Source organism: Cytobacillus sp. ABV4_503, from assembly GCF_056158445.1.
In genome coordinates, this window is the sequence record NZ_JBSWTH010000002.1 from 87672 (window position 1) to 144857 (window position 57186).

General features: G+C 44.2%; 56 protein-coding genes, 11 tRNA genes, 3 rRNA genes, 1 pseudogene and 2 other annotated features (2 of these 73 running past the window's edge). Of the genes and pseudogenes, 66 read left to right on the forward strand and 5 right to left on the reverse strand.

The annotated features are described in order from the left end of the window. The 4 genes in view from ACXAD1_RS25400 to ACXAD1_RS25415 are tightly spaced (each overlapping or abutting the next) and all read left to right on the forward strand, a layout consistent with a single transcriptional unit that may run on beyond the window. A protein-coding gene (locus ACXAD1_RS25400; RefSeq protein ID WP_206845471.1) for a cob(I)yrinic acid a,c-diamide adenosyltransferase crosses the window boundary here: on the forward strand, nt 1–448 show its 3' portion. Its footprint begins 140 nt before the window's first position; only the last 448 of its 588 coding nucleotides appear in the window; its start codon lies off the left edge, out of view; the stop codon is at nt 446–448. Continuing rightward, entirely contained in the window at nt 445–939 is a 495-nt protein-coding gene (locus tag ACXAD1_RS25405) for an ECF transporter S component (protein ID WP_206845469.1), read from the forward strand. Before ACXAD1_RS25400 ends, ACXAD1_RS25405 begins: the two co-directional genes overlap by 4 nt. Beyond that, nucleotides 936–1655 (forward strand): ATP-binding protein, encoded by a 720-nt coding sequence (locus ACXAD1_RS25410; protein ID WP_206845467.1) that lies wholly within the window; start codon nt 936–938, stop codon nt 1653–1655. Before ACXAD1_RS25405 ends, ACXAD1_RS25410 begins: the two co-directional genes overlap by 4 nt. Next, nucleotides 1652–2272: a histidine phosphatase family protein gene (locus ACXAD1_RS25415; RefSeq protein ID WP_206845464.1), complete on the forward strand. Its 621-nt coding sequence runs from the start codon at nt 1652–1654 to the stop codon at nt 2270–2272. The genes ACXAD1_RS25410 and ACXAD1_RS25415 overlap by 4 nt, the downstream gene beginning before the upstream one ends. Nucleotides 2273–2297: 25 nt before the next feature. Here ACXAD1_RS25415 and ACXAD1_RS25420 read toward each other — a convergent pair whose 3' ends face one another. Together ACXAD1_RS25420 and ACXAD1_RS25425 are read right to left on the reverse strand one after the other, a co-directional pair. Beyond that, nucleotides 2298–2858 carry a GNAT family N-acetyltransferase gene (locus tag ACXAD1_RS25420; protein WP_474911392.1) on the reverse strand — a complete coding sequence of 187 codons (561 nt, stop codon included), beginning with the start codon at nt 2856–2858 and terminating at the stop codon, nt 2298–2300. Nucleotides 2859–2874: 16 nt separating this feature from the next. Further along, a complete protein-coding gene (locus ACXAD1_RS25425) occupies nt 2875–3363 on the reverse strand; it encodes an 8-oxo-dGTP diphosphatase (protein WP_206845459.1) in 489 nt (162 codons plus the stop codon). Between the two features lie 113 nt (nt 3364–3476). On the opposite strand from ACXAD1_RS25425, the gene ACXAD1_RS25430 reads away from it, so the two are divergent. The 3 genes from ACXAD1_RS25430 to ACXAD1_RS25440 all read left to right on the forward strand — a co-directional run bounded on the left by ACXAD1_RS25430 (nt 3477) and on the right by ACXAD1_RS25440 (nt 6046). Next, nucleotides 3477–3860: a VOC family protein gene (locus tag ACXAD1_RS25430; RefSeq protein WP_206845458.1), complete on the forward strand. Its 384-nt coding sequence runs from the start codon at nt 3477–3479 to the stop codon at nt 3858–3860. A gap of 225 nt (nt 3861–4085) precedes the next feature. Further along, nucleotides 4086–5552 carry a SulP family inorganic anion transporter gene (locus ACXAD1_RS25435; protein WP_474911393.1) on the forward strand — a complete coding sequence of 489 codons (1467 nt, stop codon included), beginning with the start codon at nt 4086–4088 and terminating at the stop codon, nt 5550–5552. Nucleotides 5553–5626: 74 nt separating this feature from the next. Beyond that, nucleotides 5627–6046 (forward strand): universal stress protein, encoded by a 420-nt coding sequence (locus tag ACXAD1_RS25440; RefSeq protein WP_206845456.1) that lies wholly within the window; start codon nt 5627–5629, stop codon nt 6044–6046. A 267-nt stretch (nt 6047–6313) separates the two neighbouring features. Here ACXAD1_RS25440 and ACXAD1_RS25445 read toward each other — a convergent pair whose 3' ends face one another. Next, on the reverse strand, nt 6314–7504 hold the full coding sequence (locus tag ACXAD1_RS25445) for a dicarboxylate/amino acid:cation symporter (RefSeq protein WP_206845455.1): 1191 nt from the start codon (nt 7502–7504) through the stop codon (nt 6314–6316). A 469-nt stretch (nt 7505–7973) separates the two neighbouring features. Here ACXAD1_RS25445 and ACXAD1_RS25450 point away from each other — a divergent pair, with 469 nt between their 5' ends. The 7 genes and pseudogenes from ACXAD1_RS25450 (at nt 7974) to ACXAD1_RS25480 (ending at nt 16701) form a co-directional block, all read left to right on the forward strand. Beyond that, nucleotides 7974–9050: a D-alanine--D-alanine ligase gene (locus tag ACXAD1_RS25450; protein WP_206845454.1), complete on the forward strand. Its 1077-nt coding sequence runs from the start codon at nt 7974–7976 to the stop codon at nt 9048–9050. A gap of 102 nt (nt 9051–9152) precedes the next feature. Continuing rightward, nucleotides 9153–10525, forward strand: a pseudogene (locus tag ACXAD1_RS25455) (UDP-N-acetylmuramoyl-tripeptide--D-alanyl-D-alanine ligase). 312 nt (nt 10526–10837) lie between these two features. Then, entirely contained in the window at nt 10838–11533 is a 696-nt protein-coding gene (locus tag ACXAD1_RS25460) for an alpha/beta hydrolase (protein ID WP_474911394.1), read from the forward strand. 505 nt (nt 11534–12038) lie between these two features. Next, nucleotides 12039–13514, forward strand: coding sequence for a degradosome RNA helicase CshA (gene cshA / locus ACXAD1_RS25465; protein WP_280516132.1), 1476 nt, complete (start codon nt 12039–12041; stop codon nt 13512–13514). A 115-nt stretch (nt 13515–13629) separates the two neighbouring features. Then, nucleotides 13630–14592 (forward strand): UV DNA damage repair endonuclease UvsE, encoded by a 963-nt coding sequence (uvsE, locus tag ACXAD1_RS25470; RefSeq protein WP_206845449.1) that lies wholly within the window; start codon nt 13630–13632, stop codon nt 14590–14592. A gap of 173 nt (nt 14593–14765) precedes the next feature. Beyond that, on the forward strand, nt 14766–15245 hold the full coding sequence (locus ACXAD1_RS25475; protein ID WP_370224656.1) for a PH domain-containing protein: 480 nt from the start codon (nt 14766–14768) through the stop codon (nt 15243–15245). Continuing rightward, nucleotides 15232–16701 (forward strand): PH domain-containing protein, encoded by a 1470-nt coding sequence (locus ACXAD1_RS25480; RefSeq protein ID WP_474911395.1) that lies wholly within the window; start codon nt 15232–15234, stop codon nt 16699–16701. The genes ACXAD1_RS25475 and ACXAD1_RS25480 overlap by 14 nt, the downstream gene beginning before the upstream one ends. A 15-nt stretch (nt 16702–16716) precedes the next feature. Here the strand turns inward: ACXAD1_RS25480 and ACXAD1_RS25485 are convergent, their stop codons facing one another. Then, nucleotides 16717–17442 (reverse strand): rhomboid family intramembrane serine protease, encoded by a 726-nt coding sequence (locus ACXAD1_RS25485; RefSeq protein ID WP_206845446.1) that lies wholly within the window; start codon nt 17440–17442, stop codon nt 16717–16719. Between the two features lie 164 nt (nt 17443–17606). Between ACXAD1_RS25485 and acpS the strand changes: the two genes are divergently transcribed. The 14 genes from acpS (at nt 17607) to ACXAD1_RS25555 (ending at nt 28927) form a co-directional block, all read left to right on the forward strand. Further along, nucleotides 17607–17960: a holo-ACP synthase gene (gene acpS, locus ACXAD1_RS25490; RefSeq protein WP_206845445.1), complete on the forward strand. Its 354-nt coding sequence runs from the start codon at nt 17607–17609 to the stop codon at nt 17958–17960. Nucleotides 17961–18105: 145 nt separating this feature from the next. Further along, on the forward strand, nt 18106–19119 hold the full coding sequence (locus tag ACXAD1_RS25495) for a LolA family protein (RefSeq protein WP_206845444.1): 1014 nt from the start codon (nt 18106–18108) through the stop codon (nt 19117–19119). A gap of 177 nt (nt 19120–19296) precedes the next feature. Continuing rightward, complete coding sequence (gene alr / locus ACXAD1_RS25500) at nt 19297–20454, forward strand: alanine racemase (protein WP_474911396.1); 1158 nt, start codon at nt 19297–19299, stop codon at nt 20452–20454. Between the two features lie 363 nt (nt 20455–20817). Further along, complete coding sequence (locus tag ACXAD1_RS25505; RefSeq protein ID WP_474911397.1) at nt 20818–21099, forward strand: CopG family ribbon-helix-helix protein; 282 nt, start codon at nt 20818–20820, stop codon at nt 21097–21099. A 4-nt stretch (nt 21100–21103) separates the two neighbouring features. Continuing rightward, nucleotides 21104–21454, forward strand: a complete 351-nt coding sequence (gene ndoA / locus ACXAD1_RS25510) for a type II toxin-antitoxin system endoribonuclease NdoA (protein ID WP_009336311.1) — start codon at nt 21104–21106, stop codon at nt 21452–21454. A 377-nt stretch (nt 21455–21831) separates the two neighbouring features. Next, the gene (locus ACXAD1_RS25515; protein ID WP_206845439.1) at nt 21832–22665 is read left to right on the forward strand and encodes an RsbT co-antagonist protein RsbRA; all 834 of its coding nucleotides are present in this window, start codon (nt 21832–21834) and stop codon (nt 22663–22665) included. Next, nucleotides 22662–23024: an STAS domain-containing protein gene (locus ACXAD1_RS25520; protein WP_009336309.1), complete on the forward strand. Its 363-nt coding sequence runs from the start codon at nt 22662–22664 to the stop codon at nt 23022–23024. Before ACXAD1_RS25515 ends, ACXAD1_RS25520 begins: the two co-directional genes overlap by 4 nt. A gap of 4 nt (nt 23025–23028) precedes the next feature. Then, nucleotides 23029–23430, forward strand: coding sequence for an anti-sigma regulatory factor (locus tag ACXAD1_RS25525; RefSeq protein WP_026580738.1), 402 nt, complete (start codon nt 23029–23031; stop codon nt 23428–23430). A gap of 11 nt (nt 23431–23441) precedes the next feature. Further along, nucleotides 23442–24452 (forward strand): PP2C family protein-serine/threonine phosphatase, encoded by a 1011-nt coding sequence (locus tag ACXAD1_RS25530; protein WP_206845437.1) that lies wholly within the window; start codon nt 23442–23444, stop codon nt 24450–24452. Between the two features lie 60 nt (nt 24453–24512). Beyond that, the gene (locus tag ACXAD1_RS25535; protein WP_009336305.1) at nt 24513–24845 is read left to right on the forward strand and encodes an anti-sigma factor antagonist; all 333 of its coding nucleotides are present in this window, start codon (nt 24513–24515) and stop codon (nt 24843–24845) included. Then, nucleotides 24842–25315, forward strand: coding sequence for an anti-sigma B factor RsbW (gene rsbW / locus ACXAD1_RS25540; protein WP_009336304.1), 474 nt, complete (start codon nt 24842–24844; stop codon nt 25313–25315). Before ACXAD1_RS25535 ends, rsbW begins: the two co-directional genes overlap by 4 nt. Next, nucleotides 25293–26087, forward strand: a complete 795-nt coding sequence (sigB, locus tag ACXAD1_RS25545) for an RNA polymerase sigma factor SigB (RefSeq protein ID WP_206845436.1) — start codon at nt 25293–25295, stop codon at nt 26085–26087. Before rsbW ends, sigB begins: the two co-directional genes overlap by 23 nt. Then, nucleotides 26084–26680, forward strand: coding sequence for a PP2C family serine/threonine-protein phosphatase (locus ACXAD1_RS25550; RefSeq protein WP_206845435.1), 597 nt, complete (start codon nt 26084–26086; stop codon nt 26678–26680). The genes sigB and ACXAD1_RS25550 overlap by 4 nt, the downstream gene beginning before the upstream one ends. Before the next feature lie 63 nt (nt 26681–26743). Continuing rightward, the gene (locus ACXAD1_RS25555) at nt 26744–28927 is read left to right on the forward strand and encodes a Tex family protein (RefSeq protein WP_206845433.1); all 2184 of its coding nucleotides are present in this window, start codon (nt 26744–26746) and stop codon (nt 28925–28927) included. 228 nt (nt 28928–29155) lie between these two features. On the opposite strand, the gene cmpA is transcribed toward ACXAD1_RS25555, so the two are convergent. Further along, nucleotides 29156–29269 (reverse strand): cortex morphogenetic protein CmpA, encoded by a 114-nt coding sequence (cmpA, locus tag ACXAD1_RS25560; RefSeq protein WP_009336300.1) that lies wholly within the window; start codon nt 29267–29269, stop codon nt 29156–29158. 135 nt (nt 29270–29404) lie between these two features. Between cmpA and ACXAD1_RS25565 the strand changes: the two genes are divergently transcribed. From ACXAD1_RS25565 to rplL, 38 genes are all read left to right on the forward strand, one after another. Then, nucleotides 29405–29866 carry a SprT family protein gene (locus ACXAD1_RS25565; RefSeq protein WP_206845431.1) on the forward strand — a complete coding sequence of 154 codons (462 nt, stop codon included), beginning with the start codon at nt 29405–29407 and terminating at the stop codon, nt 29864–29866. A gap of 164 nt (nt 29867–30030) precedes the next feature. Then, nucleotides 30031–30105, forward strand: a tRNA-Asn gene (locus ACXAD1_RS25570). Between the two features lie 5 nt (nt 30106–30110). Then, nucleotides 30111–30201 (forward strand) — tRNA-Ser (locus ACXAD1_RS25575). Between the two features lie 15 nt (nt 30202–30216). Continuing rightward, nucleotides 30217–30288, forward strand: a tRNA-Glu gene (locus tag ACXAD1_RS25580). A 32-nt stretch (nt 30289–30320) separates the two neighbouring features. Next, nucleotides 30321–30396 (forward strand) — tRNA-Asp (locus ACXAD1_RS25585). Between the two features lie 8 nt (nt 30397–30404). Next, nucleotides 30405–30479 (forward strand) — tRNA-Gln (locus ACXAD1_RS25590). 146 nt (nt 30480–30625) lie between these two features. Then, a tRNA-Lys gene (locus ACXAD1_RS25595) sits at nt 30626–30701 on the forward strand. Nucleotides 30702–30716: 15 nt separating this feature from the next. Next, nucleotides 30717–30801, forward strand: a tRNA-Leu gene (locus ACXAD1_RS25600). Nucleotides 30802–30860: 59 nt separating this feature from the next. Then, nucleotides 30861–30946, forward strand: a tRNA-Leu gene (locus tag ACXAD1_RS25605). 59 nt (nt 30947–31005) lie between these two features. Next, nucleotides 31006–31082: transfer RNA gene (locus tag ACXAD1_RS25610), tRNA-Arg, on the forward strand. A gap of 5 nt (nt 31083–31087) precedes the next feature. Then, a tRNA-Pro gene (locus ACXAD1_RS25615) sits at nt 31088–31164 on the forward strand. Nucleotides 31165–31187: 23 nt separating this feature from the next. Further along, nucleotides 31188–31261: transfer RNA gene (locus ACXAD1_RS25620), tRNA-Gly, on the forward strand. 98 nt (nt 31262–31359) lie between these two features. Continuing rightward, nucleotides 31360–32909 (forward strand): 16S ribosomal RNA (locus ACXAD1_RS25625). A gap of 207 nt (nt 32910–33116) precedes the next feature. Beyond that, nucleotides 33117–36052: ribosomal RNA gene (locus ACXAD1_RS25630) — 23S ribosomal RNA — on the forward strand. A 78-nt stretch (nt 36053–36130) separates the two neighbouring features. Further along, a 5S ribosomal RNA gene (gene rrf, locus ACXAD1_RS25635) occupies nt 36131–36247 on the forward strand. The 16S, 23S and 5S rRNA genes sit together here with 11 tRNA genes alongside, the layout of an rRNA operon. A 509-nt stretch (nt 36248–36756) precedes the next feature. Then, nucleotides 36757–37218, forward strand: a complete 462-nt coding sequence (locus ACXAD1_RS25640) for a CtsR family transcriptional regulator (protein ID WP_009336509.1) — start codon at nt 36757–36759, stop codon at nt 37216–37218. Nucleotides 37219–37241: 23 nt separating this feature from the next. Next, on the forward strand, nt 37242–37790 hold the full coding sequence (locus ACXAD1_RS25645; protein WP_474911398.1) for a UvrB/UvrC motif-containing protein: 549 nt from the start codon (nt 37242–37244) through the stop codon (nt 37788–37790). Between the two features lie 2 nt (nt 37791–37792). After that, the gene (locus ACXAD1_RS25650) at nt 37793–38872 is read left to right on the forward strand and encodes a protein arginine kinase (RefSeq protein WP_474911399.1); all 1080 of its coding nucleotides are present in this window, start codon (nt 37793–37795) and stop codon (nt 38870–38872) included. Nucleotides 38873–38876: 4 nt separating this feature from the next. Next, nucleotides 38877–41327 (forward strand): ATP-dependent Clp protease ATP-binding subunit, encoded by a 2451-nt coding sequence (clpC, locus tag ACXAD1_RS25655; protein WP_206845712.1) that lies wholly within the window; start codon nt 38877–38879, stop codon nt 41325–41327. Nucleotides 41328–41722: 395 nt separating this feature from the next. After that, nucleotides 41723–43102, forward strand: a complete 1380-nt coding sequence (radA, locus tag ACXAD1_RS25660; protein WP_370221937.1) for a DNA repair protein RadA — start codon at nt 41723–41725, stop codon at nt 43100–43102. 2 nt (nt 43103–43104) lie between these two features. After that, the gene (disA, locus tag ACXAD1_RS25665) at nt 43105–44178 is read left to right on the forward strand and encodes a DNA integrity scanning diadenylate cyclase DisA (protein WP_206845710.1); all 1074 of its coding nucleotides are present in this window, start codon (nt 43105–43107) and stop codon (nt 44176–44178) included. A gap of 228 nt (nt 44179–44406) precedes the next feature. Continuing rightward, entirely contained in the window at nt 44407–45495 is a 1089-nt protein-coding gene (locus tag ACXAD1_RS25670) for a PIN/TRAM domain-containing protein (protein ID WP_206845709.1), read from the forward strand. Nucleotides 45496–45737: 242 nt separating this feature from the next. Then, nucleotides 45738–46424, forward strand: coding sequence for a 2-C-methyl-D-erythritol 4-phosphate cytidylyltransferase (gene ispD, locus ACXAD1_RS25675; protein ID WP_474911400.1), 687 nt, complete (start codon nt 45738–45740; stop codon nt 46422–46424). 13 nt (nt 46425–46437) lie between these two features. After that, complete coding sequence (ispF, locus tag ACXAD1_RS25680) at nt 46438–46923, forward strand: 2-C-methyl-D-erythritol 2,4-cyclodiphosphate synthase (protein WP_474911401.1); 486 nt, start codon at nt 46438–46440, stop codon at nt 46921–46923. Nucleotides 46924–47027: 104 nt separating this feature from the next. Then, complete coding sequence (gene gltX, locus ACXAD1_RS25685; RefSeq protein WP_206845706.1) at nt 47028–48485, forward strand: glutamate--tRNA ligase; 1458 nt, start codon at nt 47028–47030, stop codon at nt 48483–48485. A 46-nt stretch (nt 48486–48531) separates the two neighbouring features. After that, nucleotides 48532–48761, forward strand: a binding site (T-box leader). A gap of 125 nt (nt 48762–48886) precedes the next feature. Continuing rightward, entirely contained in the window at nt 48887–49555 is a 669-nt protein-coding gene (cysE, locus tag ACXAD1_RS25690; RefSeq protein WP_370221941.1) for a serine O-acetyltransferase, read from the forward strand. Next, complete coding sequence (cysS, locus tag ACXAD1_RS25695) at nt 49536–50939, forward strand: cysteine--tRNA ligase (RefSeq protein WP_206845703.1); 1404 nt, start codon at nt 49536–49538, stop codon at nt 50937–50939. The genes cysE and cysS overlap by 20 nt, the downstream gene beginning before the upstream one ends. A 3-nt stretch (nt 50940–50942) precedes the next feature. Beyond that, nucleotides 50943–51368: a Mini-ribonuclease 3 gene (locus ACXAD1_RS25700; RefSeq protein ID WP_206845702.1), complete on the forward strand. Its 426-nt coding sequence runs from the start codon at nt 50943–50945 to the stop codon at nt 51366–51368. Beyond that, nucleotides 51365–52108: a 23S rRNA (guanosine(2251)-2'-O)-methyltransferase RlmB gene (gene rlmB / locus ACXAD1_RS25705; RefSeq protein ID WP_009336532.1), complete on the forward strand. Its 744-nt coding sequence runs from the start codon at nt 51365–51367 to the stop codon at nt 52106–52108. The genes ACXAD1_RS25700 and rlmB overlap by 4 nt, the downstream gene beginning before the upstream one ends. A gap of 2 nt (nt 52109–52110) precedes the next feature. Beyond that, nucleotides 52111–52620, forward strand: coding sequence for an NYN domain-containing protein (locus ACXAD1_RS25710; protein WP_206845701.1), 510 nt, complete (start codon nt 52111–52113; stop codon nt 52618–52620). A 70-nt stretch (nt 52621–52690) separates the two neighbouring features. After that, on the forward strand, nt 52691–53347 hold the full coding sequence (gene sigH / locus ACXAD1_RS25715; protein WP_009336536.1) for an RNA polymerase sporulation sigma factor SigH: 657 nt from the start codon (nt 52691–52693) through the stop codon (nt 53345–53347). A gap of 99 nt (nt 53348–53446) precedes the next feature. Beyond that, nucleotides 53447–53590 carry a 50S ribosomal protein L33 gene (gene rpmG, locus ACXAD1_RS25720; RefSeq protein WP_206845700.1) on the forward strand — a complete coding sequence of 48 codons (144 nt, stop codon included), beginning with the start codon at nt 53447–53449 and terminating at the stop codon, nt 53588–53590. 136 nt (nt 53591–53726) lie between these two features. Further along, nucleotides 53727–53909 carry a preprotein translocase subunit SecE gene (gene secE, locus ACXAD1_RS25725; protein ID WP_009336541.1) on the forward strand — a complete coding sequence of 61 codons (183 nt, stop codon included), beginning with the start codon at nt 53727–53729 and terminating at the stop codon, nt 53907–53909. Nucleotides 53910–54041: 132 nt separating this feature from the next. Then, entirely contained in the window at nt 54042–54575 is a 534-nt protein-coding gene (nusG, locus tag ACXAD1_RS25730; RefSeq protein WP_009336543.1) for a transcription termination/antitermination protein NusG, read from the forward strand. Nucleotides 54576–54786: 211 nt separating this feature from the next. Further along, nucleotides 54787–55212, forward strand: coding sequence for a 50S ribosomal protein L11 (gene rplK / locus ACXAD1_RS25735; RefSeq protein WP_009336545.1), 426 nt, complete (start codon nt 54787–54789; stop codon nt 55210–55212). Between the two features lie 114 nt (nt 55213–55326). Continuing rightward, entirely contained in the window at nt 55327–56070 is a 744-nt protein-coding gene (rplA, locus tag ACXAD1_RS25740; RefSeq protein WP_319805559.1) for a 50S ribosomal protein L1, read from the forward strand. Nucleotides 56071–56120: 50 nt separating this feature from the next. Beyond that, nucleotides 56121–56260 (forward strand) — a sequence feature (ribosomal protein L10 leader region). A gap of 33 nt (nt 56261–56293) precedes the next feature. After that, on the forward strand, nt 56294–56794 hold the full coding sequence (gene rplJ / locus ACXAD1_RS25745) for a 50S ribosomal protein L10 (RefSeq protein ID WP_206845699.1): 501 nt from the start codon (nt 56294–56296) through the stop codon (nt 56792–56794). A gap of 57 nt (nt 56795–56851) precedes the next feature. Beyond that, nucleotides 56852–57186 carry the 5' portion of a 50S ribosomal protein L7/L12 gene (rplL, locus tag ACXAD1_RS25750; protein WP_206845698.1) on the forward strand. 31 nt of this gene lie beyond the right edge of the window, so the window shows 335 of its 366 coding nt (coding positions 1–335); the start codon lies at nt 56852–56854; its stop codon lies off the right edge, out of view.

Genomic DNA, 57186 nt, shown 5'->3' on the forward strand with positions numbered 1-57186 from the left:
GGATCCGTCCATTTTTCAGGATGTCCTGGAGGATCTGGAGAAGATCCAGCATGAACTTTTTGACTGTGGCGGCGACCTTGCAAATGTGTCAACAAAGCGGGAGCTGAAATTGACGAAGGAATCTGTAGACTATTTGGAGACTAAGATTGATCAATTGATTGAGGAAGCACCAAAGCTTGAAAGGTTCATTCTGCCCGGAGGAGCACCTGCATCTGCATCCATTCATATTGCCAGGACTGTAACCCGGAGAGCAGAGCGGCTCGTGGTCTCACTAAAAAAAGCGGATCCGGAAACCTCTGCAGTGGCACTGAAATTCCTGAATCGTTTATCTGACTATTTCTTTGCCCTGGCCAGAGTGGTTAATTTCCGTCTAAACCAGAAAGATGTGGAGTATGTGCGCAGTGCCAATGTATTCCGTGAAGGAAAGCGCAAGGAGGATAAAGAATGAAAAGCATGCGATTGGGCATGGCAGCCATGCTTGTTGCGTTGACAGCAATCGGTGCAGCGATTAAAGTTCCGGCCATTATCGGTAGCGTGGCACTGGATGCATTTCCTGCCTTGCTTGCAGCCGTGCTGCTTGGAGGCTATGGCGGCGCGGCCGTTGCGGCTATCGGACATCTGCTGTCGTCGTTATTGGGCGGCATGCCATTAGGGCCTCTTCATCTCCTGATTGCTGTTGAAATGGCACTGTTAGCCTTTATTTTCAGTTCATTGTATCAGAGAGGCCGGCACTGGCTGGCGGGAATTCTTTTTGTGTTGGGCAATGCCTTTGCAGCTCCGCTTCCATTTATCTTTATAATGGGCCAGGCCTTTTACCTGGCAATTGTGCCTTCTCTTTTTATAGGCTCTGTGATAAATGCTGTTATTGCTTATATAGCGATACCGAGACTTGTCAAGCTTGTGGGCCCGGCTATGACCAAAGCGGGTGCTGAGCAGTGAGGGATGTCTTAACCTTCCCTTTTAATTCTGAAGAAATGATTGTGATAGCAAGTGATAACAGCGGAGCAATCGGTGAGAAAGAACAGGACGCTGTCCAGGTTCCTTACGAGACCGTTTCGTATTATTCCTTCCGAGTCGCTGTCATGGAATGTATGTCAGCAGGTGCTCAGCCATTTGCAGCTGCCATTCAGAATTTCTGCGGAGATGATTCCTGGGACCAGCTTATACGGGGCATTAAGAAGGGGGCTGATGAATTAGGCCTTACGGAACTGCAAATCACCGGCAGTACAGAAAGCAATTTTAACCTGCTTCAATCTGCGGTAGGGTTATCTGTACTTGGCAAAAGGCAGGGAGCGCTTCCTTCTGAGAACCTAACGTATACAAATGATACAAGGATAGCGGTTATCGGTTCCCCATTGGTTGGCCAGGAGCTGATTGAAAGGGAGGCAGAGGCAGCACCCCTGAAGCTTTTTAAAATAATCAACTCCATTGAAGAAATTGAGACGCTTCCTGTAGGTTCAAAAGGCATACTGACCGAGCTGAACGGGCTGTTCTCCAATAGGAAGTTTGAGGTTAAGAATCTTGAATCAGAATTAGACCTGGAAAAATCATCAGGTCCATCGACTTGCTTTATAGCCGTTTTTTCCGAAGCGAAATCGGAAGAAATCAGGAAGCTGGCAGGAAGTTATTTTCATATACTGAAAAGAAGGGCATGAAAAAAGGGATGCTGACCTTATATATCATCCGGCACGGTGAAACGGAATGGAACAAAGAGAAAAGAATGCAGGGGCGCCTGGACTCTGATTTAACGGAGAAAGGCAGACGTGATGCGAATCTGCTGGGGGAGAGAGTAGAGGATATAGAATTTAAGCGTATAATCTCTTCACCGAGCAAACGGACTTTACATACAGCCCAGCTTGTAAGAGGAACAAGGGAGATTCCTATCGACACAGATGAAAGGCTTATGGAAATAGATCTTGGCGATTGGCAGGGAAGAGTGGAAAGTGAAATAAGGGAGCTTTATCCGGCTGCCTTCGATGCCTATTGGAACCGGCCGGAGTCCTATGAAAGTGCAGGAGGAGAAAGCTTTTACGATGTGGCAAACCGTGTTGCTTCCTTTCTGGAAGACCTGCAAAACACCTTATCAGAAGGCAGTGTGCTAATTGTTACCCATGCAGTTGCTGTCAAAGCTCTGTATATGCTTTGCCGCAATGCTGCTGTCGAACGCATTTGGGACCCGCCCTTCATTCATGGAACCAGCCTGACCATCCTGCAAGTTGATCAGGATAAAAAGGAATTCCTCTTAGAAGGATGCATGGCTCACTGCGAATAAGGCTCAGGCTCGTTAATAAACGAGCCTATTTTTTACTAATGTACTTTTCTTCCCACTCTTCCCTCAGAACGCCCATCCGGATACTGTCATAATACTTCCCATTTACAATCCGGCATTTCCGCATTCTTCCTTCAAGCTGCATGCCAATCTTATCAGCGGCTTTCATCATTCTTTTGTTGCCTGACCAGGTGGTAATGCCTACCCGGGCAAGCGGAAGAGACGAAAATAGAAAGTCCACCCAAAGAGTAAGTGCTTCCGTTCCATACCCGCCATTCCAATACTCGGGGTCGTAAATCACAATTCCTGCTTCAAGCCAATTTGAATCTCGATGCTCCCAGTAGTATCCCACAATACCGATTACCTTTTCAGACGCTTCAATTGCCATGCTGAGAGGCGGATGTTCTTCTGCCTTTTGGAGAAATTCCTGTTTATACGTTTCAAAGACTTTATGCTCAAGAGGAAAATAGGGAGCATCCCATTTTTTCCACTCAGGGTTGTCTGTTCCGTAAATATAGTCCCATAATATAGTCAAATCATCTTCTTGTATGGGACGAATCTTCACCTTTAGGGCTGTATCCTTGTTCATAGAAGGTACTCCTCCATTAAATCTTAGTAAAAACCCTTGTCATGCTCGTTCCTTCTGTGTTGTGCTCTTCATCCCAAATGGAATGGATCTCAAAAGTCCCTTCTTCGAAAAAAAGCGGCAGCTTTCGCTTGAACCAATCCTGCATGGGAAGGTCCAATGCATCTTGTCTTGAAACCCATTGCAGTTCTCCTTCTGGAGGATCCGCAAGAAGGCTTCCTTCATAGGAATCTGCCAGATAGTTAAATACCATGTAGCGGACATTCGCCTGGGGATTTACGTACTCATCCCAGCCTTTAAAAATAACATTCTTGACGTGCAGCCCTGTCTCCTCAAGCACTTCGCGTTTCGCTGCGTCCGTAATGCTCTCGGGAAACTCTACTTTTCCTCCTGGTGCCAGATAGCCAGGGAAGCCTTTATGATTGGGCCGCTTTATGAGAAGGATCTGATCTCCGTCTGCAACCATGCACATCGTGTACATCTGATGTTCGATTTCTTTCCAGTTCATTGCTGCACCTCTATCATGAATATTTCCAAAGTTTATACATTCTTTTAAAAGGAGAAAATACCTCCTTTATTGAAATCATATCATGAATAGAATTATTGAAGAGGTGAACATAAGTGGAATTGAAGATGGGTTATGTCATTTTATATGCGGAAAGCCTGGAAAGAACGAAGCATTTTTATGGTGAATTGCTGGGCCTGAAGCTAAGGAATGAATTTGGAACTTATATTGAGTACGATACAGGCAGCACCATTCTTTCTTTTAATACGAGAGAAGGCGGGCGGGAAGTCACCGGGCTTCCGATACCGGATGGATTAAGAAAGGAGCAGACATTTGAGCTGGGTTTTGTTACAGAAGAGGTAGAAGCGGCTGTGGAAAAGCTGAAGGCCGCAGGAGTGCCTGTCCTGCTCGAGCCTGTTGTAAAGCCCTGGGGCCAGAAAGTGGCATATGTGCAAGACCCGGATGGGCATTATATTGAGGTTTGTTCGCCTATTGGATAATTTAATGACTCTGCTCCAGGGTCATTTTTTTTTGGAGTTTATTCTTTATATGCATAGTAATCTGTTGATTTCAAAAGAAAAACATAGATTTTAAGTGTTTTTAACGCTTACATAAGGGTTTGTAAATATAAGTAAATGTGTTATGATTCTATATGTTTTTGTCGGCCCGACTTTGATGAGAGTTCAAAGTCATTACTATAAATCTATTAATAAAGAGGTGTTTATTTGAAAGTTTTATCAAAAAAAGAACAATGGTTTGGCAATGTTAAGGGAGACATTCTTGCTGGAATCGTAGTGGCATTGGCGCTGATTCCTGAGGCGATTGCATTCTCGATTATTGCTGGTGTCGATCCAATGGTTGGATTGTATGCTTCTTTCTGTATTGCTGTAACCATTTCAATAGTTGGCGGAAGGCCTGGGATGATTTCTGCTGCAACTGGTGCGATGGCGTTATTAATGGTTACATTAGTAGCTGATCACGGACTGCAGTATTTATTTGCTGCGACCATTTTGACGGGAGTTCTGCAGATCTTATTTGGTGTGCTGAAGCTGGCCCGCTTTATGAAATTCATTCCGCGTGCAGTTATGATTGGGTTTGTTAATGCACTGGCTATATTGATTTTTATGGCGCAGCTTGAACAGTTTGTAGATGCTACATGGGTAATGTATGCAATGGTTGCGGGTGCATTGGCGATTATTTATATTTTCCCGAGATTCACTAAAGCAGTGCCATCTCCTCTGGTGGCTATTATTGTTATTACGATCATTGCCATCATGACAAAGAGTGATGTGCGCACTGTTGGCGACATGGGGGCTATAACATCAGCTCTTCCGGCATTCTTTATACCGGATGTTCCATTTAACCTTGAGACTCTGAAGATTATTTTCCCGTACTCTATTGCCCTTGCGATCGTGGGCTTGCTTGAATCTTTGCTGACTGCATCCATTGTTGATGACATGACCGATACTGCCAGTGATAAGAATATGGAAAGCCGCGGACAGGGGATTGCGAATATCGTGGCAGGTCTATTCGGCGGAATGGCAGGCTGTGCCATGATTGGACAGTCCGTCATAAATGTGAAGTCTGGCGGAAGAGGAAGACTGTCTGCTTTGGTAGCCGGGACATTCCTTATGTTTCTGATTTTAGTATTAGGAAATATTGTCGTTCAAATACCGATGGCTGCATTAGTCGGAGTTATGATCATGGTTTCGGTCGGCACTTTTGACTGGTCTTCCATTAAAGGACTTGCTAAGACGCCTGTCACTGATTCGATTGTTATGTTGACAACGACTGTTACAACTGTTTTCACTCATGACTTATCAAAAGGAGTTTTCGCGGGGATTATCCTAAGTGCGATCTTCTTTGTCGCTAAAATTTCGAAAGTGCATGTTGCTTCACGAATTGAAAAAGATAAGAAAATATACGCTGTAACAGGCCAGGTTTTCTTTGCTTCTGTAGATGAACTTGTAGATGCATTCGACTTTAACGAAGAATTAAAAGAAGTTGAAATTGATTTTACACAGGCGCATGTCTGGGATGACTCAGGTGTCGCTGCTATCGATAAGATTGTATTAAAGCTTCGTGACAACGGTGTGCTGGTCCGCCTATCAGGATTAAACGCGCCAAGCTCGAACTTGATTGAGCGTTTGGCCGTTCACCGAAAACCTGGTGCGAAATTATCCGGCCATTAAAAACTGGAATTAATACCACAGTCAGCTTTGACTGTGGTATTTTTTTTATAAGAATATGTTAGGGGTGAGGCTCTGTGTTTAAAAAAATACTGATTGCTGCAGATGGATCCGATCATTCCATTCGTGCAGCCGCTAAAGCCATTCAACTGGCTGAACAGAATCCTGATTCTGAAATTACCGTGGTGTATGCTGTTGATGGCCAGACCTCAAAAGAAGATATCCTTCATCATTTTGATAAAAGTATAGTGGACCAGGTGAGGAAAAAGCGTTTAGAGCCAATAGAAAATTTATTAAAAGAAAAGGGCATTTCATATGAAATAAAGATCCTGCAGGGAGAGCCTGGACCAGCCATTGTGGAATTTGCCAACAAAATGGATTTTGATGTTGCTGTAGTGGGCAGCCGGGGTCTGAATACGCTCCAGGAAATGGTGCTCGGAAGTGTCAGTCACAAAATAGCCAAACGTGTGAAGGCTCCTGTTTTGATTGTTAAGTAGAGTTCAACTGTGCACTTTTCACTATCAGTACCGTGTAAAGCTGATGCTGCGCCAGGTGACCGATAAATAAAAAAAGTGACCGATATCGAATCCTTTCGGACCGATATATTTACAAAGTGACCGATATATTTACAAAGTGACCGATAAAATTTAAAACTGACCGATAAACTAAGGTAAGTGACCGATATGCCGTCTTAGTACCGCAAAATTCATAAATACAGCACTTAAACCAAAAAAAGATGCCCCAGCAGGGTCATCTTTTTTCAATTAGCCGGCTTTCACTGCAGATTGATGCTGAAGCTTCTTATCTTTGCCGCTTGCCTTATCAGAAAGCAACGTCAGAGCACCGTCACCTGTTACATTACACGCAGTTCCAAAGCTGTCCTGGGCAAGGTATAGGGCAATCATAAGCGCAAGCATAGTTTCGTTGAATCCGAGCATGCTTTCAAGCAGACCCAATGCGGCCATGACAGCTCCTCCAGGGACACCTGGAGCTGCAATCATTGTGATGCCAAGCATTAAAATGAAAGGCAGGATTTCTGCAAATGATGCCGTTTGACCCTGCAGCATCATCACGGCGATCGCACAGCTCACAATGGTGATCGTGCTTCCGGAGAGATGAATCGTTGCCAGTAATGGAACAGAGAAATCCGCGACTTTTTCACGTGCACCAAGCTTTTTAACCTGCTTAAGCGTAACAGGAATGGTGGATGCAGAGGATTGGGTTCCAAGTGCCGTAAAGTAGGCAGGCATCATATTTTTCATGAGCCTAAGCGGGTTGGCTTTCATAAGGCTGCCAGCCGCTGAATATTGAAGCAGTAAAAATAAAAGATGAAGAGCAATAATCATGACAAATACTTTGGCAAATACAGAAATAATGGCGCCAACCTGTCCGCCTTGCGTCATATTGGCGAAAATCCCAAAGATATGGACAGGAAGCAATGGAATGATGACCTTTTCAATCAGTTTTTCAATAATATCACGGAAATCATTCATAGCATTTTGCAGAGTGTTTCCTTTAATCGCAGCCAATCCAAGGCCTAGAGTGAATGAAATCAGCAGTGCCGTCATAACCCCCATTACAGGAGGCATGTCCACCTGGAAAAAGGGTGAAAGCAAAGCATCCTCAGGATTCTCAAACTCTTTGAAGCTTTGATTTTTTAATAGAACAGGGTATAACACCGTCGCAGAAAAATAGGCAACTAAACCAGCAGTGATCGTAGAAGCATAGGCAAAACCGGTTGTAATCCCAAGCAGTTTCCCTGCGCCTTTTCCCATGCTCCCGATTCCTGGCGCGATGAATCCGATAATAATTAATGGAATCGCAAAACCAAGAAAGTTCCCGAACAGTCCATTAAAAGTAGCAAATAGCTGAATAAGCCATTCAGGAGAAAAAGAACCTAATAAAATACCCAATGCTATTGCTGCGATAATTCTGGGAAGCAATCCGAACTTCATTTTTATGTCCTCCTAAAAAATACAGTTGTTTTTGTTAGGAGGATTATATCCTGTTTTGCGTTAAAAGTTAATAGCTAAAGCTTTTGTTTTAATAATAAAATAAGTCTGATTATTTATAGGGATTATGGGTTTTTCTCGTTAATCGTTCTATCGTAGGGGGTTAAACGTTTTCTTAAGATAATAATAGAAGAAAGCGAGTTTAAATTAATGCCAGAAAAGGAAATTATTTTACTGGTTTAGATAAGAAAAGTTTCCTTTTTCAGTGCCCTTTCATACATATAGGAATATGGGCGTATGCGGAGAAAAAAATTCCTGTGGAATTGAACATGTAATCACTCCCTTTCTTAAATATGAAAGTGTTACAATAAAGAGTAGCTTGAAAGAGCATAAAAAGCAGTTAAGGTAAAATAACGGAATAAAGCGGCATGAGAAGCCGGTTAGTCCATGATTGAATATTGGAGGTTCTTTTATGAAAACAAAGGTTGGCCTTTTGTACGGCGGAAAATCTGCAGAGCATAAAGTATCCATGCAGACTGCAATGGCTGTGATTAAAGCATTGGATTTAGAGAAATTTGAAATCCATCCTATTTATATATCTGAAGAAGGGCAATGGGTAAAGGGCCCTCAATTGCATGGTCCTGTTTCCAGTGTAAAGGAGCTGGAATTTTCCCAGGGGGAGGCACTTCCTCCAACGGCTTTGGCACCGACTCTTTTCCAGGGTGCCCAGGATAAAGGTCCATTTGATGTAATCTTCCCGCTGCTTCATGGTCCAAACGGGGAAGACGGTACGGTTCAAGGTTTGCTTGAGCTGCTTAACCTGCCATATGTGGGGAATGGAGTATTGGCTTCATCTGCAGGAATGGATAAGGTCATCATGAAGAATATCTTTGCGCAGGCAGGCCTGCCGCAGGTAAAGTATGTCTGGTTTATCCGCAGCGAGTGGGAAAATGAGACGGAGGCAGCCTATGATCAAGTGGAACAGGAACTCGGATACCCGTGTTTTGTAAAACCGGCCAACCTGGGTTCAAGTGTAGGAATCAGCAAGTGCATGAACCGGTCAGAGCTTGAGGGAGCATTCAAAGAAGCTTTCCAATTTGACCGTAAAATTATCATTGAAGAAGGCGTTACAGCCAGAGAGATTGAAGCTGGCGTATTGGGCAATGATTATCCGGAATGTTCTGTTGCCGGTGAGATTGTCCCGAAAGTTGAATTCTATGACTATAAAGCCAAATATGAAGATGGGGACACAGCGTTGATCATTCCTGCTGAAATCTCAGAAGTTGAGTACAGTGAACTGAGGGACATGGCCATTAAAGCATTTAAAGCGCTTGACTGCTCAGGTCTGGTCAGAGCTGATTTCTTTTTAACAAGAGAGGGGAAACTATACATTAATGAGGTTAATACAATGCCAGGCTTTACACCTTTCAGCATGTTCCCGCTTCTATGGAAGCATACGGGAGTAGATTATCCTCAGTTGATCGAAAAGCTTGTCAACCTGGCCATCGAGCGCCATGCTGAGAAACAAAGCATCAAACACACAATGTAATAAGACATAATTGTTGAAGGAAACACGGCATCTTTGTCGTGTTCCTTTTGTTCATACATAACTGGCATTATGAGCTCATAATGCCGAAATAGGAGGCGCCATATGATAAAGAAAACACTTCAGGAAATTGAACAAATGATAAAGATTGAGAATGATGGTTCATCTTTTCACAATACATCCATACAGGGCGTCAGCATTGACTCCAGAAAAATCAATCCTGGCAATTTGTTCGTTCCATTCAAAGGTGAAAATTCGGACGGCCATCGATTTGTAGAAGATGCCATCGAAAAAGGGCAGCTGCGGCTTTTTGGCAAAAGGATGTTCCCAATCCCCCGCTTCATCTTCCAATCCTGATCGTTGAAGATACACTAACGGCTCTTCAGGAATTGGCGAGAAGCTATCGTGATGAATTAAAGATAAAAGTCGCAGGCATTACAGGAAGCAACGGCAAAACAACAACCAAGGATATGACCGCAAACCTTCTTTCCCTGCAATATAAAGTTCAAAAAACGGAAGGTAACTATAACAACCATATCGGTTTGCCCTTAACCATTCTGGCTCTTGAGGAAGATACGGAAATCGCGGTGCTGGAAATGGGGATGAGCGGCAGGGGAGAAATCGATTTCCTTACGAAGCTTGCACGCCCTGACGCAGTGATTATTACGAATATAGGGGAATCCCACCTGCAGGATTTAGGTTCCAGAGAAGGGATTGCAGAAGCTAAGCTTGAGATCGTAAATGGGCTTCAGGAAAATGGCCTGGTTATTTATTACGGCGACGAGCCACTCCTGGATGAAAAGCTGAAATCCTACATTGGTTCGGCAGCTTTAAGAACCTTTGGAAGAACCGGGGAAAATGATGTGTATCCGATGGATATCAAGCAGAATGACAGCGGCAGCACGTTTGGAATCAATGTGTCCAGCGAGAAGTTTTATTTGCCTGTTTTAGGCACCCATAATGTTCTCAATGCCCTGGCAGCCATGATTGCAGCATCCCATTTCGGTGTTCCGTACGAAAAGATGAACGCAGGCTTCGCGAGCCTAAAACTGACGAACATGAGGATGGAACTTCTCGAGGGTCAAAGTGGAGAAAAAATCATCAATGATGCTTATAATGCGAGTCCAACATCTATGAATGCAGCGATTGAACTGATCGCCAACCTGCCAGGATATAAAAAGAAAATTCTTGTTCTGGGCGATATGCTGGAGCTTGGTCCGCAAGAGGAAGATTTCCATTACTCCATAGGAAAATCTGTGGATCCTGAAAAGGTTGATTATGTATTTACATTCGGCAAGCTTGGCGAATTTATCGCCAAGGGAGCGAAGGAGGTCCTGCCTGATGAACAGGTAGCCGCCTTTATTGACAAACAGCCGCTGATCGAAGAGCTGAAGAAACATGTGGATCAGGAAACGATTGTACTGGTTAAGGCATCCAGGGGAATGAAGCTGGAAGAAGTCGTCTCAGCCCTTCAATAATTGCTAAGAAAAGAATAACAATATGTCTTTAACAGAATACTATTGCAGCTGAAACAGCATGAAGACACCCTGTGCTCTTCAGCACTCATTAACTTATTTAGTCAGAGAATGAATTTTACCAAGGATAAAATTCATATATCTGTTATTATAGGAAAAAAACCCCTGTTCCACGTGGAACAGGGGTTTAAATTATTTTTATATAGTTCCTTCGTTATAATTTTTTATCTTCTAACAGGTTTGATTAGTATGGCAAAAAGGAAAAAGTGTAAAATAGAATTGAATTAAATTATCAAAAATGGCGGTGACTCGAGGATGATTGGCTGCATGTGCATACATGGTTTTACAGGAGCTCCATTTGAAGTAGAACCTTTGGCAGAGTATTTGAAAAAACATACAGACTGGGAGATTTCCGTGCCGACATTGCCGGGTCATGGCGATGAACTGAAGCTGAAAGGGATTGCCTATAACAAATGGATTGAGCATGCAGAGGAAGAGCTGAAAAGACTGATAAGCCGCTGTGAGAAGGTGTATGTAGTCGGCTTTTCGATGGGCGGCCTGATCGCCAGCTACTTAACAGTACATTATCCTGTAGACAAGCTGGTTCTGCTTAGTGCAGCTGCTTATTACGTAAATCCAAAACAGCTTTTCTTCGATATTAAAGAGATGGCAAGGGATGCCTTCAAGGGAAACCTGGCCGACAATGAGATGTTCGTCAGGTATAAGCGGAAAATAAGTGCGACACCGATTACGGCAACTCTTCAATTCCGCAGGCTTGTGGCCTCTATCAAACCTATCTTAAACCAGATCACTGTTCCGACATTGATTGCGCAAGGGGAAAGTGATGGAGTTGTGCCTCCGCGAAGTGCCAGATATTTATACAATAATATAAGTTCATCTGCCAAAAAATTAATTTTTATAAAGGACTCGAAACATCTTATCTGCCATTGCGGGGAAGGGGAACGCCTCTTTCGGGAGATCCTTGGTTTTCTTCAAAAAAAGCCGGAATGATAAGGTTTTCAGCCAGCCTTCAAGTTTGCAATGCTTACTTGAAAATGGTAATATAAACACCAAAGTGCCAACAGGAACTTCTTTTGAGAACCCGGACATGCTCCAGCAGGAGAATGTCTTTTTTCATTAAATACAGAGGTATTGCTGAGAATGTCATACTTCAGTATGGCCAAAATAGATGAGTGCTTTCTCGATGTTAGAACTCATCTTTAGAGACCTGATTGTCCGTGAACAATTTGGATAGAATTTACCCTCATCCTTTCCTCAAGCGGGTTTCATAGTGAGTGGGACTCTTCTTAACGAAACATAACCGCACTTTTTATAAAAATAAGAAGTTACAGCATCTAGATACCGGGTACTGCCGGTTAAAAGGCTCCTTACGGGGTGCCCTAACTTTTCTTATAATCGTCCGGAAGAGTGACTCATAGGCCAATTTTCAGGAGAATTCCTGCCTGCAGGTTTGCAGGGACAAAATTTTTCTATGATTAGAAGGAGAATGAATACATTGACAAAGTTTCAAGACTTGGGCATCAGCCCGGAAACAATGAAATCACTGAAGCGAATGGGATTTGAAGAAGCGACTCCTATTCAGACCCAGACCATTCCGTTGAGTTTAGAGAATAAAGACCTGATCGGGCAGGCGCAGACAGGAACAGGAAAAACTGCTGCATTCGGAATCCCGATGATTGATAAAATCGATAACACAAAGGATTTCATTCAGGGAATTGTGATTGCTCCAACTCGTGAGCTGGCAATTCAAGTATCGGAAGAACTGTATAAAATCGGCTACGGCAAAAGAACGAAAGTCCTATCTATTTATGGCGGCCAGGATATTAATCGCCAAATCCGCGCTTTGAAGAACAAGCCTCATATCATCGTTGGAACGCCAGGACGTATTTTGGACCACATAAACCGCAAAACATTGCGTCTTGACCATGTCCATACTGCTATTCTTGACGAAGCGGATGAAATGCTTAACATGGGATTCATTGACGATATTGAAGCGATCCTTGCACAAATTCCTGAAGAACGCCAGACGCTGCTTTTCTCTGCTACAATGCCTGCTCCAATCCGCAGAATGGCAGAACGCTTCATGAAAGACCCTCAAATTGTCCGTGTAAAAGCAAAGGAAATGACTGTGTCATCGATTGAACAATACTATATTGAAGTGCATGAAAAGAATAAATTTGATGTGCTGACAAGACTTCTCGATATACAATCACCTGAATTGGCAATTGTGTTCGGACGTACAAAGCGCCGTGTCGATGAACTGGCTGAAGCCTTGAACCTTCGCGGATACATGGCTGAAGGAATCCACGGTGACTTAAGCCAGGCTAAGAGGATTTCTGTTCTTCGCAAGTTCAAAGAGGGAAGCATTGACGTCCTGGTTGCAACAGATGTTGCTGCGCGCGGATTGGATATTTCCGGCGTCACACATGTGTACAATTTCGATATTCCGCAGGATCCTGAAAGCTATGTTCACCGCATCGGCCGTACAGGACGTGCTGGAAAAACGGGCGTTGCGATGACATTCATCAATCCGCGCGAAAAATCGTATCTGCATGTCGTAGAACGTACAACCAAGAGAAAAATGGAACGCATGGATGCTCCAACACTGGATGAGGCGCTTGAAGGCCAGCAAAAAGCAGTCATGGAAAAAATCATGCAAACCATTGAGGAAAACAATCTTGACAGCTATAAAGAAGCAGCAGATGAGCTTCTGGCACAAAAGGACGCTTCAACAGTGGTCCAGGCAGTGCTGAAAATGCTGACAAAAGAACCGGATACAACTCCGGTTAAATTAACAGAGGAAAAGCCGCTTCCATCTAAGCGTGACAGAAAGCCGAATGACCGCAGCCGTGGAGGCTATAACGGAAAAGGTAGACAAGGAGGCCAGAAGGGAGCATACAAATCCCGTCAAGGCCACACTGGAAAACGTCAAAGCCACAATAATCGTTCGAATAGCAGCAGCTATCGTTAATAAATTTGGAGAGCAGAGATTCTGCTCTCTTTTTATTTGGCCTCAATATTAAGAGCTGCAATTTCTCAGCGGCAGCCGTACATACTAAGGGAAATGCTGTACGGGAGGAACCGACATGACGATTGTACGCCTTGGGTATGTAGCGATGAGTATGAATCTGAAAAACGCGTCACCATCGCAAACGATGACGTTCAAGCAATTCTCGGCCATTAAAGACCGCGAGGCAGCTATAGCAAGACTGGAGCGGATCGCCGTATCAAATCTTGAAAACTGCCTGAGACTTCTCAAGCACAATGCAGCCCATGATATCCACTTTTTCCGCTTTAGTTCCCGGCTGATTCCTCTAGCCAATCATGAGGAACTCTCTTATTGGAAGTATATGCGCCCTCTTAAAGAAGCTCTATCCAAAATCGGGGACTTTCTGGATGAACATCCCATGCGGGTGGATTTTCATCCGGACCATTTTGTGCTCCTTAATACACCGAAAGTTGATACATTGAATATTTCCATTAAAACGCTGGCAATGCATGAAGCCCTGCTGAAAGGCATGAGGCTGAATCCTGCTCATCGCTGTGTTCTGCATGTGGGCGGAGGATATGATGATAAAGAGAAGGCTCTCGAACAATTTATCCATAATTGGGGCTTTACACCTTCAGGAATCCAGCAAATGATGATCCTCGAGAATGACGATACCACCTTTACACTTGGTGATACACTCTACCTTTGTGAAAAACTTGGGATTCCGCTTGTGTTTGATTACCACCATCACCTTGCCAACTTTGAGAATGATAACTGGACGGGGCAATGGGAAAGGGTCGCAGCGACATGGGACCATTCAGAACTGCCTGTGAAAATGCATATTTCCAGTCCAAGATCAGACAAAGATTTCAGAGCGCATGCCGATTATATTAATGCTGATATGTTCATGGAGTTTCTTCAGAACATTAAGGGGTCAGTGCCTGAGATCCATTGTATGATCGAAGCGAAAATGAAGGACAGCGCATTATTTAAACTTGCTGAAGATTTGAGAATGAACCCCAATTTGACTTTTATTGATTCTTCCAGCTTTGAAATCTAAGAAGCACCCCCCACTTTTTTCATAAAAGGGAGACACTTCTTTTTTCTGTCATGTATACTTATAGAAGTGAAAGAGCTGATTCAAAACGCCATATACTGAAGAGGTTTTGAGCGAGGAACTGACTCTGGGCTTTTTGAATACTATTAATTTTATGGAATTGCGGGGGGTACTGCATGATTACAGAGCCGCATAAAAGGATACCGGCAAGGGGGCTGCTTGCATGGAGAATCTCCGGCACAATCCACTCTGTTTTTCCTTTTGTGTTATCAGGGGGCGCTATTGCTGCTGCTTTCCTGTTTAATTGGCCTATTTGGGTTATTGGAGCTTCCTTAATGTTTTATTCCGCTTATGCCTACCTGGTCATTATGACTTTCCCCTCTTTAAGGTGGAAAAGATGGAGGTATGAGGTCCGGGAAAATGAAATAGAGCTTAAACATGGGATATTTGTGATTAAAAGGACCCTTGTTCCCATGATTCGGGTGCAGCATGTGGATACCAAGCAAGGGCCGATATTGCGTAAATATCGTCTTGCAACTGTCACCATCTCGACAGCTGCGACAGTTCATGAAATACCGGCATTGGATGTGGATGAAGCAGAGGAATTGCGTTTTTGCATTTCCATGCTGGCAAGGGCTGCAGATGATGATGTTTAATCCTAAACGGCTGCACCCAATATCAGCGGTGGCCAACTTCCTGAAACACCTTAAGGAAATGCTGGTGCCTTTTCTTGTTTTTGTCGTCTTTGGAAGCAGAGGAGGAAATGGGGAAATTGTTCAGCTTGTCCTGTCTTTAGGGGTCATAATCGCGGTTTTTTTGATTGGGGTCCTTACCTGGTGGAGATATACCTATAGACTGGAGGAAGGCGAGCTTCGAATCGAGTATGGTGTTCTGATCAGGAAGAAGAGATATATTCCGCTTGAAAGAATTCAAAGTCTTGACTTATCGGAAGGTTTGCTGCAAAGGCCATTTGGCCTTGTAAAGATGAAAGTGGAGACAGCCGGATCAAGCGGTGCTGGTGAGGCAGAAGCGGTATTGACGGCTATTTCTAAAAAAGAGGCAGAGTTAATTCAGCAGGCATTTTCAGCCGCTAAAAAGAATCCTTCCGAAATGGAAGCAGCATTGCAGAACCGGGAAGTGATTTATAAAATTTCTCCTGGCGAGCTGCTCCTTCTGGCATCAACTTCAGGCGGGGCTGGTGTCGTTATTTCGGCTGTATTTGCTTTTGTTTTTCAATTTGAAGAAATCATTCCCTATGAAAAGGTGTTTGCCGGGCTTGAAGGATTTATTGCCAACGGAATTATATTTGTAAGTATCCTGGTCTTCATCGTCTTTTTTATTGCATGGCTGATAGCCCTTATAGGCAGTATGCTGAAATATGCTGATTTTACATTAATAAAGACAGAGAAGGAATTAATTGTCACAAGAGGCCTGCTTGAGAAAAGGCAGATGACGATTCCGCTGAATCGCATTCAGGCTATCCAGTTCAGGGAAAATCTGCTTAGGCAGCCGCTTGGCCTGGCGACTGTCTATATTGAAAGTGCAGGAGGCTCTATTGAGGATAATGAAAGCGCCCGCCTAATGATCCTGCCGGTTGTAAAAAAAACACGGATTGCCGGGCTGTTAAAGCCCCACTTGTTGCACTATGAACTGCAGCCCGGATTCTTTAAAGCTCCGAAAAGGGCGCTTAACCGCTATTTATGGAGAGGGTTTATGTGGGTGCTGCCTTTTGTGGCTGTTCCGCTTCTCTTTTTCAGGCCATGGGGATACTTTTCTTTAGTGCTGCTGATCCTTTCATTGGGGTGGTCGTATCTCAAATACAGGGATGCAGGCTGGGATATCAGCCCTCAGCAGCTTGCTCTCAGATATCGCGGGATTGTCAGGACTACGGTCTTTATGAAAAGAAATAGAATACAGTCCCTCACCATTAGTGAAAGTTATTTTCAGAAAAAGCGCAGTCTGGCTACCATAGAAGCTGTGGCCATGTCAGGGATTGGGGGGACAGGAGGAACGGTCCCTGATCTTGACCGGAAAGAAGTTTATGCTATTTATAAGTGGTACTCTTATACTGGATTAAACAGAAGTTATTTGAAAAAGGAAAAGCGCCCATGAGCGCTTTTTTTTGAATTATCTGGCTAAAAACCCCAGTACAGCCAAAATGATAATGATTCCCCAGAGAACAAGCTTTGAGGCTGGGACCCCTTTTAATGTAGGTCTGATGCCAGAAAGTCGTCCGGGCTGTATTGTGCTGGATGGAGAAGATGTACGGCCTTTGGCCAGTGATGCCGCACCAATCAGAAAACCTGCAAGGAGGCCGAATAAATGGGCTGTAATATTGATGTTTGGCTGCAGAAAGGTCATAACTACGCCGATTATCGTAATGGTCAGAATGATTTGTGAGTTTTCCCTGGATAAAAGTTCTTTTCGGAATACGATGATTGCCGCAAAGTATCCGAAAAGGCCAAAAATCGCACCACTGGCACCCACATGAATATATGTCAATGGTTCAAGAAGCAGTGTTGCAATATTCGCTGCTGCCCCAGCTGTGATGTAAAGCAGGATGAATCTGGTTTTTCCGAGCAGCCGTTCCAGGACAGGGCCAAAGAGAACGAGAGAAAAGCTGTTAAACAAAACATGGGGGAAACCGCTGTGCAGTATGATTGGGCTCAGAAGCCGCCAGTATTCACCTTGAACAATATATAAATTGACACCTGCAAGCTTTTCGAAAATAAGTGTATTTGGAAATAGGGGAATGACTGTTAATAGATAGATGATAATATGGATACAAATGATAGCAGAAACAACAGGATAGTAGCGGATAAATTCCTTAAAACTTTCCGTTCTTGTAAACATGGCTCTCCTCCGTGCTTGAATTGTTGGACCGTGTATCTACATCATAGCCTGAAAAGCGGTTTTTCAGCATGCCAAAACACTTATTCATCTTATAATGTGTACATAATACTGCTTCTACTGTATTCTTTATGCAGCGAATAATATAAATAGAAGGAAGATGAGAGATGATTTCCGGTATTGGGATTGATATTGCAGATCTGGAGCGTATACGAAAAATTATCGCCAGGCAGGAGCGGTTTCCTGAACGGATTTTGACACCAAAAGAGCAGGCAGGCTATCGCTGCTTGCCGGAAAAGAGACGGGCTGAATATCTTGCCGGGAGGTTCGCAGCAAAAGAAGCTTTTTCAAAGGCATGGGGTACTGGAATTGGGGAAGAACTTTCCTTTCAGGATATTGAAATTGAAAAGGATGAAAAGGGAAAGCCTTATATTTCGAAGCCATTTAAAGATGGGATACACTTGTCGATTTCCCATAGCAGAGAATATGCGGTGGCTCAGGTGGTTATAGAAAAAACTTGATATTTGGCAAGCTGAAGAATTTCAAATGCTTGTCATTCCTCCTAGCATATTCCCTAAGGTTGTCTCATATATTCATAATGCGATAGGAGAGACAGGCCGGAAGTTTGGGCCGATCTCACTGAAATGAGACAAAGGGGCTGAAGGAATGAAGAAAAAGTGGTTCATGCTGCTTGCCGGGCTTTTGGTAGTTCTTGCATTGTCTGCCTGTGGAACTAAGTCACAGGAAGATGTCGTAAAGGATCTTAACAATAAGCTTGAAGACATTAAAGGATACAAGGCAGAGGCCAAGATGACTCTGCAGATGGGGACTGACCCGCAAACTTACGAAATTGAAGTATGGCATAAGGAGCCTGACTTTTACCGGGTGAATCTGAAAAACGCCCAAAAGGAACAAAGTCAAATGATTCTGCGTAACGATGACGGTGTATTTGTCCTTACTCCTGCGCTGAACAAGAGCTTCCGTTTCCAGAGCGATTGGCCGCAAAACAGCAGCCAGGCTTATTTATATGAATCATTAGTCAAGGATATTATGGAGGATAAAGAAGCTAAGTTCTCCGCTACAAAAGATCATTATGTGTTTGAAACAAAAACACGCTATCAAAATAACCAGATGCTCCCTATCCAGGAAATCAAGCTCAAGAAGTCAGATTTATCCCCAGTCAGTGTAAAGGTTATGGATCCTGATAAAAATGCACTTGTAACAGTAGATTTTTCAAATGTAAAGTTTAATGCAAGCTTCGATAAGAAAGATTTTGACATGCAGAAGAACATGACAGGCGCCCAGCTCGAAGTGCCGGTGATGGCAGAGGTGGAGGATCAGGAATTCGCGGTTAAATATCCGCAGATGGAAATGGCAGATGTAAAGCTGGTTGATGAGCAGGAAGTGCAAACAGAAGATGGCAAACGTGTTGTATTGACATACGATGGAGAAAAATCCTTCACTCTTGTGCAGGAAAAGGCCGCTGTCATGCCGACATCATCCGTCGTTACTTCAGTTAAAGGCGAGCCTGTTGACCTTGGCTTTACCATTGGTGCACTTTCTGACAACACCATTTCCTGGACCTACCTGGGTGTGGATTATATGATTGCATCCAACGATTTATCACCTGAAGAAATGTCCGAAATTGCCCGCTCTGTACAGGGGGAAATGGTGAAATAAATCACCGGCAAAAAGCAGGTCTCATAGGGGGCCTGTTTTTTTGATGGAGATGATTGGCCTGCATCGGAAATCAGCTTTCAAAGCTTTTTGATAAAAAATAACCATTTGACAAACCCTCTGCCCGAGTTTAATAATCGACATGTAGAGAAGCAACGGCTAAAGGACGTGAAGACATCGATGTATGAACAAACAAAAATGTACAGGGACACTTGGGCAGAGATAAATCTGGATCATATTTCATATAATGTAGAGTCAATGAAAAAACATGCAGAAGAAGGAACAAACCTCATTGCGGTTGTGAAGGCAAATGGGTACGGGCATGGAGATGCTGCGGTGGCCGAAGTTGCTCTGGAAGCGGGCGCATCCTCTCTGGCTGTTGCCACACTGGATGAGGCGATGGCTTTGAGAAATAAAAAGATTGCAGCTCCGATTTTAGTAATGGGAGCGAGCCGCCCGGAGCATGCAGGCGAAGCAGCGGCAAAGAATATTTCTCTGACCGTTTTTCAAAAGGAGTGGCTCACTCAAGCAAAAGAATATGTGGAAGAGGGAGAAGTCTTAAATATTCATATAAAGTTTGATACAGGAATGGGCCGCCTGGGTATTCGAAGCTTTGATGAGCTTAAGGGAATTGAGAGCGTTATTAAAAAGGACAAGCGCTTTCTGCTTGAAGGAGTGTTTACACATTTCGCAACAGCGGATTCATTGGAGAATGCTTATTTTGAAAACCAGCTGAGCAGATTTGAGGAAATGACCGGCTGGCTGGAGATTTTGCCGAAGTGCATCCATACCAGCAACAGCGCGGCCGGCCTTAGATTCCCCAAAGCCCACTTCAATGCTGTCAGAATGGGGATCAGTATGTACGGGCTGGCTCCTTCCATGGAAATTAAGCCTGAACTTCCTTTCCAGCTGAAAGAAGCTTTTTCTCTCCATACCTCTATTGTGCATGTGAAAAAGCTTCATAAAGGCGAGAAAGTCAGCTATGGTGCAACTTATGAGGCACAGGAAGATGAATGGATTGCGACATTGCCGATTGGCTATGCAGATGGCTGGATCCGAAAGCTGCAGGGACAGGAGGTTATTGCTGAAGGATTGAGAGTTCCAATTGTTGGAAGAGTTTGCATGGATCAATGCATGATTAAGCTTCCGCATGAAATGCCTGTTGGTACAAAAGTAACCCTGATCGGTGAGCAGGGGAAAGAAAAGATTCCGGTTGACGAAATCGCCGGAAAACTTGAAACCATCAACTATGAAGTAACCTGCATGGTATCTTCCCGGGTTCCGCGCATATATAAAAGAGATGGTAAAATTATCGGGGGAATTAATTATCTGCTATAACGCGTAAATTTTATTTGCTGCCCAGTTGAGCTATCGTCCGGAAAAAGAAATGGAATAAGCGATGAGGCATACTGATAAGATAAACATGTAAGGCTTCGTCAGCATAAACATCGCACGATCAAAAGGAGAGCATTTGGGAGGATGCGGGTCATGCAGACGTTGCCACAGGACGTTGCGTTTTTAGTCTGCGTTCAATCGTGAGCAAGGCGCTTCCGCTTTTCTGGAATCATGCATAAAATACTATTTTTTTGGACGATAATACAGAAGAATTAAAGAATCCCCTTTGCATTGGGCTTTATTAATGGTAATATTGAAAATGGTAGATATAAAAATGGTGTGTAGTGATGGTGGAGGTGTATGTTTGTGTCTGATTCCAGCACAACAACAGAGATAAGGGTGAAATTACCGCAGCATCTTTTAACCGAGTTAGACGGATTTGCAAAACAGGAAAACGTTAACCGGAGCGAATTCATTTATCAGGCAACCAAAATGTATTTGCGCGAACGCAGAAAGAGACAAATTCGCGAGTCCATGAGACGAGGCTACATGGAGATGGCGAAAATAAATTTGACGATTGCATCTGAAGCATTTCAAGCGGAATATGAGGCAGAACACACAGTTGAACGTCTAGTAAGCGGAGGATAATCCTTTGATTGTCAAACGTGGTGACGTTTATTTTGCAGACCTATCCCCAGTTGTTGGTTCAGAACAAGGCGGCGTCCGTCCAGTGCTTGTCATCCAAAACGACATCGGGAATCGGTTTAGTCCCACAGTAATTGTTGCAGCAATCACAGCTCAGATTCAAAAAGCGAAGCTGCCTACTCACGTTGAAATTGATGCGAAGCGTTATGGTTTTGAAAGGGATTCGGTCATCTTATTAGAACAGATTCGTACAATTGATAAACAACGCTTAACCGATAAAATAACCCATCTCGATGACGAAATGATGGAAAAAGTGGATGAAGCCGTGCAAATCAGCTTAGGCCTCATCGAATTTTAACAAACGCTCTTTTGAAGGGCGTTTTTTTATTTTATCAGGAAAGAGGTTTAGTTCCTTATAAAGAGGGTAAAAAAGAGAGTCATTTAATATATAAAATTATCTGGTATTGTAAATATACCCGTTTCATATGAGAATACACTTCAATGTTCGATGGTAATCAGCTGAGATGTGAAGTGAAAAAAGGGATTTAATTAAAAATTGTCGAATTAACCAACGATGGGAGTTTATTCATTACGCATCATATAGGTATCATTTGACTGGCATTCACTGTTATCATTTAATTGATATATACGGGACAGGAAGATTTTTTATCTTCTTTACAATAAAGGAGAATTGGAAGGCTAATAATAGATATATGCTAAGATAGGGAGGAACAAATGAATTCCACAATATTAAATTATATACAAAACAACAAAGATTCCATATTCAATGAGTGGCTTGAGGCCACAAAGGAAAATGCGGATGAAAGGGTTACGAAGGTAGTATCTGATCAGGTATTTATCGGAACAAGCCGGGAATTCATTGACCTGATTATCTCTAATATAAAAAGTTCAAATGAGGAATTCACTTCAAAATTGAGTGACTTCTCTGAGAAAATCGTACGTTTGGGCTGGCCTCTCAGTTTTGTGACAAAAGGGCTCCAAACATTCGGAAAGATTGTATTTGAGGACATGCAGGAAGCCGGGGTTGTTACCCAGGAAAACCAGATGAAAGTCATTTACGAGTTTGACAGCTGGATGACTCCCATGGTCAATGAAGTGGTAAATATGTATTCAACCACTTGGGAAAGAACTGTATCTCTCCAAAAAATTGCGCTTCAGGAACTATCTGCGCCGCTGATTCCAGTATTCGAAGGAATTACAGTCATGCCTCTTGTCGGAACAATTGATACAGAGCGGGCGAAACAGATTATGGAGAACCTTTTGAATGGAGTAGTAAAACACCGTTCAGAAGTGGTGCTTATTGATATAACAGGTGTGCCGGTTGTTGATACGATGGTAGCCCATCATATCATACAGGCAGCAGATGCTGTAAGGCTTGTCGGAGCGAAATGCATGCTTGTAGGCATCCGTCCGGAAATTGCCCAAACCATTGTAAACTTGGGAATTGATTTAAATCAGTTTACTACAAAGAATACCTTGAAAAAGGGTGTAGAAGCGGCGCTTGAGTTAACCAGCCGCAAAATTGTGAGTGTGGAGGGAGCGGAATGAGAGTGAGAATCCCAATTTTAAAGCTGAACGATTGCCTATTAGTCTCCATCCAGTGGGAATTGGATGACCAGACTGCTTTGCAGTTTCAGGAGGATCTGCTCCATAAAATCCATGAGACCAGCGCAAATGGAGTCGTGATTGATTTAACATCCATTGACTTTATTGATTCATTCATCGCTAAAGTTCTCGGCGACGTAATAAATATGTCCAAACTGATGGGTGCAAAAGTAGTCATAACCGGGATACAGCCTGCCGTAGCAATTACGCTTATTGAGTTAGGTATTGGGTTAGATGATGTCCTTACTGCATTAGATCTAGAAAAAGGTTTGGAGAAATTACAACAGGAATTGGGGGAGTAACTGTATGGAAAACCAATCCTGCGTTAAAATCATAAACGAATGGGACATCGTTGCAGCCCGCCAGCTTGGGCGGAATGTTGCTAAAGAGCTTGGTTTTGGTACAGTTGACCAGGCTAGAATCACTACAGCCATTAGTGAACTTGCCCGGAATATATACTTATACGCCGGACAAGGGCAAATCTGTATTGAAAAAATATACGACGGCGGAAAAGCGGGATTGCGTATAGTTGCGGTAGACAGCGGCCCTGGAATCAATGATTTACGCCAAGTAATGGAAGATGGATTCTCTACATCAGGGGGATTAGGAGCCGGCCTGCCGGGTGTGAAGCGGTTAATGGATGAGTTCTTAATTGACTCCAATCCTGGAACCGGAACAGATATAAAAGCAACTAAGTGGCTTCGTTAGGGGGAAGCGGTATGGATTTCCGAGAAATGATGGAATCAAAGTATCGGGATATTCTTGAGAATTATATTAAGGAACAATCTGAACAGGCTTTGTATCAGGGCCAAAAGTTCAGCAGGAAGTCGATCGAGCACAAAATCTCTCCTGAAGAGATTATCAGCGTTCATAAAAGTCTGATGGGCGAACTTTATCCTGACTTGCCTGAGTATGTTCACCATTCTTTTGATATCCTTCTGGAAGTCATGATAGGCTATGGTTTTGCCTATCGGGAACACCAGAACTTAAAGCATATTCAGCAGGAACTCAGGACAGAAATGGAAATAGCTGCGAACGTCCAGCAGACCTTGCTGGGAACACAGGTTCCTTCTGTTGAAGGTTTGGATATTGGCGCCATAAGTGTTCCTGCCAAGCATATGAACGGTGATTATTTCCATTTTGTTCAGGATGAAAACAGCACAATCAGCATAGCCATTGCTGATGTAATCGGTAAAGGGCTGCCGGCGGCCTTGTGTATGTCCATGATTAAATATGCCATGGACAGTTTGCCTGAAAACCGTAATGACCCTAAAACGGTTCTGGAAAATCTGAATCGGGTCGTAGAACAGAACGTAGATTTAACAATGTTCATTACTATGTTTTATGGAATATATGATACGAACAGCCATATGTTCTCTTACGGTTCTGCCGGACACGAACCTGGACTATTCTTTGCTGCTGAGACGGGTGAATTTACCGAACTGACAGCGAAAGGCCTCCTTCTCGGCATTGATAAAAAAACTAAATACCGCCAGTATGAAAAAGGAGTAAATCCCGGAGATATGATTATATTAATGTCAGATGGGGTTACTGAATGCCGTACAGAAGAAGGGTTTATAGAAAAGGAATCATTGCTGGAATTAATCAAGAAATACATTCATTTAAGTGCACAGGAAATTGTTAATAACGTATATAAAGAACTTGAAAAACTTCAGCATTTTCAATTGCGGGACGATTTTACCTTAATTATTTTAAAAAGAAATGTTTAATGGGTTTTAAAAGCGGGTAACTATTAAAAAGCAGTTGACATGTAAAGAGGTGGGTCAGTTATGAATATTACAATAGATGTAAAAGAAAATGATATGCTGATTGAAGCAATGGTAAGCGGAGAAATTGATGCGTATACAGCTCCTAAACTCCGTGAAGAGCTGTTTCCTTTAACAGAAAAAGAGGGCGTAGAAATGGTGGTCAACCTATCTGAAGTCTCTTATATGGATAGTACCGGCTTAGGTGTATTTGTTGGTGTATTTAAAAATGTCCGCGCCAATAACGGCAAATTTCAGATTGTTGGCTTGTCGGACCGTTTAAAGAGACTTTTCGAAATTACAGGCCTAGCCGATATTATTGATATTAACAGCGGGATTGAAGGTGGAGTACAATGAACGAGCCATTTGATTATATAGAGGTGAAAATTCCGGCTAAGCCGGAATTTGTCGGGGTAATCCGCCTGACGCTATCAGGGATTGCCAGCAGAATGGGATTTGCATATGAAGAAATTGAAGATCTTAAAATCGCTACAAGTGAAGCTTGCACCAATGCAGTCCAACACGCATACAAACAGAATGAGCAAGGAGAAGTAGTCATCGGGTTCGGTTTATACACTGACCGTCTAGAGGTAATGGTCGCAGACAGCGGAAAAAGTTTTGACTTCCAATCTGCAAGACAAGGCATTGGGCCATACGACCAGACTGATTCTGTGGAATTCCTGCGTGAAGGAGGCTTGGGTCTATACCTAATTGAAACATTGATGGATGAAGTAAGAATTCATCATAAAGAGGGTGTTACGGTCTTTATGACCAAATACCTAGAGGGAGAGCAGGTGGAGAGGGATGCAAAAACAATCTCAACCTAATCAAAAATCCAAAGAAGAAACAAATGCTTTAATTAAAGCCTACCAGCTTCACCAGGATGAAGAAGCTCAAAACGCCCTGGTCCTTCAATATCAGAATTTAGTCGAAGCCATTGCCCGTAAGTACTCAAAAGGAAGATCTTATCATGAGGATATTGTCCAGGTAGGCATTATAGGCTTATTAGGGGCTATCCGCCGCTATGATGAGTCTTTCGGCAAAACGTTTGAGGCTTTTGCTGTTCCTACGGTTATCGGCGAAATTAAGCGCTTTTTAAGGGATAAAACTTGGAGCGTTCATGTTCCGCGCCGCATAAAGGAATTGGGCCCAAAAATTAAAGCGACCGTTGAAGAGCTCACAACAGAACTTCATAGGTCTCCAAGAGTGGACGAAATAGCCGATGTGCTGGGTGTATCAGAAGAAGAAGTGCTCGAAGCAATGGAAATGGGAAAAAGCTATCAGGCGCTTTCTGTTGACCATTCAATCGAGGCCGATTCTGATGGCGGAACAGTTACATTGCTGGATATCGTCGGAAATGTAGACGAGGGCTATGAAAAAGTAAACCAAATGCTTGTTCTTGAAAAAGTCCTGCATGTCCTGTCTGAGAGAGAGAAATTAATTATACAATACACATATCTTGAGAATATGAGCCAAAAAGAAGCTGGAGATAAACTGGGGATTTCCCAGATGCATGTCTCGAGGCTTCAGCGCCGTGCAATCAAAAAGCTTCAGGAAGCGATCCACTCTGAAACAAATAACTCGGAGTGCCTTTCATGACCAAATTGGTTGGAGATAACATCGAAGTGATTGCTCACCAGACAGCTAAAGATGGTAAAGCTTTTTGCGGTGATGGATATTACTTCACCGCAACTGATGAATACTTTGTATGTGTGCTGGCAGATGGCCTTGGAAGCGGGGAATTCGCGTATGAAGCTTCTTCTGCTGTTGTTACTGTCGTAGAGCAGCATCATGAGAAGGATGTAGATACACTCATGAAGCTTTGCAACGATGTTCTTTTACAAAAAAGAGGAGCAGCAGTTGCGCTGTTTAAAGTTCATTTTGCCTCCAGGGAATTTGTATACAGCTGTGTAGGGAATATTCGGTTTTTCCTTTATTCATCTACTGGAAAACTCACTTATCCCCTGCCTGTAACTGGATATCTGTCAGGAAGGCCGCAGGTGTTTCATACCCAGCGGTTTACGTATGAAGCGGAATCTAAGTTTTTGATATATTCAGATGGCTTAAATATTCAAGGGGTTAAATCTTTGCTGAAAGCATTTCTCCCTATTGATCTTATCTCGGAAGATATAAAAAAGCAGTATCCATCTACCTCAGATGATGCTACTTTCATACTTGGAAGCTTACTCTAGAACAGGGTAAGCTTTTTGTTTTTCTTTTTGATAAAATGAAAAGTGAGACTCTATGATGGAGGAATGATCTTGGAAAAAACTTTGGATAGACAAAATCAAGTACTAAACCTAATCGCTGGGGAATTATCAATAGCCATTAAACAAGTAAAAAACACAATCAGCTTACTGGAAGAAGGGAACACAGTCCCGTTCATTGCCCGATACAGAAAGGAACAGACAGGCGCACTGGATGAAGTGCAAATCCGGGATATTATGGAGCGCTGGCAATACATACAAAATCTCAATCAGCGTAAAGAAGAGGTAGTCCGCCTAGTTGAAGAACAGGGCAAGTTGACAGAAGGGCTAAAATCCAAAATTGAAAAAGCGGTGAAGCTGCAGGAGGTAGAAGACTTATACCGGCCGTATAAGCAAAAGCGCCGCACAAAAGCAACTGCAGCAAAGGAAAAAGGGCTTGAACCGTTTGCTGAATGGCTTCTCACTTTTCCCCTTAATGAAACCCTGGCTGCAAAGGCAAAAGAATTTTTATCTGATGAAAAGGAAGTAACTACAGCCGAAGAGGCAATTGCCGGAGCCAAAGATATTATCGCAGAATGGGTATCAGATGAAGCAGAAAGCAGAAAATGGATCCGTATGGAAACAGTCAAAAAGGGAACCATTGAGTCTTCTGTGAAGAATAAAGAGATTGATGAAAAAGGCGTTTATGAAATGTATTACGAGTATGAGGAACCAGTGAGCAAGATTGTTCCACACCGCACACTTGCATTAAACCGCGGTGAAAAAGAAGAAGTTTTAAGGATTAACATTAAGCCAAATACCGAATTGATTTTAAAATACTTATATAAAAAGTGGGTGAAGGATGAACGCTCCTCTGCAGGGCCAATTGTAAAGGAAGCTATTGAAGATGGATACAAGCGTCTGATTATGCCTTCGATTGAACGTGAAATCCGCAATGAACTAACTGAAAAAGCAGAAGAACAGGCAATCATGATTTTTTCTGAAAATCTCAGAAAATTGCTGCTTCAGCCCCCATTAAAAGGCAAGATGGTACTTGGTGTAGACCCTGCCTACAGAACTGGCTGCAAGCTGGCTGTGGTAAATGAGACAGGAAAAGTACTTGATATCGGTGTCATATATCCGCATCCGCCTGTTTCCAAAACGAAACAAGCACGAGAGAAAGTAGTGCATATTCTAAACACCTTTAAAGTAGAAATGGTTGCCATCGGCAATGGAACCGCCTCAAGGGAAACCGAGCAGTTCATCGCTGACATTTTAAAGGACATGAAAGAGGAAATATTCTACCTAATTGTCAATGAAGCAGGGGCGAGCGTATACTCTGCCTCAGATCTTGCCAGAGAAGAGTTTCCTGATCTTCAGGTAGAGGAAAGAAGTGCCGTATCCATCGCCCGCCGACTCCAGGATCCTCTTGCAGAATTGGTTAAGATTGATCCCAAGTCCGTGGGGGTTGGTCAATATCAGCATGACGTATCCCAGAAAAAACTGTCAGAATCACTCTCTTTTGTTGTTGAGACAGCGGTAAACCAAGTGGGTGTTAATGTGAATACAGCGTCATCTTCATTGCTGCAGCATGTAGCTGGCCTTTCGAAAACAGTTGCCGCTAATATAATCAAGAAACGGGAAGAAGAAGGGAAATTTACAGACCGCAAGCAGTTGAAAAAGATTCCGCGCCTTGGGGCCAAAACTTATGAACAGGCGATAGGCTTCCTGCGGATTAACGATGGAAAAGAACCTCTGGACCGGACTGGAATACACCCGGAAACATATGCAGAAGTAAATAAATTGCTTGCTAATCTCGGCTTTAAATCCAGTGACCTTGGAACGCAATCATTGAGGGAAGCACTAAAAGGCATAAATATCAGCCAGACAGCGCGGGAGCTTGAAATTGGTGAACTTACACTGAAAGATATTATTGATGCTTTAATGAGACCGGAAAGAGATCCGCGTGATGAGCTGCCAAAGCCGCTGCTAAAGAAAGAAGTGCTGAAACTTGAAGATCTGCAGGAAGGGATGGAGCTTCAAGGTACAGTGAGAAATGTAGTAGACTTTGGTGCATTTGTTGATATCGGAGTCAAACAGGATGGCCTTGTTCATATTTCCAAACTTAGCCGCCAATTTGTTAAACACCCGCTGGATGTCGTGTCTGTTGGGGATGTAGTAACAGTCTGGGTTGACTCAGTTGATAAGCACAAGGGAAGAGTCGCCTTAACTATGCTTGAACACTCTAATTAACTGAAAAATATTGCTTTGTTTTACTGTCTTCAAAGATTGACTTCTCGAGTCATAAGCCAAATCACATCGGAAATCAATATTTCTAGCGTGATTTGGCCTATTCTTTTAAGGTTTGCAGAGAATGTGTTCTGCTGGACTATGCAATTTCAGTCAGCAAAGTGTCGACTGCGGTTCCGGGTGGAGGTTGTGGCTGATATTAGCTGGTATTCATCTCAGGCTCTCAGCATTTTAAGAGCAGTGTTTCTTTCTATAGAAAAACCAGCACTGATTCAGCAGTTTGATCTGATAGCGGTCTTTTTCATAAAAGGCACGCTGGATTTGATTTTGAAACCAAACAGGCATATGTTTTACCTCCCGTGTATTGGAATCTGATGATTCTCCCTTGGACTGCTAAGGGAGTTCAGAGCTATAAAAGGTATATATAATGTATGCTATAATAGGTTGTCATGTTTACGATAAGAGAGGAAAAACATTGCTATGAATGACCAGGAGCTTCAGACACTTGTTGAAAAGATATCATTAGAAAGCTTCGGCAAGCCCTTTCGCCATCAGGCTTATTTTAATTTGCGTCTTAGATCGACTGGCGGAAGATATATGCTGAGTTCACACCATGTTGAAATAAATAAAAAGTATTATGAACAGCTTGGGGCCGAAGAATTAGAGGGGATTATTAAGCACGAACTCTGTCATTATCACTTGCATTTAGAAGGGAAAGGGTATAAACATCGTGATCAGGATTTCAGAATGCTAATGAAAAAAGTGGGAGCACCTCGATATTGTTCTGCCTTGCCTGATCGCCCAAAAACAAATAAAGCTGCTAAGATTCTTGTTTATATGTGTAAAGAATGCGGCCAAACCTATCAAAGAAAAAGAATAGTTGATACGAATAAATATGTCTGCGGTAAATGCAAGGGGAAATTAGTATTTAAAAAGAATTGACAATAGATTAAATACGCATTATATTTAATAATTGTCGCAGGACAAACAGGACAAACAGCTAATAAATTCTTCTAAAAAACAAGCTTGACTTTTATAGCCAGCGTCCTTATAATATGAAGAGTCGATAAGGTGTTAACTGTTTTATCGATAAAGTTCATTATTATTCCGCAGTAGCTCAGTGGTAGAGCATTCGGCTGTTAACCGAACGGTCGCAGGTTCGAATCCTGCCTGCGGAGCCATATTTGGGGAAGTACTCAAGTGGCTGAAGAGGCGCCCCTGCTAAGGGTGTAGGTCGCGTAAGCGGCGCGAGGGTTCAAATCCCTCCTTCTCCGCCAGAAAATTCTGACAATGGCCCGTTGGTCAAGCGGTTAAGACACCGCCCTTTCACGGCGGTAACACGGGTTCGAATCCCGTACGGGTCACTTTTTTTGTTTCCGACGGTATTTATATGGATGGTCCCGTGGTGTAGCGGTTAACATGCCTGCCTGTCACGCAGGAGATCGCGGGTTCGATTCCCGTCGGGACCGCCATTTGTTATTGGGCTATAGCCAAGCGGTAAGGCACCGGACTTTGACTCCGTCACTCGCAGGTTCGAATCCTGCTAGCCCAGCCATTTTTAAATGAGCCATTAGCTCAGTCGGTAGAGCAGATTGCAGCATCAGTGAATTTCTTCATCCGAATAGCAATCTGTGACAAAGCGGTTTAGCTTTGGAACATCTGACTGCACTTATCAGGCTTTAGGAAGTCTCATAAAAGTATGAGCCATTAGCTCAGTCGGTAGAGCATCTGACTTTTAATCAGAGGGTCGAAGGTTCGAGTCCTTCATGGCTCACCATTTCAATTTCAAATTGCGGGTGTGGCGGAATTGGCAGACGCACCAGACTTAGGATCTGGCGCCGCAAGGCGTGGGGGTTCGACTCCCTTCACCCGCACCATTAATTACCATTGAGATGAGTACCACGTTTTGGTATGATGTTACTTGTCGCTTCATTAAGCGGTCGTGGCGGAATGGCAGACGCGCTAGGTTGAGGGCCTAGTGGGGGCAACCCCGTGGAGGTTCAAGTCCTCTCGGCCGCACCAAAAAAGTTGTTGACATTTTGATTTTAGGTCGTTATAATATAAGAGTTGCTTTAAAAGATGCGCCCGTAGCTCAATTGGATAGAGCGTTTGACTACGGATCAAAAGGTTAGGGGTTCGACTCCTCTCGGGCGCGCCATATTACGGGGAGTAGCTCAGCTTGGTAGAGCACTTGGTTTGGGACCAAGGGGTCGCAGGTTCGAATCCTGTCTTCCCGACCATTCGGGAAACAATAATATTATATGCGGGTGTAGTTTAGTGGTAAAACCTCAGCCTTCCAAGCTGATGATGAGGGTTCGATTCCCTTCACCCGCTCCAAACTTACTGATTGATCTTTGAAAACTGAACGAACAAAAACGTCAACGTTAATTCTTTAGTCTTTTTTGAAAAGACAACTTATGAGCTTAATCAACTCTTATATGGAGAGTTTGATCCTGGCTCAGGACGAACGCTGGCGGCGTGCCTAATACATGCAAGTCGAGCGGACAGATGGGAGCTTGCTCCCTGAAGTCAGCGGCGGACGGGTGAGTAACACGTGGGCAACCTGCCTGTAAGACTGGGATAACTCCGGGAAACCGGGGCTAATACCGGATGATTCTTTCCCTCACATGAGGGAAAGCTGAAAGATGGTTTCGGCTATCACTTACAGATGGGCCCGCGGCGCATTAGCTAGTTGGTGAGGTAACGGCTCACCAAGGCGACGATGCGTAGCCGACCTGAGAGGGTGATCGGCCACACTGGGACTGAGACACGGCCCAGACTCCTACGGGAGGCAGCAGTAGGGAATCTTCCGCAATGGACGAAAGTCTGACGGAGCAACGCCGCGTGAGTGATGAAGGTTTTCGGATCGTAAAACTCTGTTGTTAGGGAAGAATAAGTATCGGAGTAACTGCCGGTACCTTGACGGTACCTAACCAGAAAGCCACGGCTAACTACGTGCCAGCAGCCGCGGTAATACGTAGGTGGCAAGCGTTGTCCGGAATTATTGGGCGTAAAGCGCGCGCAGGCGGTTCCTTAAGTCTGATGTGAAAGCCCCCGGCTCAACCGGGGAGGGTCATTGGAAACTGGGGAACTTGAGTGCAGAAGAGAAGAGTGGAATTCCACGTGTAGCGGTGAAATGCGTAGAGATGTGGAGGAACACCAGTGGCGAAGGCGACTCTTTGGTCTGTAACTGACGCTGAGGCGCGAAAGCGTGGGGAGCAAACAGGATTAGATACCCTGGTAGTCCACGCCGTAAACGATGAGTGCTAAGTGTTAGAGGGTTTCCGCCCTTTAGTGCTGCAGCAAACGCATTAAGCACTCCGCCTGGGGAGTACGGCCGCAAGGCTGAAACTCAAAGGAATTGACGGGGGCCCGCACAAGCGGTGGAGCATGTGGTTTAATTCGAAGCAACGCGAAGAACCTTACCAGGTCTTGACATCTCCTGACAACCCTAGAGATAGGGCGTTCCCCTTCGGGGGACAGGATGACAGGTGGTGCATGGTTGTCGTCAGCTCGTGTCGTGAGATGTTGGGTTAAGTCCCGCAACGAGCGCAACCCTTGATCTTAGTTGCCAGCATTCAGTTGGGCACTCTAAGGTGACTGCCGGTGACAAACCGGAGGAAGGTGGGGATGACGTCAAATCATCATGCCCCTTATGACCTGGGCTACACACGTGCTACAATGGATGGTACAAAGGGCTGCGAGACCGCGAGGTTAAGCGAATCCCATAAAACCATTCTCAGTTCGGATTGCAGGCTGCAACTCGCCTGCATGAAGCCGGAATCGCTAGTAATCGCGGATCAGCATGCCGCGGTGAATACGTTCCCGGGCCTTGTACACACCGCCCGTCACACCACGAGAGTTTGTAACACCCGAAGTCGGTGGGGTAACCTTTTGGAGCCAGCCGCCTAAGGTGGGACAGATGATTGGGGTGAAGTCGTAACAAGGTAGCCGTATCGGAAGGTGCGGCTGGATCACCTCCTTTCTAAGGATATTTACATGAAACGTGACGTGTTTTGTTCGTTCAGTTTTGAGAGTTCAATCTCTCAATGAAAGAGTCGTTCTTTGAAAACTAGATAATGTTAATGAAGAAGCAATAACCGAGTAATCGCCATTTTAGTCAATTCTCTCTATGTTAAATAGAGTTAAAAACCTTTGATGCTTGTTCATCTTCGATGAACCCGTCAAATACGGTTAAGTTAGAAAGGGCGCACGGTGAATGCCTTGGCACTAGGAGCCGATGAAGGACGGTACTAACACCGATATGCTTCGGGGAGCTGTAAGTAAGCTTTGATCCGGAGATTTCCGAATGGGGAAACCCCCTATCCGTAATGGGATAGGATCTTTACCTGAATACATAGGGTATTGAAGGCAGACCCGGGGAACTGAAACATCTAAGTACCCGGAGGAAGAGAAAGCAAACGCGATTCCCTGAGTAGCGGCGAGCGAAACGGGATTAGCCCAAACCAAGAGGCTTGCCTCTTGGGGTTGTAGGACACTCTACACGGAGTTACAAAGGAACGAGGTAAATGAACAGGTCTGGAAAGGCCGGCCAGAGAAGGTAAAAGCCCTGTAGTTGAAACTTCGTTCCCTCCAGAGTGGATCCTGAGTACGGCGGGACACGAGAAATCCCGTCGGAAGCAGGGAGGACCATCTCCCAAGGCTAAATACTCCCTAGTGACCGATAGTGAACCAGTACCGTGAGGGAAAGGTGAAAAGCACCCCGGAAGGGGAGTGAAAGAGATCCTGAAACCGTGTGCCTACAAGTAGTTAGAGCCCGTTAATGGGTGATAGCGTGCCTTTTGTAGAATGAACCGGCGAGTTACGATTACATGCGAGGTTAAGTTGAAGAGACGGAGCCGCAGCGAAAGCGAGTCTGAATAGGGCGAATGAGTATGTGGTCGTAGACCCGAAACCAGGTGATCTACCCATGTCCAGGGTGAAGTCCAGGTAACACTGGATGGAGGCCCGAACCCACGCACGTTGAAAAGTGCGGGGATGAGGTGTGGGTAGCGGAGAAATTCCAATCGAACTTGGAGATAGCTGGTTCTCTCCGAAATAGCTTTAGGGCTAGCCTCATGTAGTAAGAGTCTTGGAGGTAGAGCACTGTTTGGACTAGGGGCCCCCATCGGGTTACCGAATTCAGACAAACTCCGAATGCCAAAGACTTATCCATGGGAGTCAGACTGCGAGTGATAAGATCCGTAGTCAAGAGGGAAACAGCCCAGACCACCAGCTAAGGTCCCAAAGTATACGTTAAGTGGAAAAGGATGTGGAGTTGCTTAGACAACCAGGATGTTGGCTTAGAAGCAGCCACCATTTAAAGAGTGCGTAATAGCTCACTGGTCGAGTGACTCCGCGCCGAAAATGTACCGGGGCTAAACGTATCACCGAAGCTGTGGATTGACATCTTCCGATGTCAGTGGTAGGAGAGCGTTCTAAGGGCGTTGAAGCCAGACCGCAAGGACTGGTGGAGCGCTTAGAAGTGAGAATGCCGGTATGAGTAGCGAAAGATGGGTGAGAATCCCATCCACCGAATGCCTAAGGTTTCCTGAGGAAGGCTCGTCCGCTCAGGGTTAGTCGGGACCTAAGCCGAGGCTGAAAAGCGTAGGCGATGGACAACAGGTTGATATTCCTGTACCACCTCTTTACCGTTTGAGCAATGGGGGGACGCAGGAGGATAGGGTAAGCGCGCTGCTGGATTAGCGCGTCCAAGCAGTTAGGCCGGTAACGAGGCAAATCCCGTTACCACACAGGCTGAGCTGTGACGGCGAGGGAAATTTAGTACCGAAGTTCCTGATTCCACACTGCCAAGAAAAGCCTCTAGCGAGGGAAAAGGTGCCCGTACCGCAAACCGACACAGGTAGGCGAGGAGAGAATCCTAAGGTGAGCGAGAGAACTCTCGTTAAGGAACTCGGCAAAATGACCCCGTAACTTCGGGAGAAGGGGTGCTCATTAGGGTGCATAGCCCTGATGAGCCGCAGTGAATAGGCCCAGGCGACTGTTTAGCAAAAACACAGGTCTCTGCGAAGCCGCAAGGCGAAGTATAGGGGCTGACGCCTGCCCGGTGCTGGAAGGTTAAGAGGAGAGGTTAGCGCAAGCGAAGCTTTGAATCGAAGCCCCAGTAAACGGCGGCCGTAACTATAACGGTCCTAAGGTAGCGAAATTCCTTGTCGGGTAAGTTCCGACCCGCACGAAAGGCGTAACGATCTGGGCACTGTCTCAACGAGAGACTCGGTGAAATTATAGTACCTGTGAAGATGCAGGTTACCCGCGACAGGACGGAAAGACCCCGTGGAGCTTTACTGTAGCCTGATATTGAATTTTGGTACAGCTTGTACAGGATAGGTAGGAGCCTGAGAAGCCGGAGCGCCAGCTTCGGTGGAGGCGTCGGTGGGATACTACCCTGGCTGTATTGAAATTCTAACCCGCGCCCCTGATCGGGGCGGGAGACAGTGTCAGGTGGGCAGTTTGACTGGGGCGGTCGCCTCCTAAAAAGTAACGGAGGCGCCCAAAGGTTCCCTCAGAATGGTTGGAAATCATTCGCAGAGTGTAAAGGCACAAGGGAGCTTGACTGCGAGACCTACAAGTCGAGCAGGGACGAAAGTCGGGCTTAGTGATCCGGTGGTTCCGCATGGAAGGGCCATCGCTCAACGGATAAAAGCTACCCCGGGGATAACAGGCTTATCTCCCCCAAGAGTCCACATCGACGGGGAGGTTTGGCACCTCGATGTCGGCTCATCGCATCCTGGGGCTGTAGTCGGTCCCAAGGGTTGGGCTGTTCGCCCATTAAAGCGGTACGCGAGCTGGGTTCAGAACGTCGTGAGACAGTTCGGTCCCTATCCGTCGTGGGCGCAGGAAATTTGAGAGGAGCTGTCCTTAGTACGAGAGGACCGGGATGGACGCACCGCTGGTGTACCAGTTGTCTTGCCAAAGGCATCGCTGGGTAGCTATGTGCGGAAGGGATAAGTGCTGAAAGCATCTAAGCATGAAGCCCCCCTCGAGATGAGATTTCCCATAGCGTCAAGCTAGTAAGATCCCTGAAAGATGATCAGGTTGATAGGTCAGAGGTGGAAGCGTGGCGACATGTGGAGCTGACTGATACTAATCGATCGAGGACTTAACCAAGTCATTGGTGAATACTCGGCAAATGCTTCTTCATACATTATCTAGTTTTGAGGGAACGAAGTTTCTTCAACCAAATAGTCCGGTGGCGATAGCGAGAAGGTCACACCCGTTCCCATACCGAACACGGAAGTTAAGCTTCTCAGCGCCGATGGTAGTTGGGGGCTGTCCCCCTGTGAGAGTAGGACGCTGCCGGGCATATGAAAGAGCACCTGATGGGTGCTCTTTTTTGTATGTCTGGAGATTTATTGAATACAAATTTCTTATTTGGACTCTGCTTTTTAGTGGGAAATTGAGCTAAATGTGAGTTTACTTCATAAAGCTCAATTCATGCTAGATAAAAGTATCGCTAACTGCATCGCAGCTTCATAGAATCCAGAATCAGGGCATTCAGCAGGTTCATTCAGCCATTCTGCAGGATTCCATCTCTCTATTCCGACCGAACATCAAGCCAGGACAGCTAACCATATCATCTGTCCATCTGGCAATCAAGCGCAGCACACTTCCCAGCCTCTAAAAAAACTTCTCCCAACCAAGCACAAACCCGCCCATTCAAAAATATATTGTTATCGACATTAACTTCCATTTTCAGGTTTGGGAAGTCAAAAAATGGGGGAAAATTATTAATACCCGCCAATTGCAAGAAATTACATAAATCATGTATAATTAATGTCAAATATAGTCAAAGTCAGATAGGGGGAGGCCTGGTGAGGAATATATCCGACATAATTGAAAATTATCTAAAACAGGTTTTAGAGAAGAGCGAAAGGGAAATCGTGGAAATTAAAAGAAGTGAAATTGCTGATAAGTTCCAATGTGTTCCTTCTCAGATCAATTATGTGATCAACACCCGTTTTACGATTGAGAAAGGATATGCAGTAGAAAGTAAGCGGGGAGGCGGGGGCTTCATTCGGATTATGAAAGTCCAGTCCTATGACCATGCTGATTTAATTGACCAGTTAATTTCATTGGTGCAGAGCAGGATTGCCCAGAGCAGTGCAGAGAATGTCATTTACCGTCTGGTAGAAGAAGAGATAATAACACATAGGGAAGCTAAAATTATGCTTAGTGTTATAGACCGTTCTGTCCTGTATATTGATCTTCCATTCAGGGATGAGCTGAGGGCAAGAATGCTTAAGGCAATGTTAACCACTTTGAAATATAAATAGTAGGGAGCTGGGGAGGTGAAGTCATGATTTGTCAGGAATGTAACCAAAGGCCAGCCACGCTGCATTTTACGAAGGTTGTAAATGGCGAGAAAGAAGAGTTTCATCTTTGCGAGAAATGCTCACAGGAAAAAGGTGAAATGTTTATGCTGGGCAGCGGGTCTGGTTTTTCAATAAATAACTTGCTCGCTGGCCTTCTGAATATTCAGCCTGCCTTTCAGGAATCGGGCCAGGATCCTTTTCAGCAGGAGAAAGTCCTGCAGTGTGAGCAATGTTCCTTGACCTTTCAGCAGTTTATAAAAGTAGGCCGTTTTGGGTGCGCCAACTGCTATGAGACTTTTAAAGATCAATTGAACCCAATTCTTAGAAGGCTTCACAGCGGGAATTCCTCACACAGCGGAAAAATTCCTGCACGAATCGGGGGAACCATTCACCTGCGGAGGAATATTGATGATTTAAAAAATAATTTAAAAGAAATGATTTCAAAAGAAGAGTTTGAAAGAGCGGCAGAATTGAGGGACGAAATAAGGAAACTGGAAAAGCAGCTCAATGCCGATCAAAAGGGAGGGGAGTAAGCTTGTCGCTGGAACGTTTCATGAATCAAGCTATTAGCTCCTGGATGAGTGCGGAAGGTCCTGATTCCGATATTGTTTTAAGTTCGCGAATCAGGCTCGCCCGCAATATGAAGCAATATAAATTCCCTACTGTATTTTCAAATGAAGAAGCAGAAGCGGTCATTGAAAAAATAAAGGCGAGGGTGGAGCATTCTTCATTTTCAAAACTTGGGGAAATGGAGCTTTTATTAATGGATCGCCTTCAGCCTCTTCAAAAAAGAGTGCTGATGGAAAAGCATCTGGTCAGTCCCCATCTTGCTGAGAATTCAACTCATGGTGCCTGCCTTCTTTCTGAAAATGAAGAAGTCAGCATCATGATTAATGAAGAAGACCATATAAGGATTCAATGCTTATTTCCGGGATTTCAGCTTACTGAAGCCTTAAGTATGGCAAATGAAATTGATGATTGGCTGGAGGAAGAAGCCGACTATGCATTTGATGAACATATTGGCTTTTTAACAAGCTGCCCCACAAATGTAGGAACAGGGCTAAGGGCATCTGTTATGATGCATTTGCCTGGCCTTGTTCTCACACAGCAAATGAACAGAATTATTCCGGCAATTAACCAGCTTGGGTTAGTTGTTAGAGGAATTTACGGGGAAGGCAGCGAAGCTTTAGGTAATATCTTTCAAGTTTCAAACCAGATCACTCTCGGAAAATCAGAAGAGGATATCGCAGAGGATCTGAAAAGCGTTGTCAGTCAGCTGATTTCTCAGGAAAGATCGGCAAGGGAAGCATTAGCAAAGACTTCTAACATACAATTAGAAGACAGAGTCTTCCGCTCTTATGGCATTTTATCGAATAGCCGGATCATTGAATCAAAGGAAGCAGCACAATGCTTGTCTGATGTTCGCCTGGGGATTGATATGCAGTACATCAAAAACATATCAAAAAATATATTGAATGAGCTGATGATCCTGACACAGCCCGGTTTCCTGCAGCAATATGCAGGCGGGCCGCTCAGACCGCATGAACGCGATATCCGCAGGGCTTCATTAATTAGGGAAAGATTAAAAATGGAAGATCAAGAGTTGGGAGGATGAAAATATGATGTTCGGACGATTTACGGAAAGAGCTCAAAAAGTATTGGCTTTAGCACAGGAGGAAGCAATCCGTTTAGGACATAACAACATCGGAACAGAGCATATTCTGCTGGGGCTTGTACGCGAAGGTGAAGGCATTGCTGCAAAAGCTCTCTATGCTTTAGGCCTCGGCTCTGATAAGATCCAAAAAGAGGTTGAGAATTTAATTGGCAGGGGGCAGGATGCTTCCCAGACCATTCACTATACACCGCGTGCCAAGAAAGTCATTGAACTTTCGATGGACGAAGCAAGAAAGCTTGGCCATTCCTATGTAGGAACAGAACATATCCTGCTTGGCCTGATCCGTGAGGGTGAAGGCGTGGCAGCCCGAGTTTTGAATAACCTTGGAGTCAGCCTCAATAAAGCGCGCCAGCAAGTGCTTCAGCTATTAGGCAGCAATGAGTCCGGCAGTCATCAGGGTGGCTCCGCAGCCAATGCGAATACACCGACTCTTGATGGATTGGCACGTGACTTAACTGCTATTGCCAGAGAAGGAAGCCTGGATCCGGTAATTGGACGAAGCAAAGAAATTCAGCGTGTAATCGAAGTTTTAAGCCGCAGGACGAAAAACAACCCGGTTCTGATCGGTGAGCCTGGGGTAGGTAAAACAGCCATCGCAGAGGGCTTGGCACAGCAGATCATTAATAATGAAGTGCCGGAGACTCTTCGTGATAAAAGGGTTATGACGCTAGATATGGGTACAGTAGTTGCCGGAACAAAGTATCGCGGTGAATTTGAAGACCGCCTGAAGAAGGTAATGGATGAAATCAGGCAGGCAGGAAACATCATTTTATTTATTGACGAGCTTCATACCTTAATAGGTGCAGGCGGAGCAGAAGGTGCGATTGATGCTTCTAACATCTTAAAGCCTTCTCTGGCCCGCGGTGAACTTCAGTGTATTGGTGCAACAACTCTTGATGAATACAGAAAATATATTGAAAAGGATGCGGCACTTGAAAGAAGATTCCAGCCTATTACGGTTGATGAGCCGACTGCGGAGGAATCGGTACAGATTCTTGAAGGTCTTCGTGACCGTTATGAGGCCCACCATCGTGTGACGATTACGGATGCAGCCATTCAAGCAGCTGTAAAACTTTCAGATCGCTACATCTCAGACCGCTTCCTTCCGGATAAAGCAATTGATTTAATTGACGAAGCGGGTTCAAAGGTAAGACTTCGCTCTTATACTACGCCTCCAAACCTGAAAGAACTGGAGGTTAAGCTGGAGGATGTAAGGAAAGAAAAAGACGCTGCCGTTCAAAGTCAGGAGTTTGAAAAAGCGGCTTCCTTAAGAGATACAGAGCAGCGCCTGCGTGAACAGCTCGAAGAAACGAAAAAAACATGGAAAGAAAAGCAGGGCAAAGAGAACAGTGAAGTGACGGTTGAGGACATTGCCAATGTGGTGGCCAGCTGGACTGGAATCCCTGTATCGAAGCTTGCCCAAACAGAAACAGAAAAGCTTCTTAATCTGGAAGAAATTCTTCATTCCCGTGTAATCGGACAGGAAGAAGCGGTTAAAGCCATTTCGAAGGCTGTCCGCCGTGCCCGTGCAGGCCTTAAAGATCCGAAGCGTCCGATTGGCTCGTTTGTATTCCTTGGGCCGACAGGGGTAGGTAAAACAGAGTTAGCCCGTGCATTAGCTGAAGCGATGTTCGGTGACGAGGATGCGATGATCCGCATCGATATGTCAGAATACATGGAGAAGCACTCTACATCCCGTCTGGTAGGTTCGCCTCCGGGTTATGTAGGATATGAAGAAGGCGGACAGTTAACAGAAAAGGTCCGCAGAAAACCATATTCTGTTGTGCTTCTGGATGAAATTGAAAAGGCTCATCCTGATGTATTCAACATTCTTTTACAGGTATTGGAAGACGGAAGATTAACAGATTCTAAGGGCAGAACCGTCGATTTCCGCAATACCGTTCTGATTATGACATCCAATGTAGGTGCAGAAGCACTTAAGCGGAACAAATACGTTGGCTTTAACATCCAGGATGGTGAACAGGATTACAAAGATATGAAAGGAAAAGTAATGGAAGAAATGAAGAAGTCCTTCCGTCCGGAATTCCTGAACCGTATCGATGAAATCATCGTTTTCCATGCATTGGAGAAAAAGCATCTTCAGGAAATCGTTACACTTATGTCTGACACCTTAACGAAACGATTGAAGGAACAGGATATTACACTGGAATTGACGGATGCAGCCAAAGAAAAAATCTCGGTAGAAGGCTATGATCCAGAATACGGAGCACGTCCGCTCCGCAGGGCGATTCAAAAGCATATTGAAGATCGCTTATCCGAAGAACTGTTAAAAGGAACGGTTCTAACCGGGCAAAGCGTAGTAATCGATGTGAAAGATGGAGAGTTTGTAGTGAAAACGGCTGAACCAAGCGGGACGCCAAATCTTCAGAAATAAGATGACTTCAATCAGTGGGGACTTAATTCCCGCTGATTGTTTGATTAATCCTGCAGGACGCTACGTTCAGTCTTAATTCTGCTCGATGGCTTTCCCGCTTTAATAGCATCAAAAGATTTTACACAGCAAAAAGGTACACGTCCCTGTTATACGTGTACCTTTTTGCACTCTTTCAGACATATCATGCTGGCAGCCTTTAAAGAGGTTTATTCTGCCGATTTATGTTAATTTTAAGATAGAAAAAGATAACAGGACAAAAACATTTTAAGACCCGTTAAAAAAGGGAATAGGAAGTTAACCGTACTTCTGTCATCGCTGGTTCTTTCACGCAAGGCCGGTAATATTAAGATTTCCTTTAATGCGGCTGGAATGAATGTACAGAGAGGGGAAGAAGTATGGCTAAAAGAAAAACGAAATTCATGTGTCAGGAATGCGGCTATGAGTCACCTAAATGGATGGGAAAATGTCCGGGGTGCGGACAATGGAATACAATGGTGGAAGAGGTGGAGAAGCCTGCTTCAACGAGAAGAGGTGCTTTTGCTCATTCACAGGGATCGGCCATAGCGGCGAAAGCAACACCGATTACATCCATTGAAACAGTCAGCGAACCCCGCATACATACCGATTTAAAAGAATTAAACCGTGTCCTTGGTGGCGGAATTGTAAGAGGCTCCCTTGTTCTTATTGGAGGAGATCCGGGCATAGGGAAATCAACGCTTCTTCTTCAAGTGTCATCACAGCTGGCGAACAGGAAGCATTCTGTTCTCTATATATCAGGGGAAGAATCCATGCGCCAGACGAAGCTGAGGGCTGACCGTTTAGGTGTTTCTTCTGACAGCCTGCTCGTTTATTCGGAAACCAGCCTTGATGAAATCAGCAGAACGATTGATTCAGTGAATCCTGACTTTGTCATTATTGACTCAATTCAGACGATCTTTCATCCGGAAGTGACCTCGGCGCCGGGCAGCGTTTCTCAGGTTCGGGAATGTACTGCTGAGCTAATGCGCATCGGCAAAACGAAGGGAATTGCCATTTTTATCGTAGGGCATGTTACAAAGGAAGGTTCCATTGCGGGTCCAAGACTTCTCGAGCATATGGTAGATACCGTTTTGTACTTTGAAGGTGAACGCCATCATACATACAGGATTTTGCGTGCGGTTAAAAACAGGTTCGGATCAACAAACGAAATGGGCATTTTTGAAATGAAGGAACTTGGGCTTGAGGAAGTGGCAAACCCGTCAGAAATTTTCCTGGAAGAGCGATCACAGGGAGCTGCAGGTTCAACCGTCGTGGCATCCATGGAAGGAACAAGGCCAGTTCTGGTTGAAATTCAGGCGCTGATTTCCCCGACAAGCTTTGGAAACCCAAGGCGAATGGCGACAGGAATTGATCATAACCGGGTTCCGCTCCTGATGGCGGTATTGGAAAAACGAGTCGGGATGCTCCTGCAAAATCAGGATGCCTACCTAAAGGTCGCTGGCGGAGTGAAGCTTGATGAACCGGCAATTGATTTGGCCATTGCTGTGAGCATTGCGTCAAGCTTTCGGGATAAGCCAACAATGGCAACAGACTGCATTATCGGTGAAGTAGGCCTCACAGGTGAGGTCAGGAGAGTATCAAGAATAGAACAAAGAGTGCAGGAGGCAGCCAAGCTGGGCTTTGAGCGGGTTATCCTGCCGGCGAACAATCTTGGCGGCTGGAGCGCACCGGGAGGAATTGAACTAATCGGAGTAAGCTCCGTCGGTGAAGCATTAAAGGCTGCGTTAGGGGGATAAAGATGGAGACTAAAAAAATGAGCGAAAAAACGATGAGTGAAATCCTTCGGTTCATGGCTCCCGGTACGCCTATCAGGGAAGGGATTGATAATGTTCTTCGCGCCAATACAGGCGGGCTGATTGTTTTGGGATCAAAAGAAAAGCTTAGTAACCTTGTTGATGGAGGATTCCAAATTAATTGCCCGTTCTCGCCTAGCTATTTGTATGAGCTTGCCAAGATGGATGGAGCCATTATCTTAAATGAAGAAGGAAATAAGATTCTAATAGCTAACGCCCAGCTGGCTCCTGATCCGGGTGTGCCTTCTACCGAAACGGGTATGCGGCACCGGACGGCAGAACGGGTTGCCCGGCAAACAGGCGCATTAGTGATTGCCATTTCCCAGAGGCGCAATGTCATTACCCTTTATAAAGGACATTCCCGTTATGCTCTGCGTGATATTGGCGTCATTTTAACCAAGGCGAATGTTGCCGTGCAGACGCTTGAAAAATATAAGGTCGTTCTTGAACAGAGTATCGGCAACCTGAGCATCCTGGAATTTGAAGAGCTTGTTACATACAGCGATATCCTTCATGTTTTTCATAATATCGAAATGGTTCTGCGCATTAAAAACGAGCTCCTCACCTATTTAAGCGAACTGGGCACAGAGGGAAGGCTGATTCGGCTTCAGATGAACGAACTGCTGATGGAGCTTGAACGGGAAGCAGAATGGATTATAAAAGACTATGCTCAATCAAGGGACATCGACTCCAGGGATGCACTTATTAAGCTTCAGGAGCTTTCAAAAGGAGAAATGCTCGAAGACTCTGTCATTCTCAAGCTTCTTGGCTACAACGGGTATATTCACACGGAAGAATTCAAATGCCCGCGCGGCTACCGCATGCTGAATAAAGTTCCCCGACTCCCGCCAATTATTATCGATAATCTGATTAATCGGTTTAAAGAATTTCCAAATATCATCACAGCCACAGTAGAGGAGCTCGATGAAGTAGAAGGAATCGGTGAAGTAAGGGCCAGAAAAATAAAAGAGGGACTTAAGCTCATAAAAGAGCAGGTTTTTGCGGACCGTCAGCTATAAAGAGACCATTGAACTATGTAATTGGTTATGCTAAAATGGTAAGTTAATTATTTGACAGTTTATTGCCAATGGTGCTACCCTTAAAGTGTGTAAAAGTAAAAATTTAAGCAGATTTAAGTGCGTTGTTTTACTATCGTGAAATAATTTTAAGGATAAAATTGAAAATCTCCCAGATTCAAGGTTTCAATTTTGTGAATTTGTTTATAATGATTAAAAGGAGGTGAAGGAATGTTAAAACGTATTGTACAGGCATGCTTCCTTATTATCGGAGTAACGCTGGGTATATTTTTGATTCCTGACTTATTAAAATTAATCAGTTTAGATGACATTCCTCTTTTAAATAATCCATATGTGTCCGCCATTTTAGGTGCTATTATTTTTTATCTTTTAACTTTTTGGGCGGTTGATCATGTCGTCAATTTCGTGAGATGGGCAGAAGAATCACTGGTAAAAGTACCTATAACAGATATTATTTTTGGAAGTGTCGGCCTGGTTTTTGGATTAGTCATTGCTTTTTTAATCGGATATGCCCTAAATGCGATTGAGGTCCCGATTCTGAATACCGTAGCTCCGATTGTGCTGACGCTGCTGTTCGGCTATCTTGGGTTTCAGGTTGGCTTTAAAAAGCGGGATGAACTTTTAAGTCTATTTTCAAGCAAGAAGAAGAAGAGCAGTGAAGAAGAGATTGAGCCTGAAGCTGCACCTAAAAAATCACTTAAGATCCTTGATACAAGCGTTATCATCGATGGCCGCATTGCTGATATTTGCCAGACAGGCTTTTTGGAAGGCACGATTGTCATTCCGCAGTTTGTACTGGAAGAACTGCAGCATATTGCTGATTCATCAGATGTATTAAAGCGCAACCGCGGCCGAAGAGGATTGGATATTTTAAATCGGATTCAAAAAGAACTTTCCATTAATGTAGAAATCTATGAAGGCGATTTTGAAGAAATCCAAGAGGTGGACAGCAAGCTGGTGAAGCTGGCTAAGCTAACGAATGGTGTCGTTGTGACCAATGATTTTAACTTAAACAAGGTTTGTGAACTGCAAAAAGTAGCAGTCCTCAATATTAATGACCTGGCCAACGCCGTCAAACCCGTTGTGCTTCCAGGAGAAGAAATGAAGGTACAGGTTATTAAGGACGGCAAGGAACAGAATCAGGGGATTGCTTATCTGGATGACGGCACGATGATCGTTGTGGAAGAAGGCAGAAATTATATTGGCAAACATATTGATGTTCTTGTCACAAGTGTACTGCAGACTTCAGCCGGAAGAATGATTTTTGCAAAACCCAAGCTTTTGGAAAAAGCCTTATAATGTATGATAGAAAGTAGGACAGAGCGTGCAGGGAGATTGTTTTCCCTGCCTTTTTCCTGCTTTTTAGGAAGGTAAGAAATTACATTGAACTTCGAGAATTGTCTAGCTCCAGCGCCTGCCCCCTCGAGGTCACAAGCCGATCCTCCCAAAAAAGCAAAGGTCGACTTTTCAAAAGTCTCGTCTTGTGCTTGTCGGGGGTGGACAAGGCGCTTGCGCTTTTCTTAGGAGATAGGAGCCATTATATGAATTATCAAGTGATTCTCCCTGCAGCCGGGCAGGGGAAAAGAATGGGAGCGGGAAAGAATAAGCTTCTCCTGGAAATCGGGAATGTCCCTGTGTTTATACATACGTTAAGAGTTTTTGAAAGTGACCCGGAGTGCACAGGCATTTTTTTGGCGATTAATCCTCAGGATGAGGAAGAAATGCAGGTTCTGTTAAAAAAGTATCATATTACGAAAGTGACTGCTATGGTAGAAGGCGGGAAGGAAAGGCAGCATAGCGTCTATAATGCGGCCAAAGCAGCTTCAGGTGAGGATGTGGTGCTGGTTCATGACGCTGCCCGCCCTTTTATTACCCGGGAGTTACTGGTGCCGCTAGTGAAAGCAGCCCGGGAAAAAGGAGCGGCTGTTCTGGCAGTGCCGCTGAAGGATACCGTAAAAAAAGCCGACGGAAATTTGATTACAGAAACACTTGAACGCTCCTGTCTGTGGGCTGTTCAAACACCGCAGGCCTTTCGTCTCTCTTCTCTGCTTGATGCACACCGCAAGGCCGAGGAAGACGGTTTTTTAGGAACAGATGATGCCAGCCTCATGGAGCGGTTAGGCAATGAAGTGGTGATTGTAGAGGGAAGTTACGATAATATTAAGCTGACTACGCCAGAAGATATTTATTTTGCGGAAGCAATTATAAAGAAAAGAAGCCATATGTAAAGGAGATTGTATCATGTTTCGGATTGGACAAGGTTTTGATGTTCATCAGTTTGCAGAAGGACGCCCGCTGATTATCGGGGGTATTGAAATACCATATGAGAAAGGGCTGCTGGGGCATTCGGATGCAGATGTCCTGCTGCATACAGTGGCCGATGCCTGCCTTGGGGCAATTGGGGAAGGAGACATTGGGCGGCATTTTCCTGATACCGATCCTGAATTCAAGGATGCCGATTCTGCGAAGCTGCTTGCGCATGTGTGGGGAATCGTAAAAGAAAAAGGATATGAGCTGGTCAATGCAGACTGCACCATCATTGCCCAGAAGCCGAAAATGTCTCCTCATATCGGAAAAATGCAGGAGCGGATTGCAGAGCTTCTTGAAACCGAAAAAGAATATATCAATGTGAAAGCAACAACTACAGAAAAACTTGGATTTACAGGACGGGGAGAGGGAATCGCTTCCCAGGCCGCTGTTTTGCTGAAAAAGAAAGAGAACCAGTAAAATTACCTTTCAGAAGAAAAATCTGAGTGATAAAATATAGCTTATGCAGTCTACTGGTAAGACGAAAAACTCAACAGATTTAGATTTTTAAGGAGGCAGTTAGTATGTCAAATGAAATCCGCGTCCGTTATGCTCCGAGTCCGACTGGACATTTGCATATCGGAAATGCAAGAACGGCGCTTTTCAACTATTTGTTTGCAAGAAGCAAAGGCGGAAAATTCATCATCCGCATTGAGGATACAGATAAGAAGCGGAATATTGAAGGCGGTGAAGAAAGCCAGCTTCACTATTTAAAATGGCTTGGCATGGATTGGGACGAAAGCATCGACCAGGAAGGCGAATATGGCCCATACCGCCAATCTGAAAGAAATCATATCTATGAAACATACTACAAGGAATTGCTCGACAAAGGGCATGCCTATAAATGCTATTGTACGGAAGAGGAGCTGGAAGCTGAGCGTGAAGCTCAATCTTCAAAAGGCGACACTCCTGCTTACTCAGGGAAATGCCGTCATCTGACAGAGGATGAAAGAGCTGCACTGGAAGCAGAAGGCAGAAAGCCCAGCATCCGCTTTCTAGTGCCAAAAGGCAGGGAATTGACATTCAATGACATGGTAAAAGGCGAAGTGTCATTTGAATCTGATGGCTTTGGTGATTTTGTCATTGTCAAAAAGGATGGCACTCCTACTTATAACTTTGCTGTAGCAGTAGATGACCACCTTATGAAAATATCTCATGTCCTGCGCGGGGATGACCATATCTCCAATACGCCCAAACAGCAGATGATATACGAAGCATTAGGCTGGGACATTCCGACGTTTGGCCATATGACGCTGATTGTCAATGAAAGCCGCAAAAAACTGAGCAAGCGGGACGAAACAATTATCCAGTTCATTGAACAGTATGAAGAGCTCGGCTACCTGCCGGAAGCGCTCTTTAACTTTATTGCTTTGCTTGGCTGGTCTCCTGCAGGCGAGGAAGAAATCTTCTCCAAAGAAGAATTCATTGATATCTTTGATGAAAGCAGATTATCAAAATCCCCTGCCCTTTTCGATAAGCAGAAGCTTGAATGGATGAATAATCAGTACATGAAAAAGCTTGATCAGGACCGTCTGGTGGCCATTTCAGCCCCTCATCTGGTAAAGGCAGGGAAGATCAGTGAAAACTGGCAGCAGGAAAATGAAGATTGGGTTAGAAGCCTGATTACTCTTTACCAGGAAAAAATGAGCTTTGGCGCTCAAATTGCTGAGCTTTCAGAGCTGTTCTTTACAGAAGAAATGACAGTTGATGAAGAAGCGAATGAAGTTCTGGCTGAAGAGCAAGTTCCTGAAGTGCTGTCTGCGTTCCTGCAGGAAATTGACAATATGGCAGAGTTCAAAGCGGATGGAATTAAAGCGGCCATGAAGGCTGTGCAAAAGTCAACAGGCCACAAGGGCAAGAAACTGTTCATGCCAATCCGTTCAGCTACTACTGGCCAAACCCATGGGCCGGATCTGCCGCAGGCAATCGAGCTTTTAGGAAAAGAAAAAGTAAAAACTCGATTAATGAGCATTATTGGTTAACATCTTGGAGAAAATGTAATATAGTATTAAGTAAATTATTCTATATCGAAAAGTGTTGAAGAGGAAAAGTAAGAAAAAAGATGCTTTTTTAGAGAGAACCATCACCGGCTGAAAGTGGTTTAAGCCTCTCCTTTTTCTGAAGTGCGCCTCAGAGCCTCAATTTGAACGGATGCCCCCTGCTTCCTAGTAGATTTGAGCGGAACTTATCCGTTAACAAGTAAAGTTGAGGCTTCTGAAGCCTAAACAGAGTGGAACCGCGCATAAAGCGTCTCTGTCCGATTGGGCAGAGGCGCTTTTTTATATTTAAAACCTGCTTTTATGGGCAGAGAAATGTTATAGGGGAAAAGGTTTAGAAAAATAAAAATAGAGATTGATACCTATGTCGGGAGGGGAAATGAACTATGTTTGCAAGAATGAAGGAAGATATCGAAGTGGTATTTGAACAGGATCCGGCAGCAAGAAGTTATTTGGAAGTAGTTTTAACGTACTCAGGATTGCATGCTGTCTGGTCGCACCGCGTGGCCCACGCGCTTTTTAAGCGGAAGTTTTATTTTCTTGCAAGAGTTGTTTCCCAGATCAGCCGCTTTTTCACAGGAATTGAAATTCACCCGGGAGCAAAGATCGGCAGGCGCTTTTTCATCGACCATGGCATGGGGGTTGTCATCGGGGAAACTTGTGAAATCGGCGATAACGTAACTGTTTTCCAGGGTGTGACACTGGGGGGAACCGGGAAGGAAAAAGGCAAGCGGCATCCTACTATTAAGGACAATGCGCTGATTGCGACCGGTGCGAAGGTTTTGGGATCCATTACAATTGGGGAGAATTCTAAGATAGGTGCAGGCTCAGTTGTCCTTCATGAGGTTCCGCCCAATTCAACAGTAGTGGGCATTCCAGGAAGAGTGAAAGTCCGGGATGGTGTGAAAATTAGCAAGGATTTAAATCATTGTGATCTTCCCGATCCAATTGCAGACCGGTTTAAGGAACTGGAGAAGGAGCTGCAGGAATTAAAAGGCGAAGTTGAAACGTTGAGGAAAGAAAGGAGCCAGGTTCATGGCCATTCAAATCTATAATACACTTACCCGTCAAAAAGAAGATTTTATTCCCATAGAAGAGGGAAAAGTGAAAATGTATGTGTGCGGTCCCACCGTTTATAACTATATCCATATAGGGAATGCGCGCCCGCCGATTGTATTTGATACAGTACGCAGATATCTTGAATTCCGCGGCTTCGATGTTCAGTATGTCTCCAACTTTACTGATGTGGATGATAAGCTGATTCGCGTAGCCAATGAACTGGGAACAGACGTTCCAAGTATCGCGGAACGATTCATTAATGCCTACTTCGAAGACGTATCTGCACTGGGCTGCAGAAGGGCTGATGTCCACCCGAGGGTGACAGAAAGCATCGATATTATTATTGAGTTTATCCAGACATTGATTGATAAAGGCTTCGCGTATGAATCAGAAGGGGATGTCTATTACCATACCCGTAAGTTCGATGAGTATGGAAAACTGTCCCATCAGTCCATTGATGAGCTTCGGGTCGGTGCCCGTATTGCCGTCGGCGAAAAGAAACAGGATTCTCTTGACTTTGTTCTTTGGAAAGCAGCGAAGGAAGGGGAGATCGCGTGGGAGAGCCCTTGGGGGCAAGGAAGGCCGGGATGGCATATTGAATGCTCGGCTATGGCAAAGAAATATCTGGGGGACACGATTGATATCCATGCCGGCGGACAGGATCTGGCTTTCCCGCATCATGAAAATGAGATCGCCCAGTCGGAAGCATTGACAGGAGAAACCTTTGCCCGCTATTGGATGCACAATGGCTATATTAATATCGATAACGAAAAAATGTCTAAATCACTGGGGAACTTCGTTCTGGTTCATGACATTATCCAAAAGCATGACCCGCAGGTACTAAGATTTTTCATGCTGTCCGTACATTACAGACATCCAATCAACTACAGTGATGAGCTTCTGGAAAATACCCGTACAGGGCTGGAGCGCATTAAAACGTCTTATCACAATTTGCAGCACCGCAAAGAAGCAAGTGTGAACCTGACTGATAATAATCAGGAGTGGCTGGATAAAATTTCAGGTCTTCATAAACAGTTCATACATGATATGGATGATGATTTCAATACAGCCAATGCCGTATCTATACTGTTCGAACTGTCTAAGCTTGCGAATTATTATCTGATGGAGAAAAACACAGCAGTTGAAGTGATTGATGCTTTCACGAAAGAATTCGAAACGCTGTTTGATGTATTGGGCCTTTCTCTTGAAGAAACAAATGCTGACCTTCTGGATGAAGAAATCGAACAGCTGATTGAGCAGAGACAGCTGGCCAGAAAAGAGCGCAATTTCGAACTGGCAGACAAAATCCGCGATCAGCTGAAAGAAATGAATATTATCCTTGAAGATACACCGCAGGGAATCAGATGGAAAAGAGGCTAGGCAATGCTTCACTATGAAAACACAGTAGATGAAAAACAATTGAATAGTCTTGCCTTGGCGTATATGGGGGATGCGGTATTTGAAACCTACATACGCCACCATCTTCTTCAAAATGGACGGGTACGGCCTCATTTTCTCCATAAGGAGGCAACCCGGTATGTTTCTGCAAAAGCCCAGTCCTTAATCATTCATGAATTAATTGACTCTGAACGGCTGACGGAGGAAGAACTGGCCGTAGTCCGCAGGGGACGAAACGCAAAGTCCGGTTCGGTGCCGAAAAATACAGATGTCCAAACATACAGATACAGCACAGCTTTTGAATCTCTCATCGGCTATCTGTTTTTGTCAAAAAGACAGGAGCGGATGGAAGAACTGATTCTGGAATCCATACATTTAGTTGAGAAAAGGAAAGGAGGAGCGGCAAAATGAGCCAGGATTTTATCATCGGTAAAAATCCCGTTATTGAAGCATTAAAGTCAGAGAGGGATATTAATAAGATTTTTATTGCAGAAGGTTCGCAGAGCGGGCAGATGCAGCAGGTAATCGGTTTGGCGAAGTCAGCCGGGGTACTGGTCCAGTTCGTTCCCAAGAAAAAAATAGATGGGATGGCAGAGGGGAATCATCAGGGCGTCATCGCACAGGTTGCTGCTTATCAATATGCAGAAATCGATGATTTGTTTGCTGCCGCAGAAAAGAAAAACGAAGCAGCTTTCTTCTTGCTGCTGGATGAAATAGAAGATCCGCATAATCTTGGGTCCATCATGAGAACGGCCGATGCAGTCGGGGCACACGGGATCATTATTCCGAAGAGAAGAGCCGTCGGGCTGACGGCAACAGTAGCCAAAGCATCAACAGGAGCGATCGAGTATATCCCGGTTGTCCGTGTTACCAATATGGCCAGAACGATTGATGAATTAAAAGAAAGAGGCGTCTGGATCGCCGGTACAGATGCAAAAGGGAAACAAGATTTCCGTCAGATGGATGGAACGATGCCTTTAGGCCTTGTAATTGGAAGCGAAGGTAAAGGGATGGGCCGCCTGATTCGCGATAAATGTGATTTCCTCATTAACCTGCCGATGGCTGGACACGTTACTTCCCTTAACGCATCAGTTGCTGCTGCGCTGCTCATGTATGAGGTTTATCGGAAACGGCACCCGCTTGAGGGATAGAAATGGACATCCTCCTTGTTGACGGATACAACATAATTGGTGCTTGGCCAGAACTCAGGGAGCTCAAAAACAAGGATTTATCGTCAGCCAGAGACCGCCTGATTGAAAAAATGGCCGAGTACCAGGGATATTCCGGGTACAGAGTGATTGTCGTGTTTGATGCCCATTATGTAAAGGGCACGGAAAAAAAGTTTAAGGATTCAAAGGTTGAAGTTATTTTTACAAGAAATAATGAAACGGCCGATGAACGCATTGAAAAATTAGCTATCGATCTCAGCAATATTAAAACCCAAGTTCATGTTGCAACCTCCGATTTCACAGAGCAATGGGTTATATTTGGCCAGGGAGCCCTAAGAAAATCAGCAAGGGAGCTGCTCAATGAAATGAATTTGATTGAAAGCAGCATCGAAAAAAAAGTAAAAAAAATTCAGCAGAAAAAGCCTGTATCCAAGATACCTCTCAGTGATGAAGTGGCAGAAATTTTTGAAAAATGGCGCAGAGGAGGCCAATGAGCGGTTGACGCTTGAAAAAACCGTGCTGTATAATGTTTCTAACCATGCTTGTACGGTCGGGGGGATCCTAGTGAGTGCTGACTTCAAGACAATCGACGAAAATCTTATAGACTTTATCCAGCTTGAGGACGAAGAAATAGTTGAGCTCGTGCATAAGGGCGAGAGTGAGGCGCTGGATTATCTGATTCATAAGTACCGCAATTTTGTCCGGGCAAAAGCAAGATCCTATTTTTTGATTGGCGCAGATAAAGAAGATATTGTACAAGAGGGAATGATCGGCTTATACAAGGCGATCCGCGATTTTAAAGAGGACAAGCTGTCCTCATTTAAAGCGTTTGCCGAGCTGTGCATCACCAGGCAAATTATAACCGCCATCAAGACAGCGACCCGCCAAAAGCATATTCCGCTGAACTCTTATGTATCTTTGGACAAGCCTATTTATGATGAGGAATCGGACAGGACGCTTATGGATGTAATCTCTGGGGCAAAGGTAATGGATCCTGAAGAGCTGATTATCAACCAGGAAGAATTTGATCACATTGAAGTGAAGATGTCCGAGCTTCTGAGTGACCTTGAACGAAAGGTGCTTGCCCTTTATTTGGATGGGCAGTCTTATCAGGAAATTTCCGAAGAACTGAACCGCCATGTAAAATCGATTGACAATGCCCTGCAGCGGGTGAAGAGAAAGCTGGAAAGATATTTGGAAGTGCGTGAATTTTCCCTGTAGACAGAATTTCCCAACACCTTGCTTTTTTTGCAGTTATTGACATGTTTTGGGGTGCGTGTTAAAGTTTTAAGGGCGTAATGTGACTTAGTAGGTGGAAATATGACTAAAAAGGTAATTTTGGCTTGCTCTGTATGTGGTTCCAGAAATTATTCCACTGCAGGCAAAAATGATTCTGCAAGGCTGGAACTGAAGAAGTTCTGCAGTGCATGCAGCGCTCATACGATCCATAAAGAAACAAAGTGATTATATAGATAAGAAGTTTGCTCTTTTAATAGTCTGAAGCCAGAGCGTTTTATGCAGACAGGAAGATTGGTCTGGTTTTGAAGCCGCTTTCGCTTTTTGTTAAAGGATATATCTCTTGAAAGTTGGGGGTTACGAAATGCAGCGCATCGTGAATTTTTTCCGTGAAGTTGGCCGGGAAATGAAAAAGGTCAGCTGGCCTAAACGCAAAGAGCTGACAAACTATACTGTTACCGTTCTTGCTACAGTTACGTTCTTCGCTCTGTTTTTTGCAGTGATTGACCTGGGAATTTCTGAATTGATTCGTTTAATTCTTGAATAACCCCTGAGTTTCCATGGTATAATGGAGAATAACACAGGAAACATTTGCAAAGCCCGGAAACGGGTTTTTTAATTTGGTCAAAAATAATAAATTGTTGAATACAGGGAGGGAAGGACGAACAAGTCCTCATAAATGGAAAAGAATTGGTATGTTGTTCATACGTACTCCGGCTATGAAAATAAAGTCAAAGCCAATCTGGAGAAGCGTGTTGAATCGATGGGAATGCAAGATAAGATCTTTCGGGTGGTAGTTCCGGAAGAAGAGGAAACAGAATTGAAAAATGGCAAGAAAAAAGTTGTGAAGCGCAAAGTCTTCCCTGGTTATGTACTAGTAGAAATCGTGATGACGGATGATTCCTGGTATGTAGTAAGAAATACTCCGGGTGTAACTGGGTTCGTAGGTTCAGCAGGTTCAGGCTCAAAGCCGACTCCGCTTTTGCCGGAAGAAGTGACGAACATTCTTAAACACATGGGTGTTGAAGAAGCCCGCTTTGATATCAACTTTGAGATCGGCGAAACAGTTCAGGTGAAAGAAGGTCCGTTTGCGAACTTCACAGGCACCATTGAAGATATTGATAAAGATAAGGCGAAGATTAAAGTGCTTGTTAACATGTTTGGCCGTGATACTCCGGTTGAACTTGATTTTTCACAGATTGAAAAACTGTAAGAAGCAGCCTGCTGTGAAAGTACTTTTATATATCTTTGTAAAAAAACTTGAAATTGCCTTTGAAAAGTGATAATATTTCAAAGGTCAGTATGTCTCGGTCAAAGAGACTGGACAATAGTTAAAAGTTCTTTATCTTAATATAAAGACTATAAGTTGAGTGGGAGGGAAATTTCCCTATTACCACATCACGGACTTTAAGGAGGTGTGTCTCGTGGCTAAAAAAGTAATCAAACTTGTAAAGCTGCAAATCCCTGCAGGTAAAGCAAACCCTGCACCACCAGTAGGACCGGCACTAGGTCAAGCAGGTGTTAACATCATGGGATTCTGTAAGGAATTTAACGCTCGCACAGCTGAACAAGCTGGCTTAATCATTCCTGTTGAAATCACGGTTTTTGAAGACCGTTCATTTACATTTATTACGAAAACTCCTCCTGCTGCAGTTCTTCTTAAGAAAGCGGCTGGAATCGAGTCTGGTTCTGGTGAACCAAACCGTAATAAAGTAGCAACAGTCAAGCGTGACAAGGTACGCGAGATTGCTGAAACAAAGATGCCTGATCTAAACGCTGCAAGTGTAGAAGCTGCAATGCGTATGGTTGAAGGTACTGCACGCAGCATGGGTATCGTTATCGAAGACTGATCCATGCATGAAGCAGATTTAGGGATGAGGTTGCGACGCTGAATTTTGTTTCACTCGCAACCTTTGTTCTGTCTAGCGCAGGCGCCTTCGACCGAGGCGCCTCCGCTTTTAATCGTGGGAGGTTATTCCGCTAAAACCACAATCAAGGAGGAAATAAAAATGGCTAAAAAAGGTAAGAAGTACGCAGAGGCTGCGAAGCTTGTTGATTCTTCAAAAGCTTACCCAATTGCTGAAGCAATTGAACTTGCGAAGAAAACTAATTTTGCAAAATTTGATGCAACTGTTGAGGTAGCATTCCGTCTAGGAGTTGACCCTAAGAAAGCTGACCAGCAAATCCGCGGAGCAGTTGTTCTTCCAAACGGAACTGGTAAAACTCAGCGCGTTCTTGTTTTCGCTAAGGGTGAAAAGGCGAAAGAAGCAGAAGCTGCTGGAGCAGATTTCGTAGGTGATTCTGAATACATCAACAAAATCAGCCAAGGCTGGTTCGATTTTGATGTAATCGTTGCTACACCTGACATGATGGGTGAAGTTGGTAAACTTGGCCGTGTATTAGGACCTAAAGGCTTAATGCCAAACCCTAAGACTGGCACAGTTACTTTTGACGTTCAAAAAGCAGTTAACGAAATCAAAGCAGGTAAAGTTGAATACCGTGTTGACAAAGCTGGAAACATCCACGTGCCAATCGGTAAAGTATCTTTCGAAGACGAAAAGCTTGTTGAAAACTTCAACACTATTTTCGATACAATGATGAAAGTGAAGCCTGCTGCTGCTAAAGGAACTTACATGAAGAACGTTTCTGTTACTTCTACTATGGGACCTGGCGTAAAAGTAGATCCTTCATCTGTTGCAGTAAAATAATAACAATTGACATTCTAAAATACATGCTGTAATATGTATTTTGTTGTTAAAATATAATAACATTTGTGCCGTAGACAGCAGGTGCTTACCAGCTTAATTTCCTGCCGAGGTATTACGATAGAATTGCTTTTTCTTGCTATTGTATACTTCCTCCATGTCTGCAAAGTCGTGGAGGTTTTTTATTGGACGGTATGAATGTAGAAATTCTACAGGAGGTGTAAGGATGAGCAGCATTATCGAACAAAAGAAACAAATCGTAGAAGAAATTGCTGATAAGCTTAAATCAAGTTTATCAACAGTTGTTGTTGACTACCGTGGTCTTACTGTTGCTGAAGTTACTGAACTTCGTAAACAGCTTCGTGAAGCTGGCGTAGAATTCAAAGTATACAAGAATTCAATGACTCGCCGTGCTGCTGAAGCTGCTGAACTTTCCGGTTTAAACGAAGCTTTAACTGGACCTAACGCAATCGCGTTCAGCACAGAAGATGTAGTTGCTCCAGCGAAAATCCTAAACGATTTCGCGAAAAAGCATGAAGCACTTGAAATTAAAGCGGGTGTAATCGAAGGAAATGTCGCTTCAGTAGAAGATGTCAAAGCTCTTGCTGAACTACCATCACGCGAAGGCTTGCTGTCTATGCTACTCAGCGTACTTCAAGCACCTATCCGCAATCTTGCTCTTGCTGCAAAAGCTGTTGCAGATCAAAAAGAAGAACAAGGCGCGTAAGTTAATTCTGGCGTTAAACTAATAGATTCAAACCACAAATAAGGAGGAAACATTATCATGACTAAAGAACAAATCATTGAAGCAGTTAAATCTATGACTGTTTTAGAACTAAACGACTTAGTAAAAGCAATTGAAGAAGAATTTGGTGTAACTGCTGCTGCTCCTGTAGCTGTAATGGGCGGAGCTGCTGGTGGAGACGCTGCTGCTGAGAAAACTGAATTTGACGTTGTTCTTGCATCTGCAGGCGACCAAAAAATCAAAGTTATCAAAGTGGTACGTGAAATCACAGGTCTTGGACTTAAAGAAGCAAAAGAACTTGTTGACAACACTCCAAAAGCTCTTAAAGAAGGCGTTTCTAAAGAAGAAGCTGAAGAAGTTAAAGCTAAGCTTGA

Excerpts from the sequence above, each read along its gene's own strand:
- disA (WP_206845710.1), top strand. The coding sequence starts at position 43,105 with ATGGAGACTAAAAAAATGAGCGAAAAAACGATGAGTGAAATCCTTCGG.
- ACXAD1_RS25520 (WP_009336309.1), top strand. The coding sequence starts at position 22,662 with ATGAGAGTGAGAATCCCAATTTTAAAGCTGAACGATTGCCTATTAGTC.
- ACXAD1_RS25530 (WP_206845437.1), top strand. The coding sequence starts at position 23,442 with ATGGATTTCCGAGAAATGATGGAATCAAAGTATCGGGATATTCTTGAG.
- ACXAD1_RS25405 (WP_206845469.1), top strand. The coding sequence starts at position 445 with ATGAAAAGCATGCGATTGGGCATGGCAGCCATGCTTGTTGCGTTGACA.
- ACXAD1_RS25475 (WP_370224656.1), top strand. The coding sequence starts at position 14,766 with ATGATTACAGAGCCGCATAAAAGGATACCGGCAAGGGGGCTGCTTGCA.
- ACXAD1_RS25525 (WP_026580738.1), top strand. The coding sequence starts at position 23,029 with ATGGAAAACCAATCCTGCGTTAAAATCATAAACGAATGGGACATCGTT.
- nusG (WP_009336543.1), top strand. The coding sequence starts at position 54,042 with ATGGAAAAGAATTGGTATGTTGTTCATACGTACTCCGGCTATGAAAAT.
- ACXAD1_RS25425 (WP_206845459.1), bottom strand. The coding sequence starts at position 3,363 with ATGAACTGGAAAGAAATCGAACATCAGATGTACACGATGTGCATGGTT.
- rpmG (WP_206845700.1), top strand. The coding sequence starts at position 53,447 with ATGACTAAAAAGGTAATTTTGGCTTGCTCTGTATGTGGTTCCAGAAAT.
- ispF (WP_474911401.1), top strand. The coding sequence starts at position 46,438 with ATGTTTCGGATTGGACAAGGTTTTGATGTTCATCAGTTTGCAGAAGGA.
- gltX (WP_206845706.1), top strand. The coding sequence starts at position 47,028 with ATGTCAAATGAAATCCGCGTCCGTTATGCTCCGAGTCCGACTGGACAT.
- ACXAD1_RS25535 (WP_009336305.1), top strand. The coding sequence starts at position 24,513 with ATGAATATTACAATAGATGTAAAAGAAAATGATATGCTGATTGAAGCA.
- cysS (WP_206845703.1), top strand. The coding sequence starts at position 49,536 with ATGGCCATTCAAATCTATAATACACTTACCCGTCAAAAAGAAGATTTT.
- ACXAD1_RS25495 (WP_206845444.1), top strand. The coding sequence starts at position 18,106 with ATGAAGAAAAAGTGGTTCATGCTGCTTGCCGGGCTTTTGGTAGTTCTT.
- ACXAD1_RS25670 (WP_206845709.1), top strand. The coding sequence starts at position 44,407 with ATGTTAAAACGTATTGTACAGGCATGCTTCCTTATTATCGGAGTAACG.
- ACXAD1_RS25485 (WP_206845446.1), bottom strand. The coding sequence starts at position 17,442 with ATGTTTACAAGAACGGAAAGTTTTAAGGAATTTATCCGCTACTATCCT.
- ACXAD1_RS25445 (WP_206845455.1), bottom strand. The coding sequence starts at position 7,504 with ATGAAGTTCGGATTGCTTCCCAGAATTATCGCAGCAATAGCATTGGGT.
- acpS (WP_206845445.1), top strand. The coding sequence starts at position 17,607 with ATGATTTCCGGTATTGGGATTGATATTGCAGATCTGGAGCGTATACGA.
- radA (WP_370221937.1), top strand. The coding sequence starts at position 41,723 with ATGGCTAAAAGAAAAACGAAATTCATGTGTCAGGAATGCGGCTATGAG.
- sigB (WP_206845436.1), top strand. The coding sequence starts at position 25,293 with ATGCAAAAACAATCTCAACCTAATCAAAAATCCAAAGAAGAAACAAAT.
- rlmB (WP_009336532.1), top strand. The coding sequence starts at position 51,365 with ATGAGCCAGGATTTTATCATCGGTAAAAATCCCGTTATTGAAGCATTA.
- ACXAD1_RS25420 (WP_474911392.1), bottom strand. The coding sequence starts at position 2,858 with ATGAACAAGGATACAGCCCTAAAGGTGAAGATTCGTCCCATACAAGAA.
- cmpA (WP_009336300.1), bottom strand. The coding sequence starts at position 29,269 with ATGCCTGTTTGGTTTCAAAATCAAATCCAGCGTGCCTTTTATGAAAAA.
- ACXAD1_RS25555 (WP_206845433.1), top strand. The coding sequence starts at position 26,744 with ATGATCTTGGAAAAAACTTTGGATAGACAAAATCAAGTACTAAACCTA.
- ACXAD1_RS25700 (WP_206845702.1), top strand. The coding sequence starts at position 50,943 with ATGCTTCACTATGAAAACACAGTAGATGAAAAACAATTGAATAGTCTT.
- ACXAD1_RS25460 (WP_474911394.1), top strand. The coding sequence starts at position 10,838 with ATGATTGGCTGCATGTGCATACATGGTTTTACAGGAGCTCCATTTGAA.
- secE (WP_009336541.1), top strand. The coding sequence starts at position 53,727 with ATGCAGCGCATCGTGAATTTTTTCCGTGAAGTTGGCCGGGAAATGAAA.
- uvsE (WP_206845449.1), top strand. The coding sequence starts at position 13,630 with ATGACGATTGTACGCCTTGGGTATGTAGCGATGAGTATGAATCTGAAA.
- ACXAD1_RS25515 (WP_206845439.1), top strand. The coding sequence starts at position 21,832 with ATGAATTCCACAATATTAAATTATATACAAAACAACAAAGATTCCATA.
- ACXAD1_RS25415 (WP_206845464.1), top strand. The coding sequence starts at position 1,652 with ATGAAAAAAGGGATGCTGACCTTATATATCATCCGGCACGGTGAAACG.
- rplJ (WP_206845699.1), top strand. The coding sequence starts at position 56,294 with ATGAGCAGCATTATCGAACAAAAGAAACAAATCGTAGAAGAAATTGCT.
- ACXAD1_RS25710 (WP_206845701.1), top strand. The coding sequence starts at position 52,111 with ATGGACATCCTCCTTGTTGACGGATACAACATAATTGGTGCTTGGCCA.
- ispD (WP_474911400.1), top strand. The coding sequence starts at position 45,738 with ATGAATTATCAAGTGATTCTCCCTGCAGCCGGGCAGGGGAAAAGAATG.
- ACXAD1_RS25565 (WP_206845431.1), top strand. The coding sequence starts at position 29,405 with ATGAATGACCAGGAGCTTCAGACACTTGTTGAAAAGATATCATTAGAA.
- alr (WP_474911396.1), top strand. The coding sequence starts at position 19,297 with ATGTATGAACAAACAAAAATGTACAGGGACACTTGGGCAGAGATAAAT.
- cysE (WP_370221941.1), top strand. The coding sequence starts at position 48,887 with ATGTTTGCAAGAATGAAGGAAGATATCGAAGTGGTATTTGAACAGGAT.
- clpC (WP_206845712.1), top strand. The coding sequence starts at position 38,877 with ATGATGTTCGGACGATTTACGGAAAGAGCTCAAAAAGTATTGGCTTTA.
- ACXAD1_RS25480 (WP_474911395.1), top strand. The coding sequence starts at position 15,232 with ATGATGATGTTTAATCCTAAACGGCTGCACCCAATATCAGCGGTGGCC.
- ACXAD1_RS25645 (WP_474911398.1), top strand. The coding sequence starts at position 37,242 with ATGATTTGTCAGGAATGTAACCAAAGGCCAGCCACGCTGCATTTTACG.
- rsbW (WP_009336304.1), top strand. The coding sequence starts at position 24,842 with ATGAACGAGCCATTTGATTATATAGAGGTGAAAATTCCGGCTAAGCCG.
- ACXAD1_RS25550 (WP_206845435.1), top strand. The coding sequence starts at position 26,084 with ATGACCAAATTGGTTGGAGATAACATCGAAGTGATTGCTCACCAGACA.
- ACXAD1_RS25450 (WP_206845454.1), top strand. The coding sequence starts at position 7,974 with ATGAAAACAAAGGTTGGCCTTTTGTACGGCGGAAAATCTGCAGAGCAT.